Below are 40,646 nucleotides of genomic sequence, written 5' to 3'. Positions count from 1 at the left end.
AAATATCTCCTTTACGAAAGTTTGTCTACAGTCTGAAGCGTCTTCCTTATGAAGACGCTTTTTGTTCTCTTTCTCTCAAAAAATCCATAATATCCTTTATGTCCTTTATTTTAGTAACCTTTATATTCCCAAACTTTTTTATTTCTTTTGTTTTCATCTCAGGAATAAAAACTTGAGAAAATCCCATCTTTTGTGCTTCACCTATTCGTTTATCTATATTGCTGACTCCTCTTACTTCTCCCGTCAATCCCACCTCTCCTATAAAACAAACATCTTCAGGAATAGGTATATTAAAATATCCAGAAAGAGATGAAGCAATTATTCCAAGGTCAGCAGCTGGCTCTTGAATTTTCATTCCTCCAGCCACATTTACATATGCATCAAATTGTGAAAGATTTATGCCCAGTCTTTTTTCTATAACTGCCAAAAGCAATATAAAGCGATTGTAGTCAAATCCAGTAGCCATTCTTCGCGGCACTCCAAAAGTAGTCTTACATATCAAAGACTGCACTTCCATTAAAATTGGCCTCGTCCCTTGAATAGAACATACAACAGCAGTCCCTGAAACATTTTTCGTCTTATTTGAGAGAATAAATTCAGAAGGATTGCTTATCTCACAAAGCCCATCCTCCTCCATATCAAAAACTCCTATTTCGTGAGTTGCGCCAAAACGGTTTTTTACAGCCCGCAATATCCTAAAAGACTGGGTCCTATCCCCTTCAAAATACAAAACGGTGTCCACCATATGTTCCAAAACTTTAGGGCCTGCTATTGCCCCTTCTTTTGTAACATGTCCTATCAAAAAAATACTTATGTCTTTTTGTTTTGCAATCTCCATCAGCCTTTGAGTCACTTGCCTTACCTGAGACACACTTCCCGGTATTGTCTCACTTTTCTCAGTGTACATCGTCTGTATAGAATCAATAATAACAAAATCCGGCTTATTCTCATCAATTTTTCTCTCTATCTCTTCTATATTTGTTTCGCACAATAGATATATTTGTTGCTTTTCTTTCAAGATTCTATCTGCCCTCAGTTTAATCTGTTGAATTGATTCCTCTCCTGACACATAAAGTACCTTTCTGTTATCAGAAATATTACCTGCTACTTGTAATAGCAAAGTAGACTTCCCAATTCCTGGGTCACCACCTATTAAAACAAGAGATCCCTTTACAATTCCGCCACCTAAAACCCTGTCAAACTCTTCAATCCCTGTCTTTATTCTTTCTTCTTCTGAAAAAGTTACATCTTTGAGAAGAAATATTTGCGATCTATCTTTATTTTTCCTAAAATTTTTTGAATCCTCTATCGTTTCTTCCTCAAAAGAATTCCAGCTGTCACAATTAGGACATCTTCCCATCCATTTACTGCTTTCAAAGCCACACTCTCTACACACAAATTTTGTAGTTGATTTGGCCATACCTCCACCATCTTTCGCAAAATTCTCTTTTAATTATATCACACTTTTAAACCTCTCCCATAAAAGTGAAATACAGAAGCAGCCCATTTAAAAAGATTATTACAGAAGCTACAATTATGCCAATGACTTTTTCAATGGGTGTGTTTACAAATTCTCCCATAAACTTTTTTTGAGAAGTAATTAAAAGCATTGGTATTATAGCCATAGGAAGTTCAAAACTTAAAATTACTTGGCTTATGATAAGGGTCTTCAAAGGGTCAATACCTAATAAAATAATTATTAGTGCTGGCATCATGGTTATAAGTCTTCTTACATTTAGTGGAATATTTAACCCTACAAAACCTTTCATTATAGTCTGCCCTGCCATTGTACCTACTGCAGATGATGACAAACCAGACGCCAAAAGTGCAATGCCAAAAGCCCAACTGGACAAAGACCCTAACAATGGTTTTAAAGACATGTGAGCCTCTTCAATAGACTCCACCACTATGCCATTTTTATAAAAAACAGCTGCTGACACTATTAACATAGCCGCATTTATTATAAATGCTATATTCATTGCTACTAAAATATCTATCTTTTCCATCCTCAAATGTTCCTTCTTTTCTTCTAATGTATTTCCCGTATTTCTATATTGGACTAACTGAGAATGCAAATAAATCACATGGGGCATTACTGTCGCCCCTAATATTCCCACAGCTATTAGCATAGCTTCTCCATTTGGTATAGAAGGAATCACAGTATGATACATCACTTTTCCCCAATCTGGTTTTGCCAAAAAAAGTTCAAAAGTATAAGAAAGGCTAATAATAGCAACTAAAGCAAAAATCACTATTTCAACTATCTTTTGACCATATTTTTCTAAATAAACTATGATAAATGTGATCACTCCTGTCAAAAGGCCTGCATACATAAGAGGAATGTGAAAAAGCAAATACAATCCTAAAGTACCACCTAAAAACTCCGCCAAATCTGTAGCCATAGCCGCCAATTCTGCTGCTATCCACAAAAACCAATTAACTTTCCTATTAAAAATCAAATTACACATTTCCGGTAAATTGCGTCCCGTTGCAATTCCTAATTTTGCAGACATATTTTGCAAAAATATGGCCATAATATTGCTACAAAGTACCACCCATATTAAATGGTAGTTAAATATAGAACCCCCACTTATATTTGTGGCAAAATTTCCAGGATCAACATAGGCAACACTTACCACAAAAGCTGGTCCAAAATATTTTAAAACTTTTTTAAAGGTCTCACGAAGAGAAAAAAATTTTTTAGTTGCTATGATGGACTCACGATTTTCCAAATAAATCCCCCCATTTTAGACAAAGCTAAATTTATTTGCCTTCTTTAAAATATGTCTTTAGTTTTTGTCTTGTTACACAAAAAAAGAACCCTCCTTTACGGGTTATTTTTCTGATACTTTCTTTTTATTTCTGGATTTTCCTCCAAAAACCTATTAAATTTTCTTATTTTTTCTAGCGTTTCAATAGATATATTGTGTTCAATTAATTCTGTTTGCTCTAACAATCCTTCCTTAACCCCTAAATTTTTTAAAAATTCCTCCACAGTAGAATGCCTATCCAATAAAAACTTACCCATTTCTTTGCCCTTTTCCGTTAAACCTATCACTCCATATTTTTCATACTCCACAAATCCTAATTCCTTTAACCTCTGAAGCATTTTAGTAGTTGAAGGAGCCTTTACATTTAAAAGTTCAGAAAGTGTATTCACACGAATATATCGTTTTTTTAAACTTTCTCTATAGATCATCTCTATATAATCTTCCATAGCGGGTGTCAATTGGTTTACTTTAGGAAAATGAATCTGATAGCCTCTTACAGTATAAAACTTATCTTTTTCCATATGCTCACACCTTTTTTAATGCTTCAATAGCATATATATTATCTTTAAATAAAAAAAAGACTTAGCACGAGGCTAAGCCTTTTGCACAGCATCTTTTTTTACAAAGTCTATTTTACCATCTTTAGCAGTTACAATAAGTTCATCTCCTGGTTTTACTTCCCCTTGCAACATCAATTCTGATAATTGATTCTCTACAATTCTTTGTATAACTCTTCTTAAAGGCCTTGCACCGTAGTTGGGGTCATATCCTTGTTTGATAATTTCCTCTTTGGCTTCAGGAGTAAACTCCAGTTTAATGTTGTTCTCTTTTAGTCTATTATTCAATTCTTTAATCATTATATCAGCAATCTTTTCAATATCTTCTTTTGAGAGTTGATGAAATACAATTATCTCATCCACCCTATTTAAGAATTCAGGTCTAAAGGTCTTTCTCAACTCTGCCATCAATGTTTCTTTTATTTTGTCATAAGAGGCTTTGTCTTCTTTTTCTTGAGGCATAAATCCTAAGGTAGATTGCCTTTTTAAAAGTTCTGCTCCCACATTTGATGTCATGATTATAACTGTATTTTTAAAGTCCACAGTTCTACCTTTTGAATCTGTGAGTCGTCCATCTTCTAATATTTGAAGGAGAATGTTAAACACGTCAGGATGCGCTTTTTCAATTTCATCCAGCAAGATTACTGAATAGGGCTTTCTTCTTACTTTTTCTGTTAATTGTCCTCCTTCTTCAAATCCTACATATCCTGGAGGTGAACCGATAAGTTTAGATACAGTGTGTCTTTCCATGTATTCTGACATATCAAGCCTAATCATAGCATTTTCGTCACCAAAAAGAGCTTCTGCCAAAGCCTTTGTAAGTTCTGTTTTACCAACACCAGTAGGACCCAAGAAGATAAATGAACCTATTGGCCTTTTTGGATCTTTTAAGCCTACTCTTGCCCTTCTTATAGCTCTTGCCACTGCTTCTACTGCTTCATCTTGTCCTATAACTCTTTCATGCAATACCTCCTCTAAGTGGAGCAATCTCTCTGATTCCTCTTCAGCTAACTTTTTAACAGGTATTCCTGTCCACAGAGATACGACTTGTGCGATTTCTTCAGGTCCTACACTTTTTTCATTAGAAAGAGAATTTTGTTGCCATTTAGCTTTTAATTTTTCTAATTCTTCTCTCAATTTTTGTTCTTCATCTCTTATTTTTGCAGCTTTTTCGTATTCTTGAGTTCTTATCGCTTCTTCCTTCTCTTTTATAAGGTCATTGATTTTATCTTCCAGTTCTTTTATCTCTGGAGGAGCTGTCACTGTCTTTAGTCTTACGCGAGAAGCTGCTTCATCTATTAAGTCTATAGCTTTATCAGGTAAAAATCTATCTGCAATATATCTGTGAGAAAGTCTAGCTGCTGCTTCTAAAGCTTCGTCAGTAATTTTAACCCTATGATGGGCTTCATACTTATCTCTCAAGCCCTTTAATATCTCAATAGTCTCCTCCACAGTTGGTTCATCTACAATTATTGGTTGGAATCGTCTCTCTAATGCAGGGTCTCTTTCTACATATTTTCTGTACTCATCCAAAGTAGTAGCTCCAACTACTTGAATTTCACCTCTTGCAAGTGCCGGTTTTAGAATATTTGATGCATCTATTGCACCCTCTGCTGCACCTGCTCCTATCAAAGTGTGCATCTCATCTATAAATAGTATCACATTTCCTGCCTTTATAACCTCATTTAATACTGTTTTTAACCTATCTTCAAATTCGCCTCTGTACTTTGTACCTGCTACCATAGAAGCCATGTCTAAAGTTACAACTCTTTTATCTTTCAAAATTTCAGGAATTTCTCCTTCTACAATCTTTTGCGCAAGACCTTCTACAATAGCAGTTTTACCGACACCCGGTTCACCTATTAGGACAGGGTTATTCTTTGTCCTTCTGCTTAAGATTTGTATAACTCTTTCAATCTCTTTTTCTCTTCCTATTACAGGGTCAAGTTTGCCGTCTCTTGCAAGCTCAGTTAAATCTCTTCCAAATTGATTTAAAGTAGGTGTATTGGTATTTTTAACTTTTGCAGCCTTTGCAGGTCCTCCTGCAGGCTCTTCATTAAGCATTTTTACAATCTCCTCTCTCACCCTATTGAAATCTATACCTTGTTCCATTAAAATTCTTACAGCAACTCCTTCGCCTTCTCTTAAAAGTCCTAACAAAATATGCTCTGTCCCTACATAGCTGGTATTAAATCTCCTTGCCTCACTAAGACTCAATTCCAATACCCTTTTAGCTCGTGGTGTATAACCTACCACGTCTCCTGGAATATTTCCCATTCCAATCAAAGACAATACCTTCTCTCTTGTAGTTTCATAAGTTACTCCCAGTTTTTTTAAAACTCTTGCTGCAATTCCTTCATCTTCTTTTAACAATCCTAATAAAATGTGTTCTGTCCCTACATAGTTATGATAAAAAGACCTCGCTTCCTCTTGAGCCAAATAAAGAGCTTTTTGAGCTCTTTCTGTAAATCTTCCAAACATCGCCATAACAAACACCTCCTATAAATTATCTTTTTTGTTTATTTGACTTACTACATATTCTGCCCTTTTAACATCTCTCTCATAGGGGTCTAATTGAATGCCATAAATTTTTTGTAAATTAGCTGGTTGTATATGTGTAGTGAGAACATCAATTTTATTTATATCCACATCTAATATTCCTAAAATTGCTCCTAATCTCACGTCAGACATTAAAGTCATGTATTCCTTTGTAGACATCACTTTTGCATGAGATAAAATTCCAAAAGCCCTTCCTACTCTATCTTCTATTTGAATTCTTTGTTTTTTGTATAAATCCTCTCTAGCTTTTCTTTCGCTAGAGATAATTTGTCTTGCTACTCCTTCAATATTTTCAATTATTTCTCTTTCGCTTTGGCCAAGAGTGACTTGATTAGAAATTTGATAAATATCTCCTAAAGCTTGAGTACCTTCACCGTATATCCCTCTCACTGCCATACCTATTTTAGAAACAGAGTTTAAAATATTGCTTATTTGCCCAGTGATAGTAAGAGCTGGAAGATGAACCATGACTGAGGCTCGTATCCCTGTTCCTACGTTAGTAGGACAAGAAGTCAAATAACCTATCTTTTCATCATAGGCATAGTCGATAGTTTCTTCAATCAAATCGTCAATTTTATCGGCAGTATCCCAGCTTTCATTAAGCCTTAATCCTTCTAATATACATTGTATTCTAAGATGATCCTCTTCATTGACCATTATACTTACTGTATTGTCATCTTTTATAAGAGCATAACCACTCTTTGTATTCTGTGAAAGGTCAGGGCTTATAAGGTGCTTTTCTACAAGTGATTGCCTGTCAATAGGAGTCAATTTCTTCATATCATATTCTACAAATTGAGTAGATAAAATAGTATTACTACCTAATATAGCCTTTCTAACCAAATCTATAACCTTTCGTCCCTGCTCTTCTGTCATAATAGTAGGGAAAGGAATATCTTTTATATTCCGAGCAAGTCTAATTCTACTGGACAATACCACATCTTTATCGTACTGTAGCATTTCGGTCACCTACTTTCCTAATTCTTTCTCCAATTCTCTGATTTTATCCCTTAATTCTGCTGCTTTTTCATAAGCTTCTTCTTTAATAGCTTTTTCCAATTGATATTTCAACTCCTCAATTTCTCTTTTTACTCTCATTTTACCGCCAGCTTTTTTAGGAATTTTCCCTCTGTGTTCTGTACTGCCGTGTATTCTCCTCATAAGAGGATTTAATTCTTCAGCAAAAGCATCATAGCAGAAACTACAACCTAATCTTCCAATTTTTTTGAAATCTTCGTAAGTCATACCACAGTGACTGCATTTCAAAGTTTTTTTTGTAAAGTCATCTACTCCAGGCAAAAAGTCCATTAACCCTGACAATAAATTTTGAACTGAAAAAGGTGTAAAAGTTGAAAAAACTTCTGTATTTAAAATTCCCTCTTCTGCTGCGCACTGGTCACACAAATGCATTTCAGTTTTTACTCCGTTTACTATTTTAGTGTAATGAACTGTAGCAGGCCTTATTTTGCATTTATCACACATCATAAAAATTACCTCCTTTACTTGTTGCGAGCAATTTCCATAAGCATTGCCTTAAGTAGTAATGCTCGCAACATATTCTTATCTTCCTGAGAAAAAGAAAGAATTTTATCATTAACTACAGCTTTCATCAAAGCTGCTTCCCTTGAAGTTATAATATTGTGGTCTAAAAGAGCATCAATGTAGTATCTAGCTTTACTCTCAGAAATATTATCCCCTATGTTTTCTATTATTTTATTTATCCAATTGTTTGATATAGAAGTTTTATAAATTTTTATATAACCTCCGCCGCCTCTTTTACTTTCTATGATGTATCCTCTGTCAATAGTAAAACGCGTCTCTAACACATAGTTTATTTGAGATGGCGCACAATTAAAAACATTTGCTAATTCATTTCTTTGAATTTCTACATAGTGCTTACCAGCCTCTTCCATTAGCTCTTTTATAAAATTTTCAATCAAATCACTAAGCCTTGCCATCGCCATCACCACGTCTCTTACTTTTACTTTGACTTTCTTTGACCTTCGAATATATTTTTACATTTTTTTGTCCTCTCGTCAATAGCTTTTTCACGCTAAAGCAAGTGATTTTTTCTAATATTTTCATCAAATAATAAAAATATCTCTCATATTCTAAAATTTTCACCATTTTTCATTCATTTTCATAGATTTCTTCCCCTTCATCTGCCAACTCTTGAGGCTCTTGTTGGTTTATAAGAGATGAAAAATTGCTTTTTCCCTTTAAATTCTTTCTATCTGTATTTTCGTAAGTTTCTTCTTCAAAAAAGTTCCCTCTTACTGATTTGTATAGCTTTCCTTTGAAAAATTTTTGACTTTTATTCATATCCTCCACCTCTTATTTACTTTTCTTATTCACTTAAACTCTTCTCAATCTCTTTTAAATCCACATTTATTCTAGCTACATCCGTGTCTATTGCTGCTTTTGCAACCGCTATTGCTACATTTTTAAGAACCCTTCTGTCAAAAGGCTTTGGAATTATATACTCCGGAGTAAGTTCATTTTCTGAAATAGTTTGGGCAATAGAATATGCAGCACTAATTTTCATCTCTTCATTAATTGTAGTAGCCCTAACTTCTAATGCCCCTCTAAATATACCTGGAAAAGCCAACACGTTGTTTATTTGGTTTGGAAAATCAGATCTACCAGTACCCACCACATAAGCTCCTGCCTCTTTTGCTTCATCAGGATATATTTCAGGTACTGGATTAGCTAATGCGAAAACTATTGGTTTTTTGGCCATTGTTTTTATCATTTCTTTATTTAATACATTAGGTGCTGATACTCCAATAAACACATCTGCTCCTTTTAAAGCATCTTTTAAAGCTCCTCTTAATCTTCCTTTATTTGATATTTTTGCAATCTCTTTTTTAGAGAAGTCTTTATCTTCTCTTCCTTCATATATGATACCACTTCTATCGCAAACTATTACATCTTTTATACCAGCTTTTATTAAAAATTTAGCAATAGCAATCCCTGCCGCTCCAGCTCCATTTACAACAGCAGTAACTTCTTTTAATTCTTTTTCTACAATTTTTAAAGCATTTATTAAAGCAGCCAAAGTTACAACTGCCGTTCCATGCTGGTCATCATGAAATACAGGTATATCCAAAATTTCGCCCAACTTTCTTTCTATTTCAAAACAGCGAGGAGCAGAAATATCTTCAAGATTTATACCTCCAAAAGTAGGTGAAATATTCACCACAGTTTTTATAATTTCTTCAACATCTTGAGTAGCAAGACATATAGGTACTGCATCAACGCCTCCAAATTCTTTAAATAAAACTGCTTTTCCTTCCATAACAGGTAGTGCTGCGTAAGGCCCTATGTTGCCTAAACCTAAAACAGCTGAACCATCTGTCACAACCGCAATCATGTGGCTCTTTGTAGTATATTCATATACTAAATCACTATTTTTATGTATCTCCTTACAAGGCTCTGCAACACCTGGGGTATAGGCTAAAGCTAAATCTTTGTCATTTTTCACTTCTACTTTGCTTACAATTTCAAGTTTGCCTCTATTTTCTTTATGAAGTTTTAAAGTTTCTTCTCTTATATTCATTTCATAAAGTCCTCCTCTAATACCCATGTTTTCTTATATTATAACTTAAATATTTTTTAGAAAAAAGTTATTAACTGCAATAAAAATAAAGCCTGCAAAAGCAGGCTTACAGACTGTAGACAAACTTTCGTAAAGTAGATATTTTGCAATCGGTGCGACTTGTGACAAAGCGCTAACAAAACTTAGGGAGACTGAGGGTGGAGGCAGGGCCGAAGCCATGGATGGCGGAGGCGGGCACCTTAAGGCATGGATGCCGATTGTGCCCGGTACCCTGCCGGAGCCGAAGGTCGAGCTTTAGTTTTGTCGCTTTGGAAACATCGGAGCGACGATGCAAAATTCTCCTTTGAATATTTTTTAACTTTGTCAACAAACTGAAAGCCTGCAAAAGCAGGCTTATTCTTCTTTATCTTTTAATTTCTTCCTTTCTTCTATTATCTTTTGTGCCACATTAGGTGGAGCTTCTTCATATCTTGCAAAAGTCATTTTGAAGTCTCCTCTTGCTTGTGTCAAAGACCTTAAATCTGTCGCATATCTATTCATTTCAGCTAAAGGCACTTCTGCTGTGATTACTTCCAAATTGTCTTTTGACTCCATTCCTAAAATTCTTCCTCTTCTCTTATTCAAATCCCCAATGATATCTCCCATGTATTCTTCAGGTACCACCACTTCTACTCTCATAATAGGTTCTAAAAGAACTGGATTTGCTTGTTCCATTCCCTTTTTAAAAGCAAGAGATGCAGCAATTTTGAAAGCCATTTCAGAAGAATCAACAGGATGGTAGGAACCATCTACCAAAGTAGCTTTAATGTTTACAACAGGATAACGAGCAAGCACACCTTCTTTCATACTTTCTCTCAAGCCTTTTTCTACTGCTGGAATATATTGTTTTGGAACAGCTCCACCAAAAATCTTATCTTCAAATTCAAACTCACTGTTGGGGTTCGGTTCAAATTCAATCCACACATGGCCATATTGTCCATGCCCACCTGTCTGTTTTTTATGCTTTCCTTCTACTTTGACTTTACCCTTTATCGTCTCTCTATAGGGTACAATTGGGTCTGTCAAGGTGCATTCTACTCCAAACTTGTTCATCAACTTTTTAGAAATTACTTCTATATGCTGCTCTCCCATTCCGTAAACTATCATCTGACCTGTCTCTAAATTCTTTTCTACTCTAAAAGTCGGATCTTCTTCTTGCAACCTTTGGAGTCCATTGCTAATTTTTTCCTCATCCCCTTTGGATTTAGGTTCAATTGCAAGAGCAAGTGTAGGCTGAGGAAACTCGATTGCTGACAACGTAACAGGATTAGAAGTGTCACATAAGGTATCTCCTGTCATTGTATATTGAAGCTTTGCAACTGCTCCTATATCTCCAGCTACTAACTTAGATACAGGCATCTGCTTTTTCCCTCTTAAAATGTAAAGCTGGCTTATTTTTTCTTGCATCTGCTTATTTGAATTAAGTAGTGTAGAATCAGAAGTTAGAGTACCTGATACAACCTTAAAAATGGAAAGTCTTCCTACATAAGGATCTGCTATAGTTTTAAATACAAACGCGGCTACTGGACTATTTTCAGTGACTTTTTCTCGTTCTATATCCAGAGGTGATGGCAAAAATTCTACAATAGCATCTAATAATTTATCTGTTCCAATATTTTTAAGGCTTGAACCGCATAAAACAGGCATTAACTCTCCAATTCTTATGCTGTTTTTGATTCCTTCTTTCATTTCTTCTTGTGTAAATTCTTCTCCTCCAAAGTACTTTTCCATTAAAGTTTCATCGTTTTCAGCAATGTTCTCAATCAATTCCTCTTTGGCCGATAAAACTTTATCCATCAAATCTGCCGGTACTTCTGTCTCCTTTACCCCTTTTTCATCGTAAACGTATGCTTTTTGAGTAAGAACATCTACATAACCTTTAAAACTTTGTTCGCTTCCAATAGGAAATGTCAAAGGAATAACCTTATTACCAAATTTGTCCATCAATTGATTTAATGTCTTAAAATAATCTGCATTTTCTCTATCCATTTTGTTAATAAAAAATATAATAGGCAACTTATTCTTTTGAGCCAAACTAAACACTTTTTCAGTTCCCACTTCTACACCAGAAGCAGCACACACAGGTATTATAACACTGTCTACAACCCGCAAACCACTGACAACCTCTCCAAAGAAATCAAAATACCCTGGCATATCTAATATATTAATTTTATACTCTTTCCACTCCACTGGAATTACTGATGTGGAAATAGATATCTGCCTGGCAATTTCCTCTGGGTCATAGTCAGATACAGTAGTGCCATTTTCTACGCGTCCCATTCTATCAATGACTTTTGTGTTGAAAAGGAATGCCTCAGTTAATGTAGTTTTACCGGCTCCACCGTGTGAAACCAATCCTACATTTCTTATTTGATTAGTTTTGTAATCCTTCATACATATCCCCCTATCTTATCGCAAATAATCTTTAATATTATTATTCTATACATTTTGAAATTTTCCTTTATTTTTTTTGATATTTTTTTTAAATAAAAAATCTCTGGCAAAACGCCAGAGACTTAATCAATATTTTTAATCATATCCTCCATCATTTTTTGTATCTTTTCTGCCTCAGCAATATTTAGCACCCTTTCCGCTATTTCTTTTGCTCTTTCATATTCCACATTTCTGATGATATTTTTAACTGTAGGTATTGAAGATGCACTCATAGAAAATTCGTCTAAGCCAAGTCCTAACAATATAACCGTAGCTAAAGGATCTCCCGCCATTTCACCGCACATAGCCGCAAATTTTCCTTCTTTGTGAGCCGCATCGATCACAAACTTTATAAGCCTTAAAATAGCTGGATTAAACGGCTGATAATAATCTTTTACGTGTTCATTCATTCTGTCAACAGCAAGAGTATACTGCGTCAGGTCATTAGTTCCTATGCTAAAGAAGTCCACTTCTTTAGCTAATATGTCTGCAGTCACTGCAGCAGAAGGTATTTCTACCATTATACCTACTTTTATGTTTTTGTCATACTTTATGCCTTCTCTATCAAGCTCAGCTTTTACTTCATTTAAAACGATATTTGCTTTTCTTACATCTTCTATAGAAGATATCATAGGATACATTATGTGAATATTTCCATAAGCACTTGCTCTTAAAATTGCTCGTAATTGGGTCTTAAATATGTCTGTCCTATCCAAGCAAAGCCTTATAGCCCTATATCCCAAAAAAGGATTCATCTCTTTAGGCATATCAAGATAAGGAAGTTCCTTATCTCCTCCTATATCCAGTGTTCTTATGGTAACAGGCCTTCCTTCCATTTTTTCTGCAACTTCTTTGTAGGCTTCAAATTGCTCTTCTTCTGTAGGAAGAGTAGTTCTATCCATGTATAAGAATTCAGTTCTAAAAAGTCCAACCCCTTCTGCTCCATTGGCCAGCGCACTTTTTACATCTTTTGGAGTTCCTATATTTGCCGCTAACATGACTTTTTTGCCATCTGGAGTTATTGCAGGCAAATCTTTTAATTTCTTCAATTTCTCCACCTTTTTATCATAATTCTCTTTTTTAGCCTTATATTCGTTTATTGTATTTTCGTCAGGATTTACAATGACAACTCCTTCCAACCCATCTACTATTATGGTATCTCCATTATTAACTTGAAAGGTAACATCGCCCAATCCTACTACAGCAGGAATTTCTAAGGAACGTGCCATTATAGCTGTATGAGAAGTTCTTCCGCCTACATCTGTAGCAAATCCTAAAACCATTTCTTTTTTCATGGTAGCTGTATCTGAAGGGGTTAAGTCTCTGGCTATAACTACCACTTGTTCCTCAAGTTCAGAAAGGCTGGTGCTTTTTACTCCTAAAAGATTATTTATTATACGGTTTCCTACATCCCTTAAATCTACAGCTCTTTCTTTTAAATATTCATCATTTAAACTTTCCATTACAGAAGCATTTTGTTCAATTACTTTATTTACCGCATTATCAGCAGTTATAAGTTCAGCCTTAATCATACTTTCTACCCCTTCAATAAGTTCGGGGTCACTTGCTAGCATTAAATGTGCCTCAAAAATTTCTGCCTTGTCCTTCCCAAATTCTTTTAATGCATCTTCTTTAATTTTTTGTATTTGCTCCTTCGTCACTACTAAAGCTTTCTTAAACCTTTCAATTTCGTACTCTACTTTTGATTCATCTATGTTTTTCATGTTGATTTCTGCTTTTTCTTTAGTATATAAAAAAACCTTCCCGATTGCTATCCCCGGGGATGCCGCAACTCCTTTTAGCATTTGTTAACCCTCCTTAAAATTACTTCTAACGTCTATTATAACATAGTTTTCGTCCCAGTGTGAAACTTTTGCACAATAATAAAATAAAAAAATAAAGCAAATTTGACAAATCATTTTTTAGATAGCCGCAAAAGCAAAATCAGGAAAGGCAATCCCTTTCCTGACTCAACAATCAGTTCTTTATTTATTAACCAATTTTAATGCTTCTTCAATAACAGCTTTAGCGTTTTTTATAGCTTTTTGAGCTTCAACTTTATAGATGGGCTTATCTTTAAATCGAGATTCTTCTTTAACTGCTACATCTGCTGCGAAAATAACAAGATCTGCTTCATCAACTTCCTTCTGAGTTATTTTATTCTCTATGCCAATTGAACCTTGCGTTTCAACTTTAATTTTGTGCCCAAGTTTTTTTGCTGCATTCTCTAATGCTTCAGCCGCCATATAGGTATGAGCAATACCTGTAGGACAAGCTGTAACTGCAACTATTTTCATATTCCATCCCTCTTTCTATAAAATTTTGTAAATTATTTACATAATCTTGAAACTATTTTTAGTTTTACTCAGCAACTTCACTCTCATCTTCAACTTCTTCAATAACAGGTTTTTTTAATGCATTTACCATTAATGCAGTAACCGCAATACCTATTAGTACAGCTACTATAAACATGATTTTATTATCTACAACCGGCAACACAATAGGTCCACCATGTGGTGCATGGTCTCCAACCTTCCCTATTGCTGCTACCGCAGCACCTATAGATGAGCCTACCATTATAGATGGTATTACTCTTAATGGATCGGCTGCAGCAAAAGGTATAGCACCCTCTGTAATACCAATCATACCCATCGCAAGTGCACCATATCCTGCTTCCTTTTCTGCTTTAGTGTACTTGTTGGGTGCTAACAATGTAGCAACACCCATCCCAAGCGGGGGAATGCATATTGCTACTGCTACTGGTCCCATAATTGTATATACGCCTTCTCCTATCATTGCTGCAGCAAATAAGAATGCAACTTTGTTTACAGGCCCTCCCATATCGAAAGCTATCATCGCACCCATTATCATTGCTAAAATCACAGCATTTCCTGTACTCATGGATTTTAACCAATTTGTCATAGCTGTCATTGCACTGCTTATAGGATTACCGAGTACATATATCATAAGAAAACCTACAATAAGTGCTGATAACAACGGGATTACAAAAATCGGCATTATAGGTCTTAAATTCTTAGGAACTCTCCAACTCTTTATCCACCTTGCAACATATCCTGCGATAAAACCTGCAATAATTCCACCTAAAAAACCTGCCTTCAACTGGTTTGCAAGCACTCCACCAACAAGTCCAGGAGCAAGTCCAGGTCTATCAGCTATTCCAAAAGCTATAAATCCTGCAAGAACTGGCACCATCATTGAAAAAGAAGCTGTACCAATATCCATCATACTTTTTAACACTGGATTTGTAACAACTGCACCTTTACCAGCCTGCACACCACTTAATGCAATTGAAAAAGCTATTAAAACACCACCTATGACAACTATAGGTATCATGTAAGATACGCCTGTCATTAAATATTCTCTAATCCTTTTTAATTCTTCCTTCATCGTATTTTTATCCTCCTTATCTATTTTATTTTTGTTTATTTTTAACTTACTTGGATATCACTTAAAGCATTTAAAATTTCCTCGACAGTTACTGCTTTTTTTAGCATTTCAATAAAACTATCATTCATTAATTTTCGTGATAACTGTGACAATATCTTAAGATGAACATTATCCACATTTTCTTCAGGCACCCCTAAGAGAAAAATTAAATTGACAGGTTTGCCATCTAATGAATCCCATTCTATTCCATCAGTTGTTTTACCAAATACTATCATCGCCTCCTTTACAGCTTTTGATTTTCCATGTGGTATCGCGATTCCATTCCCCACCCCCGTTGTATATGCTTTTTCTCTATCAAACACACTTCTCGCATACTCCTCTACAGAAGTTATTTTCCCTTCTTTTTGCGCCAATTCCGCCAATTTTATAATTGCCTCTTCTTTGTTTTTTGCCTCAAGATTTAGTGTAACAAGATTTTTATTTATCAGCATCGTAAATTACCTCCAATAACTTTATAATTTCTTCTCTGTTTTTTGCTTTTTTTATATTTTCTACAAATTCCGGTGATTCAAGTTTATTATATAATTTTCTAAATATATACCTGGATTTTGCTATATCACTTTGAGTTAAAGATATCATAAATAACATATCTACCTTTTCTTCATCCCAAGCTATAGGATTTTTTAGTCTTACCACTGTAAAAACTGATTTATTAACATGTTCTGGTAAACCATGTGGAATTGCAATACCATTTCCTATAGCAGTAGAAGCTATTTTTTCTCTGGTTATAACATCTTGAATATATTCCTCCTTTACATATCCTTTTTTATGCAACTCCATACATACCTTATTTAATAAATCTTCTTTTTTTAGGTAAATACCGTCAACATCAAGTAACTGCGTATCGATTAAATTAGATCTTTTATTTAGAGCCTGTATAAATTCATCAAGCCGCTTTATATCATTTTGAGTTAATAAAGGACTTATATTTATAAAAGGTTTATTTATCTCAATAGGTACAGTAGAGATAACTATATCTATGTCATTTAAGATGCTCTCATGTAGCGAAACAGAAGAAACTATGTCTTTTATTTCTATCTGTTTAAAAGATTTCTCAAGCCTTGCCGCAAGAAGTTGTGCTGTTCCAATGCCAGTTGTACAAACAACCAGGGCTTTAAGTGGTTTTTTAGCTCGTTCAACTGCAGCACCTAAATGTAGTGCAATATAACCTATTTCCTCTTCTGCAACTTTTTTACCTAAATACTTCTCAAACACAACACTTGTCATCCATGCAACCCCATATATTTCAGGATAATTCTCTTTAATATCGTTTAATAGTGGATTTCTTAGTGTTAAACCATACTTGAGCCTATTTATAGTTGGTCTTAAATGTAGTATCAAACCATTTAACAATTGCTTATCATTGCTTAAATCAAGAGATAATGCCCTTTCAGCAATATTTATAATTTCTTTTGACATAATAACCGCTAGCTCAATACTTTCTTCATCTTCCAACTCTAAATTCACATCTTCAATTTTATTTTGCTGCATTTTAGTACCAATGATATGCAATACAATATATCCTATTTCTGATTCAGAAAGAACTACATTGAATTTCTCTTCAATCTCTTTCGCCATCTGTTGAGCTATCACATATTCATCTTTTTGCTTTAGATTATTTAAGACCGCCTTTGATAATTTAACATCTTTTTTATGCTTTAGTCTTTCGATAGAAATAGCTACATGTATAACCAAACTTATAAAAGCTTCATCCGAAAATCTAAATTTGAGTTTTGATTCAGCATTACTAACTATTTTTTCAAGTTGCTTGTAATCAATATCAAAAAGTTCCCTTAATTGCATTAATGTTCTATAATCTATCCTACCAGTGTAATCATTATATAAAAATTCTTTTAATTCTTTTTGTTCTTTAGTTGAAACAATTAAGCTTGCCACTGCATTTCGCCAATTCTCTTCATCGCCTACCACTTCAATGCCATAGTTAGGTTTTTTTAGAAGTTTTAGATTAAATTTGTTAAGCCATTTTTCAACACTTTGTAAGTCTTTGTGTATTGTAACCCTACTTACATAAAGTTCCTCCGCTAGTTCTTTTGTAGTTACACTTCCTTTACTCATAAACAATCGCTTTAAAATGTAGTTTTTTCTTGCTTCAGGCGAAAAAGGTTCTTCAAAGTCTAAACTCTTTTTAATCTCATCAACAAGCTCAAGCTTTTTATTTCTAGGCCCCTCTAGTACAATACCTACTCTTGGTTTTTTGATAATTTTTACGCCTTTTTGTTGTACAAATTCTTCAGCTTTTTTTAAATCATTCCTTATTGTTTTATTCGATACTTTCAGTGTATTTGCGATATAATCAACCGTAAGTGGCTGTTCGCTATTTAAAAGCATATTTATAATCTCAAGTATCCTATCCATAATTAATCACCCTTTTACCACATTTAATGTGGTAACTATATTAACAAATTTATTTCAGCTTTCGATTAATATTATACCTAAAAAACGTTTATTTTCAAGGAATTTAAGTGTAACTTTTTATGCCTTATTAATGTGGTAAAACTTTATTAATTATTCAAATCAAGAGATAAAACAAAAAAGACCAGGAAAATATTCTCCCAGTCTTTTCTTTAAGCCTTTTTCACACTTCATATATGGCAATTTTGTTTCTTCCTTTACTTTTGCCACCTGCATATAAAGCTCTATCTGCATGGCTTATAAGTTTTTCTGCAGAATCAGCCTTTTCCGGATAATCTGCTACTCCACCCGTTATGGTTACATATATATCTCCTTTATCTGTCCTAATTGGCCTTGATAATACTTCATTTCTTATCCTCTCTGCAATCATATAGGCTTGTTCTGCAGTAAGTTTCGGCAAAATCACTGCAAATTCTTCTCCACCAAATCGCGCTACAATATCATCACTTCTCACATTGTTTTTTATCCGTTTTGCCACTTCCTTAAGTACTTCATCTCCAACTAAATGGCCATAAGTATCATTTATCAGTTTAAAATTATCCAAATCAAACATTATAAGGCTCACAGGCTCACTAGTCTCATCTGCCCTCATAATATTTTCCATTAATGCATCATTAAAATATCTTCTATTATAAGTCTTTGTTAAAGGATCAGTAATAGATTTTTTGGTGACTTCATAATATCGTTTAGCATTGGTTATCGCAACAGAAGCTTGATCTACGATTATCTCTATGATTTTAACAGAATCCTCATCAAACACATTTGTCTCTACATGCAACACCATAAGACATCCAATGACAGATCCCGAAAACCTTAAAGGAGCTACTACTACACTGCCATAGTTATTTAAAAATTGTTCTTTTAAAAATCTTTTATCCTGCTTTAAATCCTTAATTGCTATTGTTTTGTTAGAAGATATGCACTTTCCTATTATTCCCTCATCTTTGAAGTAATTTTCTTTAAAGCCTTCCTCTCCCTCTCTATTACCTATCGATTTTACTAAAGCAGCTACCCCATTAGAATCTGTCAAATATATTGCTGCTGCAGATACTGAAACAACTTGAGAAATAACTTCTATAATAGTATCTAATATTTGCTCCAACTCTAACTTCGAATTTATCATTTTAACCATCTCATATATAGCGTTAAGCCTTTTATTTGCCTTAATCAAATCTCTAATCATCCTAAAAGCATATGCTATGAATATAAGTGGAGTTAAAGATAACACAAAAAACAGAAGGCTATGTTTAAAATAAATATATGCAAGAAGTAATGAAACAGGAATCATAACTATATAAGTACCTAACTCTAATAATACACTCTCATTCCAATACTCTTTAAACAAAATCTTCCCCTGTACTTTTAAAGCATAGTACAGTATAAAATTATTCAAAAGGAAACTTATTATGACGTAACTTAAAATATATTTAACTTGCGAAAAAGAAACTATGCCAATTTTTCCACCTATGAATTCATAAAACCATCCTGCCACTAAATATGCAATAGAAAACATTCCTCCATTTAAAAGCCCATTTTTTATCTTTTTTCTTACTACAATAGTATCAAACATAACAGAGGATACCATGAGAGTAGCCGCTCCAACCGTGCCAAAAATCAAAAAAGTAGTTATTCCTATTGTAGGGCTTAAAGATAATTTTATATCTGTATACATTATGCCAAGATTATCCAAAATTATTGCGAAAGCTAATAAAATCAAAAAGACTCTCCAATCAATTCCAATACCACAGTGGTAAAGTGCCCACACAAATAATATACTTCCTATTGTAATTAAGGTTATATTAAAAACCAGTTCCCTGTACTTCCCCATACTAATCCCCTCGTTTTTCCGAATCATATTAGTATTCTACATTTATTTCAAAAATCCTTCTTGGACTGATAAGATTTATAAAATAAGATTTATAAAATTGTTCACATTTATTTATCAGAGCCAATTGTACCACAAATCCCCATCATAATATGTCGAATTATGTATATTAATTCAAAAAATAAATTAGAACCTCTTCAAAATATTGAAAGAGGTTCTTTAAACTATAATCCAAAAATTAAATTGATAAAATATTTTTCATTAGCATTCAGAATATCCACAATTTAGGCATGTTTTACAACCTTCTGTATACACAAATGTTGCCATACCGCAAGCAGGACAAATATCAACGTGAGTAGTAGAAGATTTAATTCCATTACCATTATTTTGTGGTTGATACCCATTTGTTAAGGCCTTGCCTATAGCATCAGGAACTGACATAACCCTATTTTCCCCAAAACCAATTGCTGTTGCACCACCAATTCCTATTAACTGTTCAGTAATTTCTTCAATTGCTACTCCACCGCGCAAAGCTAAGGAAATTAATCTTGCAATTGCTTCTGTAAAAGCCGCTACATCAGAACCAGCACGCCCAATATTTACAAATACCTCAAACGGCTTCTCATCTATAAAATTAATCGTGACATATGCACGCCCTAATGGAGTTTCTATGCGTTTAGTAACTCCTTTTAATACAGGAGGTCTTTCTGTTATCTGTGTCTTTTCTTTTGATTTTATATCAGTAACTAAAACTCCTTCTCTAGAACCATCCCTATATACTGTAATGCCTTTACATCCCAATTCATAAGCCAATCTATAAATTTTATCTATATCATCAATTGTAGCAGAATTCGGTAAATTTATGGTCTTTGATATGCTTGAATCAACATATTTTTGTAAAACAGCTTGCATTTTCACGTGTTCTTCAGGAGTTATTTCATGGGCACTTACAAAGGCTGGATAATCAGCAAGCCAATGTTTTATAGTATGGGTACCAGTTCTATCTTGCCTTATATACTCTTTTGCAAAATTTGGCTCTATGCCAGAACTCACCCCTGTAAGAATAGAAGTTGTACCTGTAGGAGCTTGAGTCAAAATAGTTGCATTCCGTATCCCATATGTTGCAATTTCCTCTCTTATTTCGTTTGGTAAACTTTTTACAAATTGTGATTTTAAATATTTTTCTACAACAAATTCAGGAAATGCTCCTCTCTCTTTTGCAAGTTCCACAGAAGCTTTATATGCAGCATTTCTAATAGTAGAAGCTATTTGTTCTGTCACTTTAAGAGCATTTTCACTGCCATATTTCAAATCCATAAGTATCAATGCATCGGCAAGTCCCATAATTCCAAGTCCTATTTTGCGTAATTTTTGAGCCATTTCTTTATTTTGTGGTAGTACATAAGCTCCTGAATCCAGCACATTATCTAAAAATCTAACCGCAATTTTTACTGTCTCTTCAAGATCGGTAAAATTAATTTTGCCATTTTCCACAAAAGCAACTAAGTTTATAGCTCCCAAATTGCATACTCCGTAAGGCTCCAAACCCAGCTCCCCACATGGATTTGTGGAGATTATCTTCGCAACATAATATGTATTGCTAAATTTATTATACCTTTCTAAAAATACTACTCCCGGCTCTGCCGATTCCCAGGCAGCAGTAACAATTTTATTCCACAGCTCTCTCGCCGGAATTTCCTTGTAAACTATAGTTGGATACCCTTTAGACTTCCATTCAGTTAAGTCACCTCTCCACTCAGCATCGTAATTAGGATGAGAGGTATCTGGAAACTCAAGCTTCCATACTTTGTCATGCGCTACTGCTTCCATAAATGCATCTGACACAGCAACAGAGAGATTTGCTTGCTGCATTTTTGTTAAATCCTTCTTAACTTTAATGAATTCTTCAATATCAGGGTGCCAGTCCCAAAGCATAAACATTAAAGCTGCTCTGCGACTTCCCCCCTGTTCAACTTGGGTAGCTACTTCATTTGCAGCCAACATCCAGCTTACAGCTCCTGATGAGGTACCACCTACTCCCTTTACATATGCCCCACGAGGTCTTAGTGTGCTCCAATTAATACCAACACCTCCACCTCGCGAGTTAATTTCCAGCATTTTAGCTATAGTATCCATTATAGCTGCTCGGCTGTCATTACCCTTTTTAGGATCATTCGCTTCAACAGGTATCACAAAGCAATTAAAGTAGGTAACCTCTCTGCCAGTCCCCGCCCCCGCAAGTATTCTACCTCCAGGTATAAATTTCCATTCACTCATCACTTTGTAAAACATCTCTTCTTCTCTTTTATTCGTAGCAATAGCTTTGGCAACTCTTCTAAACATTTCTTCCGGTTTTTTCTCAATCGGCTTTCCTTCTTTGTCTTTCAAAGCATACCTGTCAAGAAACACTTTTTCTCTTTGCTCATTCCAAATTGGAAGCATAATATAATTCCTCCTCTTATGTAAAACCACAATATTTTGTGTATCATTTATTAAATTATACATTTTATTGGGGATTTTGCAACCTCCAAAACTATCCGATTAACTTTATTATCTCCCTTTACTATTAATTTTCGTTCAAAAGCTTAATAAATTAAATGAATTTAAAAAGACGGCACACTTACCGGGACAAAATATTAATAATTTCCTCAATTATGTTTTTATCATATTTCCCTTTAAGATAATCTCTTTTCCACTCTCCTTCTCCACTTTTTGCAAGTTCTTTTACTATTTCAGGCCTTTCAATCCAATGACCAATTTCTTTAAAATCTTTATTCATAAATACAAAAGTGGGTATTTTAGCTTTGCCATCTATATAATAAGGTTTCATGTGCTCTTCGTTACCTTCTCTTTTTAAAATTCTCAGTTTAAAATTTTTATTATAACTTGCGATTTTTGCAACTATAGGCACATTAACTTGAGAATCAGGACACCAACTCTCAGCAAATGCCAAAATATTTATCTCATCTTTAAATTTTATTTTCTCTATCAACTCTTCATCTAAGACTGTCTTTTCATATCTCTCTTTTATTCTTTTAGCAATATCTTCCTCCGATTCTTTTACAAATTCCTCAAAAGTTATCCCTTTTTCAAACAATTCTTTCAAAGTTAATTCACCTCTTTCAATTTACTGCCTTTTAAATAACGATCCTAAAACAGTTTTTGCTCCCGAGACAGTAATCCCTAAGAAGCTACTATTTCTTGTAAGAATTTCATCTAAAGCATCTACAACTTTATCAATTTGTTCTTTTGTCACAATCAAAGGAGGCTCTAATCTTATTACATTTGGATTATTCAAAGTGTAGGCTGTTATAATTCGATGCTTATTTTGAAGTTCTCCCGCAATCAAAGAACCCATGTATTCACTTGAAAGCTTTGAAATAGCACCTCCAGAAATCTTGTCAAGAAGTCCTCCTTCTGGTTGATTAAATTCTATTCCTATCAAAAGTCCTTTTCCTCTTACATCTTTTATAAGTTTGGGATGTTTTTCCTTCAATTCTTTCAGTCGACCTAAAAAGTATTCACCTTTTTCTTTTGCAGCATCAAGAAGTTTTTTCTCTATAATAGCTTGTATTGAAGCAATTGCAGCAGCACACGCATAAGTATTTCCGCCAAAAGTAGAAGTATGCAAAAGAGCTTTTTCCATGCTCCCATAAGCTTTTTGCCATATTTCTTCCCTAGTTATGTAGGCGCCAATAGGCATAACTCCTCCACCTAAAGACTTAGCAAGGCACATTATGTCAGGAACTACTCCTTCGTGCTCACATGCAAACATTTTTCCTGTTCTTCCAAAGCCAGTTTGAACCTCATCTAATATTAAATAAGCATCGTATTTAGTGCACAATTCCCGCACTTTTTGCAAATATCCCTCAGGTGGAACGATAACTCCACCTTCCCCTTGGATAGGCTCTACTATAAAAGCAGCAACGTCTCTACCTTTCAAAGTTTCCTCCAAAGCTTTTTCATCTCCAAATGGAATAGGAACTGTCTCTGGCACAAGTGGTTTAAAATACTTTTGATATTTTTCTCGCCCTGTCACTGAAAGGGCACCCATCGATTTACCGTGAAAAGAGTTTTGGCAATAAACTATTTTGTGCTTTCCAGAGGCAATTTTAGCAAGTTTTAAAGCACCTTCTACTGCTTCTGCACCACTGTTACAAAAAAAACTCCTTTTAAGATTTCCTGGTGTCACTTTTGCAAGATTATGAGCAAGAACACCCGGCAAATTTCCTATAGCAGCTTGTAGTATGTTAGGCATATCTTTTACTTTTTCTACAGCTTCGATGACCTCATCGGGGTTATGCCCTAAATTTAAAGCACCATAACCTCCTAAAAAATCATAATACTCATTTCCTTCATTATCCCATACTGAAACTCCTTTAGCTCTTACAAAAAGTTTATCAAACTGAAGCATTGAAAGCATGGATACAAAAACTGAATTTATATATTCTTTGTAATTTTCTCTGACTTGATTTTTGTTTAATGTAAGTGCTTCTTCTAAAGTTATATATTCCGGAATATCCTCCTTCACTTTCCCGTTTGTACCTTCATACATTTTTCATCTCTCCTTTATTTTTAATGTCTATGGTGATGATGGTCATGACCACAATGTTCGCAGCCATTTTCAGCATATTTAATACTTTCTAATTCTCTTCTTACTCTCTCTTTTATTTCTTTCACATATTCTTGCCTCAGCCTTTTCTGCTCTTCTTTTTCCTCTTCTGTTAAACCTTCTGTTTGTGATTTGTAATAAAGGAAATTTATTCTATCTATCATCTCTCTCATTATCATCTCTCCACCTCGTTGAAGAAATTTTGACTTTGACAAATATATTATATTCCTTTTTTCCAAAAAACAAAAGAATTTTTATAAAGTAATGGATAGGACTATCACTTTTATGATATTATAACAATATAGCGGCAAATATTTAAGGAGGTTTTTGTAATGCCTTTAATTTGGATATTTTTTCTAATATTATTGTTCCCCTTTTTAATATTTGTATTTTTCATACAAGCAGCTACTTTTTCTTTTGCGAAATTAGGGTTATCTCCTCAAATGGCAGTTTTTCTTTTTAGCTTATCTTTAATAGGAAGTGTAATCAATATTCCTATATCTCGCAAAAAATTTATAGTACATGATGAAGAAGAGATATTTTTTCCTTTTCTTTTCTACTATCCTCCAAGAGTAAGAGAACAAATAATTGCTGTTAATGTAGGGGGTGCCATCATTCCTGTGCTATTCAGTATATACCTCATGCAAAGAACCCCTCTAATTCCTACGATAATAGCTACTATAATAGTCACAGCTGTTGCCAAAGCATTAGCTAAACCTGTGCCAGGAGTAGGTATTTCACTTCCTGCCTTTATACCACCTCTTGTAGCAGCTGCTGCAGCAATTTTGCTATCTCATAATAATGCAGCTCCTGTAGCATACATCTCTGGAGTTTTAGGCACATTAATCGGAGCAGATCTTTTAAATTTGCCTCATTTTAAAGACCTAAACTCTCATGCTATAAGCATAGGGGGAGCAGGTATATTTGATGGAATTTTTTTAGTAGGTGTAGTAGCAGCTTTATTAGCTTAAAAATACCCTACTTACACAGTAGGGTATTTATCACTTTAAATACTTATTAAACCATTCTGTTATTTCTTTAAGCTTTATTATATATTTAAACTCCCTATTTTTTACAATTATTATAACACATATTGTCAAAAATAAAAAACACACCAATTATTCAAATTCCTTGTAATTTTTTATAACTACAATAGGAGTTTGCTGCTCAGCATTACCTGATGGGTTATCGATAAATAAGCTTTCTACGAATTTTTTATCAACCCCTTTGGAGGCACCAATGCAATCAGCACGCTGCAAATCATTTGCATCGATTATAACTGCATCAACTCCCGTTTTCTCTTTTATCCTTTCGCAAACTGCATCAGGGTCTTTAGGTCCCAACACTATGTATCTATGATAAGGGGGCATTGTTCCTGCAATGTCGTCGATTAAAGCAACTTTTCTCCCAGCTATAATAAAAAACCACCCTTTTCTACCCAATAGCTTGCCTAGCCCTCCTATAATAGAAGCAATCAAAATCCTAAACCATCCCACTTCGTTGATAGCACATTGCATTGCTTGAGGAGAAGTAAGACTTCCATTCCTGTCGGTAAACTTACACAGTACCTTTGCAAGGATCCCTGGCTTTATATCTTCGGGAAGATATGCCCTACCTTGTGTTATAGCTACAACGCTTTCTGCAATTGATATTAAATCTCCTGGCTCTGCTATATCTTTTGTGTAATTGTACACAACTTCTACTATATCATCTTTTTCAGTTATAATATGGGTTTTTATTGGTATTTTTGCATACATAAATTTTGCCTCCAAATATCCTAAAAATTGTAATAATAAAATTTTTAGTAAATATCTTTTATTTTTTTCTTGTTGTGGTAAAATATATTTGTCTTTCATCACAATTATATCACAAATTCATCACAATTATTTCACATTTATGTTTTTTAATCTAATTTTAACAATTGGAGAGGATAAAAATGTTAAACAAATTGACAAATTTAAAAATTGATTCTACTTCCAGCAATGAATCAATAAAAAATCTTAAAAGTCTTATTGTATTTGAGTTTTCACTAAAAGTACCAACATATCATGTAGAAAAGCAAAGCACCTCACTACAAATCATTTTTGAAACTACCCCTTTAAACATGCCAGAAGGGAAATATAATGTTTTAGATGGAATAATCTCTCATGTAGAAATAAAAGCCATAGAACAACAAATAGTTGCAGAAATAGCATTTGACTTTCAAACAGATTTTGAAATTGAAATTATTGAAGGTATTCCAGCAAAATTTAAGCTCTATATAAGTAGAAAACCATTATCAGAGATATTGAAAGAAAAAAAAATATTGATTAATCCAGGATTTAAAGAAAAAACTACAAGTCCCACCGGTCTTCTTCATCATATACCAATGATGGCAATAGCAAAAAAACTCCATTTTTTGCTCACGACATGTGGGGCACAAAGTAGACTTTCATGGGAAAAGTCCCCTCAAGAAGAAGATTTAGAAAAATTGGAAGAAGGAATTCTTATAGATATATTTACAGAAACTTCTTTAAAAAAAGAAAGTAGATTTAAGGTATATTATTCAGATAGAAATGAAAAATCTTTAAAACTTGCAAAATACATAAACGAGTCTATGTCTCGTAAACTTCAACTTGACAACCTTGGTATTTACCCAAAATCCTATAATTATAAAGAGAATGTAATACCTATTGGTGTAGTACCTGCAATGGAAAATATAAGACTTGATGATGCCCATTTGAGAGACTTAGATTACAGAAGTAAAGTTGCTCAAGCTATATTTAACGGCTTAGTAAAATTTTATGCTGAATAAAATAAAAAAGGGCAGGGCTATAGCACCACCTCTACCCTGTCCTTTAAAAATACGTAGTTTTCTCCAACATCACAGGTATAAGCATAAGCTTCTACTCCTTTACCTACAGCCTCTCTTAGAAACTTCCCAAACTCCGGGTCTTGCTCGTCATTAGGGGTAAAATATTTTATATCATCCATTTGAATTAAAAAAATTACTGCTGCCCTCATACCTTCTTTTTTTACTTTTATAAGTTCTTTTAAATGTTTCCTTCCTCTTTCTGTGGGAGCATCAGGAAATTTTGCAACACCTTCTACTTCCAGAGTTACTCCTTTGACTTCTACATAGCATATCTCTTTCCCTTTTGTAAGCTTTATATCAAACTTACTGTTCCCAAAAGTTTTTTCTTTTTCTACAATGTCATAGCCTTTAAATTCCTCAATAAGCCCCATCTTTATGCTTTCTAAAACTACTTTATTAGGCACTTGTGAATCGATAGATATAAGTCTTTTCCCCTTATAAGCAAAAGCCAACTCGTAGGGTGTTTTTCTGCCTTGCCTATCTCTTACTTCAAGGATAACCTCTGCTCCCGGGACAAATATCTCTTTACACCTTCCCGTATTAGGCACATGTACTAAAGTCTTTTCTCCGCTATTTAACTCTACATAAGCTTCAAATCTATTGATTCTCTTTATGAATTTCCCGTAAACAATTGGATTTGTAATCACCATTTTAAAAACCTCATACTAAATCTTTTTCGGTAATTTCTGCAAAACTTGTAGGGGTTTCCCACAATCTCAATTTATAAAGATGATAGTTATCTCCTTTAAACACAGGCTCCAATTCTTTCCATATCCACAAAAGAATATTTTCGCAAGTAGTGTTAAATCCTAAAACTTCATTTAAATACTTATGGTCAAGCTTTTTTACAACTTTCTCATTTACTATTTCTTTAAGCTTCACAAAATCTATTACCATTCCTTCTCCGTCAGGCTTCCCCTCAACTGTAACTTCCAGCTTATAGGTATGACCGTGAAGCTCCTCACACTTCCCATTGTAATTTATAAGATTGTGGGCACTGTCAAAAGTAAAAATTTTTGTCACTTTCATTTTTTACACCCCATTGTACCAATTCTCTTTATACAGCTTAACTCCTTCTTTATCAGGCAACTCCGCTATTAAATCTTTAATATACACATCTCCTTTTTTTATAAAAGGGTTTATATCCGAAAGAGGAATCAACACAAAAGCTCTCTCCCATATTCTCGGATGAGGAATACTCAACACTTCATCCTTTAATTCAATATCATCGTACAACAGTATGTCAATATCAATAGTCCTTGGACCCCATCTTATGAGTCTTTCTCGTTTTAATTTTTTTTCAATTTCATTTACAACTTTTAGTAAGTCATAAGGCCCAATGTTTGTCTCCACTTCAACTGCAATATTTAAAAACATATCCTGGTTTAAATATCCTACAGGTTTTGTTTCATAAATAGGAGAAAGCTTCTTTAAAATTATGCCTTCCCAGTGTTCTAACTCAAAAACGGCTCTTTTTAAATTTTCTTCCCTATCTCCTAAATTAGAACCTAAAGATAAATACACTTCACTCATCTTCTCACCATCGCATCAGTCATCTTAGCAACTCTTAACATCTGCTTTACATCGTGAACGCGTACAATATCAACCCCTTTTACAATCCCAACAGCAACTGTTGCAGCAGTCCCTTCCAATCTATCCTCTACTTCAAGGTTTAAAACTTTTCCAATCATGGATTTCCTAGAAGTACCTAAAAGCACAGGAAGTCCTAAAACTTTTAATTCTTCTAATCGATTCATGACCTCAAGATTATGATCTAAAGTTTTTCCAAAACCTATCCCTGGATCTACTACCATTTGACTTTTATCAATTCCTGCTTTTTCTCCTATCTCCATGCTTTTTTGTAAAAATTTTATTATATCCTGAACAACATCTTCATATTCTGCTACATTGCTGTTATGCATCATTATTACACCTGCATTGTATTTTGCAACTACTTCCGCCATTTTGGGGTCCCTTTGAAGTCCCCATACATCATTTACTATGTGAGCACCTGCTTCTAAAGCTCGAAGTGCCACATTTGATTTCATAGTATCCACAGATATAATGACATTTGAAATTTTTGAAAGCTTTTCAATGACAGGTATAACTCTTCTCATTTCTTCTTCTTCATCCACTGGAGTATGTCCCGGCCTTGTAGACTCTCCACCTACATCTATTATGTCAGCTCCTTCTTCTATCATTTGAAGAGCTCTTTCTATACCTTTTTCTAAAGTATTATATTTTCCCCCATCTGAAAAAGAATCAGGAGTCATATTTAAAATTCCCATTATGTAAGTTCTCTTCCCAATTTCCAGACTTTTATCTCTGCACCTAAATAACATGGTCTCCCTCCCTACTTTTTAGAGTTGATTAAAGACATTACCTCTGCCCTTGATTTTTCATCTGTTCTAAATATTCCTCTCAAAGCAGAAGTAACAGTCTTAGCCCCCGGTTTTTTGATACCTCTCATTGTCATACACAAATGTTCTGCCTCAATGACAACGGCAACACCTAAGGGATTCACTGCTTCCATTATTGTATCTGCAATTTCACTTGTCAACCTCTCTTGAAGCTGTGGTCTTTTTGCTAAAATGTCTACTATACGGGCTAATTTTGAAAGGCCTAAAATTTTACCCTTTCTAGGCAAATAGGCCACATGGGCAACTCCTATAAAAGGCAAGAGATGATGTTCGCACATAGAATAAAGCGGAATATCTTTTACAAGTATTATTTCTTGATGTTCATCCTCCTGAAAAATCTTTATAACATCTTTTACATCCGTATGAAGGCCAGCAAAAATCTCTTCATACATCCTTGCAACCCTATCAGGAGTCTCAAGGAGCCCCTCCCTATCTGGGTCTTCCCCTATGGCTTCAAGTATGTCTCTTACCGCTTTTTTAATCTTTTCTTTATCTATCATATGTGATACCCCTTTATTTAAAAAGTCGACAACTTTATTATATTATTTTTATCTCTAAAAAGCCAGTCCTTACAAAAAAGTTAAAAAGCAGTCTTTCGACTGCTTTTCTAATCATTTCTAGGTTTCATTGTCGGGAATAATATCACATCTCTTATAGAATAAGCATCTGTCATAAACATCACAAGTCTGTCTACCCCTATGCCCAATCCTCCAGTCGGTGGCATACCAACCTCAAGAGCATTTATAAAATCTTCATCCATCATATGGGCTTCTTCGTCACCGGCTTCTCTTTGTTTTAATTGTTCTAAAAACCTTTCTTTTTGGTCTATAGGGTCATTTAATTCTGAAAAGGCATTAGCCACTTCTCTTCCGTAAATAAAGGCTTCAAATCTAGAAGTAAATGCTGGATTGTCGTGTTTTCTCTTAGCTAAAGGAGAAATCTCTACTGGATAATCCATAACAAAAGTTGGCTGTATCAAATGTTGTTCTACCAGCTCATCAAAAACAAGTGCTATTACTTCTCCCTTTTTCATTCCTTCTTTTGTCTCAAGGTTTAATCTCTTCGCTATCTCTACTGCTTCTGCATCTGCCTTAACTTCATTAAAGTCTACACCTACATATTCTTTTATTGCATCCACCATAGTAATTCTCTTCCAAGGAGGTGTCAAATCTATTTCTGTTCCTTGATAAACTATTTTCGTAGTACCGTTAACCTTTTGGGCCACATAGGCAAATAATTGTTCTGTAAGTTCCATCATACCGTAATAATCCGTATAGGCTTCGTAAAGTTCCAACAAAGTAAATTCCGGATTGTGCCTTATATCCATTCCTTCATTTCTAAAAACTCTGCCCATTTCATATACTTTTTCCAGGCCACCGACAATAAGTCTTTTTAAGTGAAGCTCTAAAGCAATTCGCAAGTACATATCAATGTCTAAAGCATTGTGATGAGTAATAAAAGGTCGTGCTGCAGCCCCACCCGCAATAGTATGAAGAATAGGAGTCTCCACTTCTAAAAATCCTCTATTGTCAAGAAATTCTCTTATCGCCTTTATTATTTTCGTCCTCTTTAAAAATACCTCTTTTACTTCGGGATTTATTATTAAATCCGTATATCTCTGTCTATAACGCAAATCAGGGTCTTTTAAACCGTGCCATTTCTCTGGAAGTATTTGAAGAGATTTAGACAAAAGCTTAAAGTCTGTTACGCGAATAGTTATTTCACCAGTTTTAGATTTAAATACCTCGCCTGTAACCCCTATTATATCTCCAATGTCGAGGATTTTAAAAATTTCATAATTCTTCTCTCCTACTGTATCATACTTAACGTAAATCTGTATCCTGCCATCTCTATCTTGAATATCTGCAAAAGAAGCTTTGCCATGGGCCCTTTTGGACATAATTCGTCCTGCAAGAGTCACTACTTTGCCTTCAAAATTCTCGTAATCGTTTTTAATATCAGAGGATACATTAGTCCTTTCAAACCTGTCAATACCGTAAGGTTCTACTCCCATGCTTCTTAAAATATTTAATTTTTCTCTTCTTATTCGCAAAAGTTCATTGAGTTCTTCAGTGTTGTTCCAAATGTTATCATTTGAATTAGACATATTATACCTCCATCACCCTTTATTTGCGTATTTCTAATATTTTTAACTTTATAATTCCAGCAGGAACTTCAACAGAGACAACATCTCCTACTTTTTTCCCTAAAAGCGCTTTCCCTATTGGAGATTCGTCAGATATCTTGTTATTCATTGGGTCAGCTTCTGCTGAACCTACAATTGTATACTCTACTTCTTCATTATAGGATTCGTCATACACTTTTACAGTACAGCCAATGCTAACCTGGTCAAGTTTTATGTCTTCTTCGTCAATCACTTTTGCATTTTTAAGCATGGCTTCTAAGGTAGCTATTCTTCCTTCTATAAATGCTTGCTCGTTTTTTGCTTCGTCGTATTCTGAGTTTTCACTTAAATCTCCAAATGCTCTCGCTTGTTTTATCTTTTCTGCTACTTCAGCTCTTTTGACCGTCTTTAAATATTCTAATTCTTCCTCTAATTTTTTAAGTCCCTCATAAGTTAAAATTACAGGCTTACTCATAGACGATTCTCCTTTTTATAAAAATTGAAAATTGTATTTTATTCATATGTAGCAATAATGAAATTTATGTTAATATTAATACACAAGCACTGCTTCAGCAGTGCTTGTGTAATTTTCCATGTGGATTATTATAAATCAGTTAACAAATAAAGTCAAGTCTAAATTATGCAAATTTCCACTCTTGTAATCTCTTTTTAGCGTTTTTTCTCACAGATTCTATCTTTTCCATTGTAACTTCTCGCTCGAAACTTCTAAATCCCGCCAATTTAAACCCATGCTTTTTAGCAAGTTTTGATATCTCATCCACTTGTTCTACAGTCAAATCTCGCCCTAAAGAATAATTCTCAATTCGTCCTTCCATAGCAAGAATCATTGTCTCTGCCATACAGGCATAACTTGTTTTAGGTGGAAAACCAAAGTTAAAGTGGAAGTCTACATCGCCAGGCACCTCTACTACTCCACCTTCTATGACTAAAACATCATCTCTTTTATCCGCAACTTCCTTTGACACATCTCTCGGTCTTGCTACATCGCATACAACAGCCCCTGGTTTTAGATATTCGGGTTTTATCACCGTATCTACTGCACTTGTAACAGTGATTATTATATCCGCGTCTTCTAAGGCTTCTTTTACATCTGAAGTGATATGGGCAGACATGCCCGTTTTTGTTAAAAGATAGTCTCTAAAGTTTTGCAATTTTTCTTTATTTCGTGCTACAAGTGTCATGTATTTAGCATCTCGGGACAAAATTTCTGCACAGACTTTACCTATTGAGCCTGTTGCTCCTATCACAACAACATGAGAATCTCTTACATCTTTACCCATCATCTCTGCGGCTTTTACTGCTCCTTCTATTGCTGTAGCGACTGTATAACTGTTGCCAGTAGTTACAGCGATGTTTGAATTTTTAGCAATTGTTATCCCTGCATCTCCTACAACAGAGGTCATAGCCCCCAAGCCGACAACTTCTGCACCTAAATTTTCTGCAATTTTTACCGCTTTTATTATTTTATTTAAAACATAGTCCTCAGGCAATTTTAACATTTGTTCAGAGGTCAAAGGAACCGCCACAAACCAACCTTCTGTCTCAGCATATTCGCTTTTAACCCCTGTTATTTCGGAAACTTTCATAGGAGGAAGAAGTCTTGTAAAACCTTCTACAACTCTTTTGGGAAACTTCTCCATTATTTTAAACTTGCGGCTTACATCTTCGTACTCTATAGGATGTATTATAAAACCAAATTTATGCATATTTATTACCTCCCTATTTTTGTAAATATTCTATTCTAGGTTCAAAACCTATTTTATCCAAAAGTTCATCGTAATCTTGTGACGTCATTTCTTCTTGTTTTTTACCTGCTATTGCTACAAGAACTCCTTCCATCACATTTGTTCCGAAAGACCTACCATTTATGTTGGGGGTAGTAGTAATTAATATTTTCACCCCCCTCTCTTTCATCATTTCCACATCTTCCTGTGTAACTGTGTTAGTCACAATTATCTTTCCATCGAGCCTTTCAGGCATGTATTTTTTGATAAAAAGAAAATCACCTGCAATTATGTCTGCTTCTTTATAAAATCTTTCATATTTTTTACTATCTATTTTCAATTGCTTGTCTCCTGTGGGATAAATCATTTCAAAGGGAAGACGTACCACAATCGGCACAATGATAAAAGAAAGAAAATACACAACCTTTAAGGAATGCAAGGGTATAGGGATATTCAAAGCAAACATCAAATCCCCTATAATAAGTCGTGCACCCTCTTCATAAAAAGCTTGTGCCATGCCAAACCTGTCCATAACACTTGTCATAAGCACTTTTTTCCCTTTTAAATCAACTATTCCTTTTTTCTGTATGTATTTTATTACTTTTCTTTCAAGTGTATTTTTAAGCCCCGAGCCGTCCACAATTGGCGTAATCTTTGCTGCATTTTTTAACGGCAATGCATCTTTTATGATATATCTTTTATTGCCTGCTGAAAGGTATAAATCTATTCCTCCCATTCCAAAAGCGTCAACTTTTCCATCCAACTCTTTAATAAGTTCTATGGCTTTTTTCAAGTCCCCATCAGTTCCTATTCTTTCTATTATAAATTTTTCTCCTAAAATCTCTACCTCTGCTGTTTTATTTCTTGTGGAAGAACCTATGCTTATACTTACAACCCTCTTCATATTTTCACCCTTTCAATGAATTCAATATCTCTTTTACTACTTCAGGGTCAACATATACATCTTCTGTCAAAGGAGAATGTCCAATATTTATAGTTATGATATCTCTGTCAAATATAGCTTCTACCAATTGGCTCCTTTTGTCTGAACCTAAAAATATTATCACGTCGTGAGATTGAATTTTAGCAATCAAGTCCATTACCATGTTAAAAAGCTCCACACCACTCATGTTTTCAGCCAAGCTCAATCTCTCTTTCTCAGACAAAAGAAGTGTAAAATTAACTCCCCACTCTCTTAAAAGCTCTTCCAATTCCTCTTTATTTTTTATAGGAAAACCTACTACAGCAATATTTCCTCCTTTTCTAACCTCACCTAAACTTTCTAGTCTCGATACAAAACTTCTGTCAACTTTAAAGCGAGAGGCAACCTCTTGCTGTGAAAGACCATTTTGTCTCATTTCAATTATTTTATCTATTATGCCGTGCAATTTCTCTAAATTTATAGTCTTATCACCAATTTTAATAAATTTCATTTGCACAACCTCCAGTGTGCACATTTTGTGCTCACATTAATTACAATTTTAATACTTTTTTAAAAAAATTTCAATACTAAAAAGAAAAATAATCCAGAAACTTTTCTGGACTATTGACCCCAAAACTTCTCAATAGGTTTTAATAAATGATTAATTATTCTATTAGTGGAAGTAATTTGAACATTTAAAAGGTAAAGAAGATTAAATACATATCCTGCAATTAAAAAGACAAAAAACACAACAACCTCCTTGACCTTTTTTTCTCTTACAAGTCTTGGCACCTCAATAAAAGAAAAAAGGACAAATAAAAGAGTAAGCATAATCACTTTAAAAATCATTTATCTCACCTCGGATGTATAGGCTTAGAAGACAGTCCTGACCTTTTTATAACTGATTTTACTGCTACGTTAAATTTCACATCAGGGTAAATTTTATCCCAATCTTTTTCAACTTCTTTCCATAATGCAGGATTTCTTTTGTGCAAAATGTCTACAAACCCTACTACATCAACATTGTACTTCTTTTGAAGTATAAAAAGGGCATGTTCTATGGCAGTTTTTATTTTTTTGCTTACCATGGTTTGCAATTTCTCCAGGTTTTCTGGCTCAGTTAACTCATATTTTGTTTCTTGCTCATTTAAATAAGCTTCTACATTTACTTTTATGTCGAAAGAAATATCACCATCTTTTATTTTAGGAGAAATTTGTGTGCGCGCTTTAGTAACTACAAGAGAGATATGGGCCTTTTCTCCTTTTAGACCTTTATCTAAAGTCAAGGTACTTCTTTTTAATTTATTCATAAGTGTAGCAACTGCTTTTGTATCTTGTTCTTCTAAAAAGCCAATTAATTTGTCATTGTCAAACACTGCAGAGCCAGACAGTCTAATCCCTGTGGCTTTTCCATCTTTTTTTACAATCACGAGTCTTCCTGTAATAGGCGCTTTTTTAGGAATTTCCAATGTTTCAATAAATTCATTTAAATCAGAAACATAAGAAGAAGCCGTATTTGCCTGATTTGATATAAGCCCCATAACTTCTTTATAAGGATATCTTTCCAGTTCATTAGAGCTGGGAAGATTAAAAAGTTCTTGTATGCTTCCCCCTGTTACAACTAATATATAGGCAGTCCTCCTAAACTCAGGATTTCTCGTCATAAAGTCTAAAGTTTGATATATCCCTGAGCGCGCAAATTTTTCATCTAAAAATATTATTTCGTTATATTGCATAAAAAGGCTCCTTGGCAACTCATCATTTAAATTAGCAAAAGCTTTCGCAAAATCTACACCACTGGCTTGGAAGACAGCATAAGGTTTGCCAGCTGCACTTCCTCCTCCAGTCCCACCGGTACCGCCTCCACCTGCTGTAAGAAGGCCCGGTTTTAAAATTTCTACAATGAGATGTATCATGTCGTCTTTTCCTCTTTCAATACCTAATCCCTGGACAAATGCTAATTGATTTATTTCTCTCTTGTCCCAGCAACCCGTCAGTAAAATGGCAATTGTCAAAATTAATATTATAAATCTTTTCATATTATCCTCTTGTATCCTCCTGCCTTACAATATTTTTTCTCTGTATAGTTCGAGGTCTTAATATCTTTGCCCACCATGGTATCCTTATAAGCACATCAGACAACTCTTGAGTCTTACTTGGTGCCATAGGTGCAAGATATGGCACTCCAAAAGATTCTAGTGATGCCATATGAGCTAGTATCATCATAACCACCATTATTATCCCAAAAAAGCCTAAAGTCCCTGCTGCAATCATTATAATAAATCTCAAGAGTCTAAAAGTTATCGCAACGTTATAAGCAGGAATTGAAAAGGAAGCTATTCCTGTCATTGCAACTACAATCACCATTGCAGGAGACACGAGTCCTGCTTGAACAGCTGCTTGCCCAACTACCAAACCGCCTACTATACTTACTGCTTGTCCTACTTGCATAGGAAGTCTTATACCCGCCTCCCTTAAAATTTCAAAGGTTATTTCCATGAATAATGCCTCCAAAAGTGCTGGAAAAGGCACTCCTTCTCTTTGAGCAGCAATAGAAATAGCCAGTTGCGTTGGTATCATTTCCTGATGAAAAGTAGTTTCTGCAATGTATATAGATGGAAATAAAAGAGCAATAAACATCGCAGCAATTCTTAAAATTCTGAGAGCTGATGACAAGAAATATCTCTCATAATAATCTTCAGCAGCTTGAAAGAATTGTACAAATACTGCAGGAACCATTAATGCAAAGGGCGAACCATCAACTAATATTGCCACTTTTCCTTCTAAAATTTCTGCAGTCACCTTGTCTGGCTTTTCAGAATGAGCTATTTGTGGAAAAGGAGAAAAAGGATTATCTTCTATAAATTCTTCTAAATAGCCACTGTCAATTACTCCATCAATTTGAACTTTTTTTAATCTTTTTTTCACTTCTTGAACTACTTTATCCTCTGCAATACTCTTTATATAAGCAATAGAAACATCAGTTTTAGAATATTTACCTATTTTCATATTTTCAATTACAAAATCAGGGTGTTTTATTCTCCTTCTAAGCATAGAAGTATTTATTCTTAAAGTTTCTACAAAAGCCTCTTTAGGACCTCTTACATAGGATTCTGTAGTAGACTCAGCTATATTTCTTCCTTCCCATCCCTTTGTAGAAATGATTAATGCTTTTTCCACTCCATCAATTAAAAGTATTGTCTCTCCAGAAAGTAAGTCGTCTATTATATCTCCAATTTTATCTTTTACATTTACTTCTGAAGTTGTTATAAAATATTCATTTATATAATTAAAGAGTTGGTCATTAGTGTATATGATTTTATTCAACTTTCTTGTCTCTATCATTATTGGCTCTAAAATATTTCGAGTAATTAACAACTTATCTACCATTCCATCTACATATACTAAAAAAGCTTTAACTTTTTTATCTCCTATGCTAATTTGCCTAAAAACCATGTCATTATTCCCTTTTAAAAGCACTTGAAATATATATATATTTTCTTCTAATTCTTTGCTAAGAGTCATGTATTGATAATTTTCTTTTACATACTGTGGATCAGGCAATTTATGGGGCATTTTATACACCTCCAAATATTATTATTTCAAGTTTTTTTTAGAATATTATGTTGGTTTTAGAGAAATAATAAAAAAAATATGTTTAGGAGTCGGATATGTTTAAAGGAATAAGGCAATATGAAAGGACTTCAGAAAAGAAAATCTCTACAAAGCAAATGATATTTTTATTGGTCACAACTGTTCTATCAACGGCGGACGTTTTTTTGCCTTCTTTCGTGGCATTAGCCGCAAAGCAAGACTCTTGGATTTCTGTGGTGATATCTTTTGTAACCTCTAGCATTGTCTTTGTTTTTTATTATAAGCTGGCAATACTCTTTAAAGAAGAGATGCTATTTTCCTATGTAGATAAAATAACAGGAAAATTTATAGGGAAAATAATAACATTCCTTTACTTGCTCTATATATTGCGCATTGTCTCATTGGTAATGAGAGAATTAATAGAGATCATGGTCAATGCTTTTATGCCTCACACCCCCCCAATAGTTTTCTATGTAGTCTTGATGATATCAGTAATGTACACCGTCTCAAAAGGTTTTTTAGCAATTGTCAAACTAAATGAGTTTTTATTTCCTTTTGGAATGCTCCTATTGGCATTTGTAATCACTTTGGACCTTCCAAAAGTTGATATGACAAATTTTCTCCCAATACTTGAAGACGGCATAAAGCCGCCAATAATAGGTTCAATCCTCATTACTTCCTTCATGCTTGAAACGGTAATAATACTTCTTATATTCCCTCATATCTCAGAAAAAGAAAAGGCTTTAAAAGGAGGGATATTAAGCCTTGGAATATTAGCTCTTAGCATGATGTTGGGAGTTTTAGCAATAGGAATATTTGGAGCAAAAACTGCAGCGAATTTCCAATTTACAGCTTTGGAAATGGTGAGAAATATAAGAATTAGCGATTACATACAGCGATTTGATTCATTGGTAATGGCAATGTGGTTAATGGGAATTTATCTTAAAATTGTAATATTTACTTATCTCTTCGCAAAAGGATTAGCTAAAACGATAAAAACCCCAGACTATCGCTTTATTCTATTACCCCTTGCTACTTTGTTAATCCCATTAGCAGAAAATGTATCTGAAAATTTAGATGGATTGTACACTTACATACAGAGGTTTTTCCCTCTTGAAGCCTTTTGGTTTGAAGTATTTTTCCCTATAGTTCTTTATATCATTGCGAAAATTAGAAAAATAAAATGAGAGGAATTAGTCTGCATTCCTCTCATAGATTATTCTTAAACCTTCTAGAGTGAGCATATCATTTACTGTATTAATAGTTTTTGACTCTTCTGCAATCATTTTTGCAAAACCGCCTGTTGCTACTACATATGCATTTGGTGCAAATTCTTCTTTCATTCTACTTACTATATAATCCACCATTCCAACATGTCCATATATGATGCCTGATTGCATGCTGGCCACTGTATTTTTGCAAATAACAGTAGGCGGTTTTGTAAGTTCAATTTTAGGAAGTTTAGCAGTTCTTTGAAAAAGTGCATCAGCAGATATTGCCAATCCAGGAGCAATTATTCCACCTAAATACTCACAATTTTTAGAAATTGCACAAAAAGTAGTAGCTGTACCAAAATCTATTACTATCACAGGGCCTCCATATATTTCATAAGCAGCTACAGCATTTACAATCCTATCTGCCCCTACTTCTTTTGGATTATCATATTTTATGTTTATTCCTGTCCTTATCCCAGGACCCACGATTAAAGGCTTGGTATTGCAGTATTTTATAGTCATTGATTCAAGTGTGTGCATAATAGGAGGTACAACAGAAGAAATTATAACTGCATCTACATCTCTAAGCTTTAAACCATTGTATTCAAAAAGCTGATTTATCAACATCCCATATTCGTCAGAAGTTTTATTCTTGTCTGTAGATATTCTAAAAGAATGCAAGAGTTTCTTCCCTTTAAAAATTCCCATTACAATATTTGTATTTCCTACATCAAAAGCTAAAAGCAAATCCATCACCTTCTTATTAAAATTAAGCAGGCATAAGCCTGCTTGTTATTTATTATACACTTTCTTCAAAGACTTTACTATCATTGTTGTCAATATCACAGCTACAATAATCTCAAATATGCCATTTTTTAAAGCTACAAATAATGCAACCTTAAGTGGCATATATTTTAGAAGCACTGCTAAACCCAAAACACCGATGGTATTTGTTAAAGTACCTAATGCTGCTGCAATACCAACATTTTTAGTTAATTTGTAAGTATAATAAGCTACCACTCCTATAAAAATTCTAGGCAATATGGCAATTATAGGGTCAGCAAAAAGAGGTGTATTTTGCCTTATAAAGCTGGTAAGGCCAAAAATCAAGCCTATAAAAGCTCCTACAATAGGGCCTTCTAATACTCCACCTATAATTGCCGGGATATGCATTGTAGTAGCATTAGCAATCCCTAATGGAATGTAGCCCAAAACAGTGGTAGATAAAACAATAGATATTGCAGCCAACATCCCTGCTACAGTGATCTGCCTTAAAGAAATCTTCGTTAACTTGCCTTTTTCCTTTTCTCTAACTGCTTTAATTTGCAACCTACTCACCCCCGTTCCGGTTCCTTTTCAGGATACCGTTCCGAACGCCCAACAATATTAAATTTTTATCGGTTGTCAGGTTCGAAGACGATACCCGCAACTCTATTTTACCAAAAAAAGTCTTACTCATCAATAATTTTTTAATTCAATGTTTTTTGCTTTGTACCTTTTTTTATAATTTTTTTAC

General features: G+C 34.2%; 39 protein-coding genes. 3 read left to right on the top strand and 36 right to left on the bottom strand.

From position 1 onward, the window contains the following. Positions 1 to 46: 46 nt before the first annotated feature. The 20 genes from radA to M663_RS0103235 form a co-directional block, all read right to left on the bottom strand. Positions 47 to 1,420 carry a DNA repair protein RadA gene (radA, locus tag M663_RS0103340; protein WP_029687919.1) on the bottom strand — a complete coding sequence of 458 codons (1,374 nt, stop codon included), beginning with the start codon at positions 1,418 to 1,420 and terminating at the stop codon, positions 47 to 49. A gap of 46 nt (positions 1,421 to 1,466) precedes the next feature. Further along, positions 1,467 to 2,732, bottom strand: coding sequence for an Nramp family divalent metal transporter (locus M663_RS0103335; RefSeq protein ID WP_029687918.1), 1,266 nt, complete (start codon positions 2,730 to 2,732; stop codon positions 1,467 to 1,469). Positions 2,733 to 2,827: 95 nt separating this feature from the next. After that, positions 2,828 to 3,292, bottom strand: a complete 465-nt coding sequence (locus tag M663_RS0103330) for an iron dependent repressor, metal binding and dimerization domain protein (protein WP_029687917.1) — start codon at positions 3,290 to 3,292, stop codon at positions 2,828 to 2,830. Between the two features lie 72 nt (positions 3,293 to 3,364). Then, the gene (locus M663_RS0103325) at positions 3,365 to 5,815 is read right to left on the bottom strand and encodes an ATP-dependent Clp protease ATP-binding subunit (protein ID WP_029687916.1); all 2,451 of its coding nucleotides are present in this window, start codon (positions 5,813 to 5,815) and stop codon (positions 3,365 to 3,367) included. Positions 5,816 to 5,827: 12 nt separating this feature from the next. Further along, positions 5,828 to 6,847 (bottom strand): protein arginine kinase, encoded by a 1,020-nt coding sequence (locus tag M663_RS0103320; RefSeq protein WP_004404893.1) that lies wholly within the window; start codon positions 6,845 to 6,847, stop codon positions 5,828 to 5,830. Positions 6,848 to 6,856: 9 nt separating this feature from the next. Beyond that, positions 6,857 to 7,372: a UvrB/UvrC motif-containing protein gene (locus M663_RS0103315; protein WP_003868421.1), complete on the bottom strand. Its 516-nt coding sequence runs from the start codon at positions 7,370 to 7,372 to the stop codon at positions 6,857 to 6,859. A gap of 14 nt (positions 7,373 to 7,386) precedes the next feature. Continuing rightward, entirely contained in the window at positions 7,387 to 7,851 is a 465-nt protein-coding gene (locus tag M663_RS0103310) for a CtsR family transcriptional regulator (protein ID WP_029687915.1), read from the bottom strand. A 166-nt stretch (positions 7,852 to 8,017) separates the two neighbouring features. Then, on the bottom strand, positions 8,018 to 8,209 hold the full coding sequence (locus tag M663_RS0103300; protein ID WP_029687913.1) for a hypothetical protein: 192 nt from the start codon (positions 8,207 to 8,209) through the stop codon (positions 8,018 to 8,020). A gap of 25 nt (positions 8,210 to 8,234) precedes the next feature. Continuing rightward, positions 8,235 to 9,446 (bottom strand): malic enzyme-like NAD(P)-binding protein, encoded by a 1,212-nt coding sequence (locus M663_RS0103295; RefSeq protein WP_029687912.1) that lies wholly within the window; start codon positions 9,444 to 9,446, stop codon positions 8,235 to 8,237. A 393-nt stretch (positions 9,447 to 9,839) separates the two neighbouring features. Next, a complete protein-coding gene (fusA, locus tag M663_RS0103285) occupies positions 9,840 to 11,879 on the bottom strand; it encodes an elongation factor G (RefSeq protein ID WP_029687911.1) in 2,040 nt (679 codons plus the stop codon). A gap of 122 nt (positions 11,880 to 12,001) precedes the next feature. Then, the gene (ptsP, locus tag M663_RS0103280; protein ID WP_029687910.1) at positions 12,002 to 13,723 is read right to left on the bottom strand and encodes a phosphoenolpyruvate--protein phosphotransferase; all 1,722 of its coding nucleotides are present in this window, start codon (positions 13,721 to 13,723) and stop codon (positions 12,002 to 12,004) included. A gap of 180 nt (positions 13,724 to 13,903) precedes the next feature. After that, positions 13,904 to 14,215 carry a PTS fructose transporter subunit IIB gene (locus M663_RS0103275; RefSeq protein WP_003868415.1) on the bottom strand — a complete coding sequence of 104 codons (312 nt, stop codon included), beginning with the start codon at positions 14,213 to 14,215 and terminating at the stop codon, positions 13,904 to 13,906. Between the two features lie 64 nt (positions 14,216 to 14,279). Beyond that, complete coding sequence (locus M663_RS0103270; protein ID WP_029687909.1) at positions 14,280 to 15,326, bottom strand: PTS fructose transporter subunit IIC; 1,047 nt, start codon at positions 15,324 to 15,326, stop codon at positions 14,280 to 14,282. Positions 15,327 to 15,367: 41 nt separating this feature from the next. Beyond that, positions 15,368 to 15,817, bottom strand: coding sequence for a PTS sugar transporter subunit IIA (locus tag M663_RS0103265; RefSeq protein ID WP_029687908.1), 450 nt, complete (start codon positions 15,815 to 15,817; stop codon positions 15,368 to 15,370). Beyond that, on the bottom strand, positions 15,804 to 17,762 hold the full coding sequence (locus M663_RS0103260; protein ID WP_029687907.1) for a BglG family transcription antiterminator: 1,959 nt from the start codon (positions 17,760 to 17,762) through the stop codon (positions 15,804 to 15,806). The genes M663_RS0103265 and M663_RS0103260 overlap by 14 nt, the downstream gene beginning before the upstream one ends. A 220-nt stretch (positions 17,763 to 17,982) precedes the next feature. Continuing rightward, positions 17,983 to 19,647 (bottom strand): sensor domain-containing diguanylate cyclase, encoded by a 1,665-nt coding sequence (locus tag M663_RS0103255; protein WP_029687906.1) that lies wholly within the window; start codon positions 19,645 to 19,647, stop codon positions 17,983 to 17,985. Positions 19,648 to 19,905: 258 nt separating this feature from the next. Continuing rightward, positions 19,906 to 22,086 (bottom strand): adenosylcobalamin-dependent ribonucleoside-diphosphate reductase, encoded by a 2,181-nt coding sequence (locus tag M663_RS0103250; protein WP_029687905.1) that lies wholly within the window; start codon positions 22,084 to 22,086, stop codon positions 19,906 to 19,908. 178 nt (positions 22,087 to 22,264) lie between these two features. Further along, the gene (locus tag M663_RS0103245) at positions 22,265 to 22,750 is read right to left on the bottom strand and encodes a thioredoxin family protein (RefSeq protein WP_029687904.1); all 486 of its coding nucleotides are present in this window, start codon (positions 22,748 to 22,750) and stop codon (positions 22,265 to 22,267) included. Positions 22,751 to 22,771: 21 nt separating this feature from the next. After that, positions 22,772 to 24,199: an aspartate aminotransferase family protein gene (locus M663_RS0103240; RefSeq protein ID WP_029687903.1), complete on the bottom strand. Its 1,428-nt coding sequence runs from the start codon at positions 24,197 to 24,199 to the stop codon at positions 22,772 to 22,774. A gap of 20 nt (positions 24,200 to 24,219) precedes the next feature. After that, a complete protein-coding gene (locus tag M663_RS0103235; protein ID WP_029687902.1) occupies positions 24,220 to 24,435 on the bottom strand; it encodes a DUF896 domain-containing protein in 216 nt (71 codons plus the stop codon). A gap of 153 nt (positions 24,436 to 24,588) precedes the next feature. On the opposite strand from M663_RS0103235, the gene M663_RS0103230 reads away from it, so the two are divergent. Continuing rightward, on the top strand, positions 24,589 to 25,227 hold the full coding sequence (locus M663_RS0103230) for a DUF1614 domain-containing protein (RefSeq protein WP_029687901.1): 639 nt from the start codon (positions 24,589 to 24,591) through the stop codon (positions 25,225 to 25,227). Between the two features lie 147 nt (positions 25,228 to 25,374). Here the strand turns inward: M663_RS0103230 and M663_RS0103220 are convergent, their stop codons facing one another. Continuing rightward, positions 25,375 to 26,013 carry a coenzyme F420-0:L-glutamate ligase gene (locus M663_RS0103220; RefSeq protein WP_029687900.1) on the bottom strand — a complete coding sequence of 213 codons (639 nt, stop codon included), beginning with the start codon at positions 26,011 to 26,013 and terminating at the stop codon, positions 25,375 to 25,377. 179 nt (positions 26,014 to 26,192) lie between these two features. Between M663_RS0103220 and M663_RS0103215 the strand changes: the two genes are divergently transcribed. Beyond that, complete coding sequence (locus M663_RS0103215) at positions 26,193 to 27,050, top strand: N-acetylmuramoyl-L-alanine amidase (RefSeq protein ID WP_029687899.1); 858 nt, start codon at positions 26,193 to 26,195, stop codon at positions 27,048 to 27,050. A gap of 17 nt (positions 27,051 to 27,067) precedes the next feature. Here M663_RS0103215 and sfsA read toward each other — a convergent pair whose 3' ends face one another. From sfsA to M663_RS0103150, 13 genes are all read right to left on the bottom strand, one after another. Next, positions 27,068 to 27,760 carry a DNA/RNA nuclease SfsA gene (sfsA, locus tag M663_RS0103210; protein ID WP_009052979.1) on the bottom strand — a complete coding sequence of 231 codons (693 nt, stop codon included), beginning with the start codon at positions 27,758 to 27,760 and terminating at the stop codon, positions 27,068 to 27,070. Positions 27,761 to 27,770: 10 nt separating this feature from the next. Then, positions 27,771 to 28,139, bottom strand: a complete 369-nt coding sequence (gene queD / locus M663_RS0103205) for a 6-carboxytetrahydropterin synthase QueD (RefSeq protein WP_009052980.1) — start codon at positions 28,137 to 28,139, stop codon at positions 27,771 to 27,773. A gap of 3 nt (positions 28,140 to 28,142) precedes the next feature. After that, positions 28,143 to 28,643 carry a 2-amino-4-hydroxy-6-hydroxymethyldihydropteridine diphosphokinase gene (gene folK / locus M663_RS0103200; protein WP_003867819.1) on the bottom strand — a complete coding sequence of 167 codons (501 nt, stop codon included), beginning with the start codon at positions 28,641 to 28,643 and terminating at the stop codon, positions 28,143 to 28,145. Beyond that, positions 28,640 to 29,452 carry a dihydropteroate synthase gene (gene folP / locus M663_RS0103195; protein WP_004400954.1) on the bottom strand — a complete coding sequence of 271 codons (813 nt, stop codon included), beginning with the start codon at positions 29,450 to 29,452 and terminating at the stop codon, positions 28,640 to 28,642. The genes folK and folP overlap by 4 nt, the downstream gene beginning before the upstream one ends. A gap of 11 nt (positions 29,453 to 29,463) precedes the next feature. Then, complete coding sequence (gene folE / locus M663_RS0103190) at positions 29,464 to 30,030, bottom strand: GTP cyclohydrolase I FolE (protein WP_004400956.1); 567 nt, start codon at positions 30,028 to 30,030, stop codon at positions 29,464 to 29,466. Between the two features lie 107 nt (positions 30,031 to 30,137). Next, positions 30,138 to 31,637, bottom strand: a complete 1,500-nt coding sequence (gene lysS / locus M663_RS0103185; RefSeq protein WP_004400958.1) for a lysine--tRNA ligase — start codon at positions 31,635 to 31,637, stop codon at positions 30,138 to 30,140. Positions 31,638 to 31,656: 19 nt separating this feature from the next. Next, on the bottom strand, positions 31,657 to 32,130 hold the full coding sequence (gene greA / locus M663_RS0103180; RefSeq protein WP_003867815.1) for a transcription elongation factor GreA: 474 nt from the start codon (positions 32,128 to 32,130) through the stop codon (positions 31,657 to 31,659). 163 nt (positions 32,131 to 32,293) lie between these two features. Then, on the bottom strand, positions 32,294 to 33,382 hold the full coding sequence (locus M663_RS0103175; RefSeq protein ID WP_003871470.1) for an NAD(P)H-binding protein: 1,089 nt from the start codon (positions 33,380 to 33,382) through the stop codon (positions 32,294 to 32,296). Positions 33,383 to 33,395: 13 nt separating this feature from the next. Continuing rightward, positions 33,396 to 34,304, bottom strand: a complete 909-nt coding sequence (locus M663_RS0103170) for a hypothetical protein (RefSeq protein ID WP_029687898.1) — start codon at positions 34,302 to 34,304, stop codon at positions 33,396 to 33,398. Positions 34,305 to 34,308: 4 nt separating this feature from the next. Next, positions 34,309 to 34,833 (bottom strand): helix-turn-helix transcriptional regulator, encoded by a 525-nt coding sequence (locus M663_RS0103165; protein WP_003871472.1) that lies wholly within the window; start codon positions 34,831 to 34,833, stop codon positions 34,309 to 34,311. Between the two features lie 110 nt (positions 34,834 to 34,943). Then, positions 34,944 to 35,171 (bottom strand): hypothetical protein, encoded by a 228-nt coding sequence (locus M663_RS0103160; RefSeq protein ID WP_003871473.1) that lies wholly within the window; start codon positions 35,169 to 35,171, stop codon positions 34,944 to 34,946. Positions 35,172 to 35,176: 5 nt separating this feature from the next. Then, the gene (locus M663_RS0103155; RefSeq protein WP_004400961.1) at positions 35,177 to 36,361 is read right to left on the bottom strand and encodes a Ger(x)C family spore germination protein; all 1,185 of its coding nucleotides are present in this window, start codon (positions 36,359 to 36,361) and stop codon (positions 35,177 to 35,179) included. 1 nt (position 36,362) lies between these two features. Next, entirely contained in the window at positions 36,363 to 37,898 is a 1,536-nt protein-coding gene (locus tag M663_RS0103150) for a spore germination protein (RefSeq protein WP_029687897.1), read from the bottom strand. Between the two features lie 95 nt (positions 37,899 to 37,993). Between M663_RS0103150 and M663_RS0103145 the strand changes: the two genes are divergently transcribed. Further along, positions 37,994 to 39,103: an endospore germination permease gene (locus M663_RS0103145; RefSeq protein ID WP_029687896.1), complete on the top strand. Its 1,110-nt coding sequence runs from the start codon at positions 37,994 to 37,996 to the stop codon at positions 39,101 to 39,103. A 6-nt stretch (positions 39,104 to 39,109) separates the two neighbouring features. Here the strand turns inward: M663_RS0103145 and M663_RS0103140 are convergent, their stop codons facing one another. After that, positions 39,110 to 39,877: a type III pantothenate kinase gene (locus tag M663_RS0103140; RefSeq protein WP_029687895.1), complete on the bottom strand. Its 768-nt coding sequence runs from the start codon at positions 39,875 to 39,877 to the stop codon at positions 39,110 to 39,112. A 45-nt stretch (positions 39,878 to 39,922) separates the two neighbouring features. Then, positions 39,923 to 40,459, bottom strand: coding sequence for an ECF transporter S component (locus M663_RS0103135; protein ID WP_004400965.1), 537 nt, complete (start codon positions 40,457 to 40,459; stop codon positions 39,923 to 39,925). Positions 40,460 to 40,646: the final 187 nt, after the last annotated feature.

It is taken from the genome of Thermoanaerobacter sp. A7A (assembly GCF_000445185.1).
In the GTDB taxonomy this organism is placed as follows: domain Bacteria; phylum Bacillota; class Thermoanaerobacteria; order Thermoanaerobacterales; family Thermoanaerobacteraceae; genus Thermoanaerobacter.
The sequence above is the reverse complement of the archived record's forward strand: the minus strand, read 5'-3'. Positions and strand labels throughout refer to the sequence as shown.

Bases quoted from the DNA above. Each gene is read 5' to 3' on its own strand.
- M663_RS0103325 (WP_029687916.1), bottom strand. From the start codon at position 5,815: ATGGCGATGTTTGGAAGATTTACAGAAAGAGCTCAAAAAGCTCTTTAT.
- M663_RS0103170 (WP_029687898.1), bottom strand. From the start codon at position 34,304: ATGAAGAGGGTTGTAAGTATAAGCATAGGTTCTTCCACAAGAAATAAA.
- M663_RS0103230 (WP_029687901.1), top strand. From the start codon at position 24,589: ATGCCTTTAATTTGGATATTTTTTCTAATATTATTGTTCCCCTTTTTA.
- M663_RS0103310 (WP_029687915.1), bottom strand. From the start codon at position 7,851: ATGGCGATGGCAAGGCTTAGTGATTTGATTGAAAATTTTATAAAAGAG.
- folP (WP_004400954.1), bottom strand. From the start codon at position 29,452: ATGTTATTTAGGTGCAGAGATAAAAGTCTGGAAATTGGGAAGAGAACT.
- M663_RS0103235 (WP_029687902.1), bottom strand. From the start codon at position 24,435: ATGATAATGAGAGAGATGATAGATAGAATAAATTTCCTTTATTACAAA.
- M663_RS0103250 (WP_029687905.1), bottom strand. From the start codon at position 22,086: ATGCTTCCAATTTGGAATGAGCAAAGAGAAAAAGTGTTTCTTGACAGG.
- M663_RS0103315 (WP_003868421.1), bottom strand. From the start codon at position 7,372: ATGATGTGTGATAAATGCAAAATAAGGCCTGCTACAGTTCATTACACT.
- M663_RS0103150 (WP_029687897.1), bottom strand. From the start codon at position 37,898: ATGCCCCATAAATTGCCTGATCCACAGTATGTAAAAGAAAATTATCAA.
- M663_RS0103240 (WP_029687903.1), bottom strand. From the start codon at position 24,199: ATGTATGAAGGTACAAACGGGAAAGTGAAGGAGGATATTCCGGAATAT.
- folE (WP_004400956.1), bottom strand. From the start codon at position 30,030: ATGATAGATAAAGAAAAGATTAAAAAAGCGGTAAGAGACATACTTGAA.
- M663_RS0103270 (WP_029687909.1), bottom strand. From the start codon at position 15,326: ATGAAGGAAGAATTAAAAAGGATTAGAGAATATTTAATGACAGGCGTA.
- M663_RS0103320 (WP_004404893.1), bottom strand. From the start codon at position 6,847: ATGCTACAGTACGATAAAGATGTGGTATTGTCCAGTAGAATTAGACTT.
- M663_RS0103295 (WP_029687912.1), bottom strand. From the start codon at position 9,446: ATGAATATAAGAGAAGAAACTTTAAAACTTCATAAAGAAAATAGAGGC.
- fusA (WP_029687911.1), bottom strand. From the start codon at position 11,879: ATGAAGGATTACAAAACTAATCAAATAAGAAATGTAGGATTGGTTTCA.
- M663_RS0103300 (WP_029687913.1), bottom strand. From the start codon at position 8,209: ATGAATAAAAGTCAAAAATTTTTCAAAGGAAAGCTATACAAATCAGTA.
- M663_RS0103175 (WP_003871470.1), bottom strand. From the start codon at position 33,382: ATGCATAAATTTGGTTTTATAATACATCCTATAGAGTACGAAGATGTA.
- ptsP (WP_029687910.1), bottom strand. From the start codon at position 13,723: ATGCTAAAAGGAGTTGCGGCATCCCCGGGGATAGCAATCGGGAAGGTT.
- radA (WP_029687919.1), bottom strand. From the start codon at position 1,420: ATGGCCAAATCAACTACAAAATTTGTGTGTAGAGAGTGTGGCTTTGAA.
- M663_RS0103330 (WP_029687917.1), bottom strand. From the start codon at position 3,292: ATGGAAAAAGATAAGTTTTATACTGTAAGAGGCTATCAGATTCATTTT.
- sfsA (WP_009052979.1), bottom strand. From the start codon at position 27,760: ATGGTGATTACAAATCCAATTGTTTACGGGAAATTCATAAAGAGAATC.
- queD (WP_009052980.1), bottom strand. From the start codon at position 28,139: ATGAAAGTGACAAAAATTTTTACTTTTGACAGTGCCCACAATCTTATA.
- M663_RS0103220 (WP_029687900.1), bottom strand. From the start codon at position 26,013: ATGTATGCAAAAATACCAATAAAAACCCATATTATAACTGAAAAAGAT.
- M663_RS0103165 (WP_003871472.1), bottom strand. From the start codon at position 34,833: ATGAAATTTATTAAAATTGGTGATAAGACTATAAATTTAGAGAAATTG.
- greA (WP_003867815.1), bottom strand. From the start codon at position 32,130: ATGAGTAAGCCTGTAATTTTAACTTATGAGGGACTTAAAAAATTAGAG.
- M663_RS0103275 (WP_003868415.1), bottom strand. From the start codon at position 14,215: ATGAAAATAGTTGCAGTTACAGCTTGTCCTACAGGTATTGCTCATACC.
- M663_RS0103215 (WP_029687899.1), top strand. From the start codon at position 26,193: ATGTTAAACAAATTGACAAATTTAAAAATTGATTCTACTTCCAGCAAT.
- M663_RS0103145 (WP_029687896.1), top strand. From the start codon at position 37,994: ATGTTTAAAGGAATAAGGCAATATGAAAGGACTTCAGAAAAGAAAATC.
- M663_RS0103260 (WP_029687907.1), bottom strand. From the start codon at position 17,762: ATGGATAGGATACTTGAGATTATAAATATGCTTTTAAATAGCGAACAG.
- M663_RS0103155 (WP_004400961.1), bottom strand. From the start codon at position 36,361: ATGAAAAGATTTATAATATTAATTTTGACAATTGCCATTTTACTGACG.
- M663_RS0103265 (WP_029687908.1), bottom strand. From the start codon at position 15,817: ATGCTGATAAATAAAAATCTTGTTACACTAAATCTTGAGGCAAAAAAC.
- lysS (WP_004400958.1), bottom strand. From the start codon at position 31,637: ATGTCTAATTCAAATGATAACATTTGGAACAACACTGAAGAACTCAAT.
- M663_RS0103160 (WP_003871473.1), bottom strand. From the start codon at position 35,171: ATGATTTTTAAAGTGATTATGCTTACTCTTTTATTTGTCCTTTTTTCT.
- M663_RS0103255 (WP_029687906.1), bottom strand. From the start codon at position 19,647: ATGGGGAAGTACAGGGAACTGGTTTTTAATATAACCTTAATTACAATA.
- folK (WP_003867819.1), bottom strand. From the start codon at position 28,643: ATGAGTGAAGTGTATTTATCTTTAGGTTCTAATTTAGGAGATAGGGAA.